Genomic DNA, 57,671 nt, shown 5'->3' on the forward strand with positions numbered 1-57,671 from the left:
TAACAATCAAATCAGCTTGATGAAGTATTTCATGGATTTTATGCCAATCGTAAACTTTAATGATTTTTCCAAAATGCTGAGCTAAATTATCAGCGCGTTGTTTTGTACGGTTAATTAAATAAATCTGTTCAAATCCGCGTTTTTTTAAGGCATATAAGATAGCGCGCGCGGCACCACCTGCTCCAAAAACAAGAGCTGTTTCCCCTCCCCAATCAGATGCAAAATCATCAAGATTAGCGCTAAAACCATAGGCATCGCTATTCGTGGCACAAAGCTTATCTCCTTCATACCAAAGTGTATTAACAGCACCAATCATTGTTGCTATCTCATCTTTATAAGATGCTAAACGAAAAGCTTCCTGTTTATAAGGTAAAGTAACATTTCCTCCACAAAAGCCTATTTTTTGTAAAGACGCAATAAAATGACTGAACTGTCCAGATGTTACTTCTTGTGCAATATATTCTCCTTGTAAACCATATTGTTTAAGCCAAAAATTGTGAATTTTTGGCGATTTTGAATGATGAATTGGAGAACCAACAACAAAAGCACGCGGATAATTTGTTTTTTTTATTGTTAAGTCAACCATCAATAATTCCTAAGTGGCGCAGTTTTATGAGTAGAGGCAGTAAAGGTAAACCAACAATGGTAAAAAAATCTCCATCAATTTTTTCAAAGAGATGAATCCCTTCCCCTTCAATTTGATATACTCCCACGCTGTTTAGAACATCTTTTCCTACGCGTGCTAAATAACGTTCAATAAATTCTGACGAGAGCAAGCGGACGGACATATGTGCACTAAAAGCTTCAACCCAAATTTTTTGACCATTTTTAAATAAAGCTACCGCACTATGAAGAGAATGGGTTTTTCCTGATAACTCACATAAACGTTGATGTGCTTCTTTAATATTTGTTGCTTTATGAAAAACTTGACCTTCCAAATCAAGTACTTGATCACAACCAATAACGAAAGAATCAGGAAAACGGTCTGAAACATTTTTTGCTTTTGCACTCGCGAGAAAACAACAGAGTTCTTTAGGTGTTTTTTCTTTTGCTGTTTTTTCTACTTCTCTTTCATCAAAAGAAGCTCCTTCAATGGAAAAATTTAAACCTGCCTTTTTCAATAATTTTGCACGATAAAAACTAAGAGATGCTAATATTAAAGTATCTGCGTTCATGAGAATTTTCTCTCATTTCCTTCACGAAATCGTGATAACAGTTCAAATATTGCAGCAGCAGTTTCTTCAATAGAACGTCTTGTGACATCAATAATAGGCCAACCAAAACGTTCACAAATGCGTTTTGCATAGATTAATTCTTCAGCTATATTGATACGATTTGTATAATTATCAAGAGCAAAACCTTCTCCCAAATCTCTATTTTGGCGAATATGTGAGATTCTTTCTGCTGAAGCGATTAAGCCAATAATTAAAGAATTTTTTGCCTCTAAAAGAGATTCTGGCAAATCAATATTAGGAATAAGAGGAATATTAGCCGTTTTTATTCCGCGATTTGCTAAATAGATACTTGTTGGCGTTTTAGAGGTTCTTGAAATTCCTACAAGAATCACATCTGCTTCAGATAAGCTACTGGAAGACTGTCCATCATCATGTTCTATTGTAAAATCCAGTGCCTCAATACGACGAAAGTAATCTGCATTAAGATCATGTTGTGCACTAACACGTAAATGAGTTGGCATTCCGAGGTAAGACTGAAAAGCATTTAAAACAGGATGCAATATATCAATACAGGGAACTTTTATTTTTTTGCATCTTTTTTGAAGAAGAAGTTTAAGTTCTTCATCAATCATTGTGTAAAGAACAATACCTGGCTCTTGTTGTATTTCATCAAGAGCTTTTTGTAACTGTATTCTATTACGAATCATAGGATAGATATGCTCTGTTGCCTGACTCATTGCATACTGGGATGCTACAGCTCTTCCAACAGAGATTAATGTTTCTCCCGTTGCATCAGAAAGCATGTGTAAATGAAAGAATTTTTTTTCTTTTGTCACAAAAATTTTAACTCCTTGTTAAGACATGTGCATATATCTTCACCATTTTTTATAAAACTAAAATTTAGAAAATTTTTTTCTTTTTTATGCACAAATTAAATGCTTGTGATAATTTATCCCTCTTATAAAAAAAGAGGGGATAATATCTTTAAGATAGTGTTATTTTTATCCTTTTTTCATTTCCTTTTGTGGATAAAATTGAGCATAAATAATAATCCACACTAAACACAGTTATAAATAAGAAGAATCCTTTCTTTAATATAAATTTATTAATATAAATTTCTGTAAAAAATACTTTTGAATAGCATTTCATTAATGCTATAACTTTAACTTACATTTTTGTTATTAAAATAATTAAATACTATTTGGATTTTATATTTTTTCAAGTTTTTCATACAATTACTTAATATTACAGGAACAAATTTCATATAAATGGTACTTGCAGATTAAAAAAATTGAGTGTAGAATATTTTTTCTTAATAATATTTCACTCATAAATTTCCATAAATTCTTTAAAACAATCTTCTCCTTAATTACAAAGAGCATATTTCATGCAAAAAATGAAACTACAAGAACTTAAAAGCAAAAATCCCGTTGAGCTTGTTTCTTTTGCTGAAACATTAGAAGTTGAAAATGCCTCCCTTATGCGCAAACAAGAATTAATGTTTGCTATCTTGAAAAAACTTGCTCTACAAGACGTTGAAATTATAGGAGAAGGTGTTGTTGAAGTTTTACAAGATGGATTTGGATTTTTGAGATCTGCTGATGCTAATTATCTTCCTGGTCCTGATGATATTTATCTTTCACCTGCACAAATACAGTCGTTTTCTTTAAAGACAGGCGATACAATTGAAGGTCCTATACGCAGTCCAAAAGAGGGAGAACGTTATTTTGCTCTCCTTAAAATTAATACAATTAATTTCGAAAAACCTGAAAAGATTCGTTATAAAATCCACTTTGATAATCTTACTCCTCTTTATTCAAATGAACGTTTCCAAATGGAAATACAAGATCCTACAGAGAAAGATATGTCATCACGCGTGATTGATTTGATATCTCCATTGGGAAAAGGACAAAGAGGATTAATCGTTGCGCCACCTCGGACAGGAAAAACAGTTTTACTTCAAAATATTGCTCATTCTATTACCACTAATCATCCTGAATGTTATCTCATTGTTCTTTTAATTGATGAACGACCAGAAGAAGTTACTGATATGCAGCGTTCAGTAAAAGGAGAAGTGGTTTCTTCTACTTTTGATGAGCCTGCAATACGTCACGTACAAGTGGCAGAAATGGTCATTGAAAAAGCCAAACGTCTTGTTGAATATGGACGAGATGTTGTTATTCTTCTCGATTCTATTACACGTCTTGGGCGTGCATATAATACGGTTGTTCCTTCTTCAGGTAAAGTCTTGACAGGTGGTGTGGATGCTAATGCTCTCCAACGCCCAAAACGTTTTTTTGGTGCAGCACGTAATATTGAGGAAGGCGGATCTTTAACCATTATAGCAACGGCTTTGATTGATACAGGAAGCCGTATGGATGAGGTTATTTTTGAAGAATTTAAAGGAACAGGTAACTCAGAAATTGTTCTTGATCGTAAGGTTGCTGATAAGCGTATTTTCCCTGCTATGGACATTTTAAAGTCAGGAACACGTAAGGAAGAGCTTTTGGTAGCACGACAAGATTTGCATAAAATTTTTGTTCTTCGTCGTATTTTAGCACCTATGAATGTAACAGATGCAATTGAATTTTTGATTGATAAATTGAAGCAAACAAAAAATAATAGTGAGTTTTTTGATTCAATGAATACGTAGAGACATTAAAGTTTTTATTAGGATAAAACCTGTGGATACAATCTTTGCTGTTTCGAGTGGATTGTTACCTTCAGGGGTTGCAGTCATTCGGCTTTCTGGTCCTCATGTTGTGGATATAGTTAAAACGCTTTGTGGTTGTTTACCTAAAGCACGCTTTATGCATTATGGAAACCTTACTGCTCGTGATGGTAGTTTTTTAGATTCTGCTTTAACTGTTTTCTTTCCTGCTCCTCATAGTTTTACGGGAGAAGATTGTGCAGAATTCCATTTGCATGGAGGAAAAGCTGTTGTTAATCGTTTTTTCGATGAATTGTCGACATTTTCTGGATGCCGTATTGCAGAGGCAGGAGAATTTTCACGCCGTGCTTTTATGGAGGGAAAATTAGATCTTGTTCAGGCAGAAGGTCTTGCTGATTTAATAGAAGCGGAAACGGAAAGCCAGCGTCGTTTAGCTGTTATGGGTACAAGTGGACATTTAACGACGCTTTATCGTGATTGGCGCCATAAACTTATGAAGGTTCGTGCTTTTATTGAAGCAGAACTTGATTTTGTGGATGAAGCAGATGTTCCAAACGCAATATCTGATAAAGTTTGGAAAGATGTTAAAGATCTTTGTACTTCTCTTCGAGAACATATTATTGAAGGAGAGCGTGCGAGTATTTTACGTGATGGATTAAAAATTGTTATTGCTGGTGCTCCTAATTCTGGAAAATCAAGCATTATGAATCGTCTTTCAGGAAGATCTGTTGCTATTGTAACAGAAGAAGCAGGAACAACCCGTGATGCTTTAGAAATGAGACTTATTCTTGGTGGTTTACCTGTTTTTTTAACCGATACTGCTGGTTTTAGAAAAACAGAAAATAAAATAGAACAGATGGGAATAGAAGTTGCTAAGCAGCATGTTAGGGAAGCTGATTTGGTTATTTTGGTTTATGATATAGGAAATCCTGAGAAAGTTGATTTACCAGAAACATCGGCTGAAATATGGTGTGTTGGCAATAAACTTGATCTTTATGAAAAAAATGATCAACGTTGGTCTATACAATTTTCTGCATTAACTGGTTTAAATTTTGATTGTTTTATCAAAGAACTTGAATCATTTTGCCATCATCGTGCTTCTGAAGTTGGAAATCTTGTTCCAGCACGTAAAAGGCAACTTCAACTACTAAAGGAAGCTGTTAAAGAGATTGAACATTCTCTCAATTATCATTCTCTTGATCTCAGTTTACGTGCAGAACATCTCCGACGTGCAAGTGATTTTCTTGGAAAAATTACGGGAGATATTGATGTTGAAGATTTGCTTGATATTATTTTTTCAGAATTTTGTGTTGGTAAATAATGATTCACGTGAAACATTGATTATTTCATAGACAGATTATAAAGATTATGTAATTTATATATTGTTTCACGTGAAACCTTAGAATATTTTCTACGGAATGAATTAAATGCAATCATATGATGTTGTTATTGTTGGTGGTGGTCATGCTGGCTGTGAAGCGGCTTCAGCTTCAGCACGTGTAGGAGCCAAAACAGTGCTTGTTACACATAAAATATCCGCATTGGGAACAATGTCATGTAATCCTGCTATTGGTGGTCTTGGAAAAGGGCATCTGGTTCGTGAAATAGATGCGTTGGATGGTCTCATGGGAAGGGCAGCAGATGCTGCTGGAATTCAGTTTAGACTCCTTAATAGACGTAAAGGACCGGCAGTAAGAGGACCACGGACACAGGCAGATAGACAACTCTATAAGGAAGCAATTCAAAAACTCTTAAAAGAACAAGAAAGTCTTACTCTTATTGAAGATGAAGTACTTGATTTGATTGTTAAAGATAATTGTGTATCTGGTGTTATTTTAAAAAAACAAGGAACAATTTTTTCTGGTGCTGTTGTTTTAACAACAGGTACGTTTTTAAATGGCTTTATTCATATTGGTAATAAAACATGGGCCGCTGGTCGTATGGGAGATCAGTCAAGTGTAAAACTTGCTGAACATTTGAAAAAATATCATATAAAACTTGGACGATTAAAAACAGGAACCCCTGCTCGTTTGAGTAAAAAAACAATTGCTTGGGAAGCTCTCCAAAAACAACAAGCAGATGAAAATCCCATACCCTTTTCTCTTTTAACAGAGAAAATTGAACAACCACAAATTGAATGTGCAATAACACGTACAAATGAGAAAACACATCAAATTATTCGCGATAATATTTATCGTTCTGCTTTATATTCTGGAAATATTGAAGGATTAGGACCACGTTATTGTCCTTCTGTTGAAGATAAAATTGTTAAATTTGGGGAACGTGATGGACATCAGATTTTTTTAGAACCAGAAGGATTAAATGATGATACCGTTTATCCGAATGGTCTTTCTACTTCTCTTCCTGAAGATGTGCAAATTTCTCTATTGAAAACCATTGAAGGATTAGAAAATGCTAAAGTTTTGCAACCTGGTTATGCTATTGAATATGATTTTGTTAATCCACAACAATTAACAAGAAGCTTAGAATTACGTTCTTTATCGGGTTTGTTTTTAGCGGGACAAATAAATGGCACAACAGGATATGAAGAAGCAGCTGCACAAGGTCTTTTGGCTGGATTGAATGCTGCGCGTAAAGTAGGTAAATTAGATGAAATACTTATAAGTCGTTCTACGGCTTATATTGGTGTTATGGTTGATGATTTGGTTTCACGTGGTGTTTGTGAACCTTATAGAATGTTTACATCACGTGCTGAATTTCGTTTATCTTTACGATCTGATAATGCTGATACGCGTTTAACACCTTTGGCACAAGAATGGGGTATTGTGAGTAAAGTACGTTGGGATTGTTATCGGGAAAAACAACAGCGACTTGATCAAGCACGATCAATGTGTCAAAATCTCTTTTTAACACCTAATGAAGCTTCTGCTCGTGGATTACATGTTAATCATGATGGGATTCGTCGTTCAGCTTATGATTTTCTTGCTTATCCTCATATGACTTTAGAGCGTCTTGCAGATTTTTGGCCACAATTACAAACAATTGATTCTAAAACAGCAGAATCTTTAGAAATTGAAGCGCAATATGCGGTTTATTTAGATAAACAAGCACAAGATATTGCCTCTCTTCAGAGAGATGAACGTTTAGAAATTCCTTCTTCTCTTGATATTCAGGCAATTTCAGGTCTTTCAAATGAACTTAAATCAAAAATTCAAGAAATATCGCCGCGTTCAATTGCTGATGCACAAAAAATTGATGGTATGACACCCGCTGCTTTATCACTTATTATTACATATATTCAACGTCAACGACGTGAAAAGGCTAAAACAGCTTAATGGATTTTTCTACAGAACAAAAATATCAACAACTATTAAATATTATTCCTTCTGTTTCACGTGAAACGATGGAAAATTTGATTCAGTTTGAGTCTTTAATCATTCAATGGAATGCGCATATTAATTTAATATCTGCTGCGACAATACCAGATCTATGGACACGACATATTTTAGATTCAGCACAAATTTTTCCTTTGTATGCTCATTCTTTACATTGGTGTGATTTAGGATCAGGAGGAGGTTTTCCTGCAATTGTGATTGCTATTTTTCTGAAAGAAAAAAAAGCAGGGCATATTCATCTTGTTGAGAGTAATGGAAAAAAAGTTGCTTTTTTGCGAACAGTTATTGCTCAACTTAATCTTCCAGCAACAGTTTATCACGCTAGGATTGAAGATATATATCAAAAAATTCCTATATCTGATATTATAACGGCACGAGGATTAGCGCCACTCAATGTTCTTTTACAACTTATTTTTCCTTTATCAACAGAAAAAACCGTAGCTCTTTTGCAAAAAGGTCGGGATTACGCTACAGAAATAAAAAATGCCTCTGCCAATTGGCACTTTGATCTGTTAAAACATAAAAGTAAAGTTGATGAAAATTCTGTTATTTTGGAAATTTCTCATATTCGATCATATAGAGGGTAGAGCAAAATGAGCGAAACACGAATTATCGCTATTGCAAACCAAAAGGGTGGAGTCGGAAAAACAACCACAGCTATTAATCTTGCTACAGCTTTAGCGGCTATTGGTGAAAATGTCCTTATTATGGATGTTGATCCACAAGGTAATGCTAGTACAGGTTTAGGGATTGATCGTAATAACCGTCCTTTATCTTCTTATGATGTTTTGGTTTCAGGTGTTTCAATTACACAAGCCGCTTTAAAAACAGCCGTACCCAATCTTTATATAGTTCCCTCTACACTTGATCTCTTAGGTGTGGAAATGGAAATTTCTTCATCAAAAGATCGCATACAACGCTTACGTAAAGCTCTCTATGATGATCCGGAAATGGAAAAAAAATTCAATTATATTTTAATTGATTGTCCACCATCGCTTAATCTTCTTACTCTTAATGCTATGGGAGCTGCAGATTCTGTTTTAGTGCCTATGCAATGTGAATTTTTAGCGCTTGAAGGTTTAAGTCAATTACTTGAAACAGTAAAACAAGTGCGATCCGTACTTAATCCCTCTTTAGAAATTCAAGGTATCGTTCTAACAATGTATGATGGACGTAATAATCTTTCAAATCAAGTTGTTGAAGATGTACGCTCTTTTATGGGAGATAAAGTTTATCGTACTGTTATTCCACGAAATGTAAGAGTATCAGAAGCGCCTTCTTTTGGTAAACCTGTATTGCTTTACGATCTCAAATGTGCTGGTAGCCAAGCTTATTTACGTCTAGCATCTGAAATGATTCAACGTGAAAAACAAGCACGCGCTGCTGCTTAGAAATATAAAAAATAATCTAAAAATTCAAAGAGCAAAATTATGAATGATGATCTATCAAAAAAAAGACTAGGCCGTGGATTAGCAGCATTGATTGGAGATATCAATTTAAACAACAATTTTGCACGTTCACCAAGTTTTGATAAATTAACCGAATCCGGTAGCATTTCTGAACAGTTTATCCCTCTTGAATCTATTTCATGTAATCCTCATAATCCACGGCGTCATTTTACTGAAACAGAACTTGATAATTTGGCACAATCAATTCGTCAGCACGGTGTGGTTCAACCTGTTATTGTCAGACCTTTAAGAGATTATCCTCATCGGTTTGAATTGATCGCTGGTGAACGGCGTTGGCGTGCTGCACAACGTGCAAATTTAAGTCAATTACCTGTTATTGTTCGTGATGTAGATGATAAAACTGCTTTGGAATTGGCTATTATTGAAAATGTTCAGCGTGCAGATCTTAATCCTATCGAAGAAGCAAAGGGATATGAGATGCTTATAAATGAACACGGTTATACGCAAGTAGATTTAGCACAAGTTATAGGAAAAAGTCGTAGTCATGTTGCAAATACACTTCGTTTGTTAAAACTTCCAGAAAAGGTACAACAATTCTTAACTGATGGGCAACTTTCCGCAGGTCATGCACGTTGTCTTATAACCGTTGATAATCCACAAGATTTAGCTGAGAAAATTATTCGTGAAGGGCTTTCTGTACGTCAAACAGAAATACTTGCATATGAGCAAGCTAATCCTAAAACTAAAAAACGTACCAATATGGAGAAAGATGCTGAAACAAAATCTTTAGAAAAATTACTTGCAGATGTGATTGGAATGAAAGTTATTATTAGACATGGTAAAAAAGGTGGCGATTTAAAAATACATTACTCTTCATTAGAACAATTAGATGAAATTTGTCGACGTTTACAAAGTTAATCAATTGTTCTAAAAAGATTTTTTTAACAGTTATCTTTTAAAATTTTTATTATTCTATACATATGCTCTTTAGCAAATTCTATATTACTTGAAGGTAAAAAGTTTTTTTCATAAGTAGGATTTTCTTTATCAGTAAGTATATATAATGTCGCTTGAAGTGCGAAGTGAGCCACAACAAATTCTTTCGGTGTTATATTATTTTCTGTTAAAATATTTACAAGTTTTGGTTTACTAGAAATATAGGCAGTGTATTTTTCAATATTATCATTATAAGTGTTGAGATCACTTTTTGTATTTGTTTGTTCTGGTTCTGAAGATAAATTTTTACATTCTGCTTTGATTTTTTCCAGCTTTAAAAGAAGATCTTCTGTTAAGGGATAATTTGCAATGAAAGGCGGTATAAAAGAAAGATCATCTATTTCTTGTTTTTTTTCTTGAGCGTATGATACAAAAGGAAAAATGCAGAAAAAGCACAATAGAATTTTAAACATGACTAAAAATTATCCTTTCTTTTTTGGATTTCAATAAATATTTTCTCGTCTATTATTCCTTATTGTTAGAAAAACATTTGTAAATATAATCGAAATAGAAACAATTATTAGGAATGATAAAAACACGGTGATTTTTTAATGCACGGACTTTTTTATTAGATTAATGGGATGATATTTTCTAACGTCTCATAACTGATTAGTTTCTCAAAATGAGTTCTTCACAGCTCTCTAAAAGAATTGTCGCTTTGTAAAAATGTTTTTTAACAAATTCAAGATTGTTTAGAAATATAGTATTTTTCTCAGTAGAATATTCCTTTTCAGGTACAAATATAAGAAGCGTTGATATTTCTTTAAGTGCTAAGGTTCCAGCAGCAAAATCTTTCGGTGTGATATTATTTTCTTTTAAAATATTCACAAGTTTTGGTTTACTAGAAATATAGGTAGTGTAGTTTTCAATACTAGAGTGGATACTAGAATCATAAGTGATAAGATGATTTTTTGTTTCTGGGAGTAAATTTTTGCATTCTTTTTCAATTTTTTCCAGCTTTAAAAGAAAATCTTCTGTTAAGGGATAATTTGCAATGAGAGATGGTATAAGAGAAGAATTATCTGTTTCATTTTCCTCTGCCTTTGTTTGTTGAATATGTATCACGAAAAGAAAAAGGAGGAACAAACGTAATACGAACTTAAGCATGGTTAAAAATTATCCTTTCTTCTTCGAACTTCAGCAAAAACTTCTTCATCTGTTTCTTCTTCCATTCCAAGGTTTCTTCGCAACACACTATCATCCCAGCGGAGAAAGGGATTGGTGGATTTTTCTTGCCCTAAAGTAACAGGTAAAGTCATAGCGTTTTTTGCACGTAGCAAAAAAACTTCCTCTATTCTTTGGTGGAGTTTTTTATTATGTGGGTCAATTGTTAGTGCGAAAAGAGCATTATTTTTTGTATATTCATGTCCACAATAGAGAAGTGTTTTATCAGGAAGTTTACGAAGTTTTTTTAAAGAATTCAGCATTTGTGCTGGTGTTCCTTCGAAAAGACGTCCACAGCCCAATGAAAAAAGTGTATCTCCAGCAAAGAGTAAACTCTTTTCAGGAAAATAGTAAGATAATGCGCCTAAAGTATGACCAGGTGTTGAAAGAGCTAAAAGCAGGTGTGTGCCAAAGAAAAAACTTTCATCAGGCTGAAGTGTTTGATCAAGATGATTGATTTTTTCTTTTTCTGCTTCTGGCCCGATAACCGTAGCGTTGTAAACTTGTTTTAATTCTGATAGGGCTTCTACATGGTCGTGATGATGATGGGTTACAAAAATAGTGTTAAGTGTCCAATTGTGGCGCTTTAAAGCATTGTGAATCGCTTTACTTTCAGGAGCATCTATTGCAGCTGTCATACCACTTTTTTCATCATGAACGAGTACACCGAAATTATCTTTTCGACAGATAAACTGTTCAATCAACATATTTTTTCTCCTGAACAGTGTTTAGCGATGAATCTATAAAATAATCGGTAGTGGTGAATTTTTTAAGAATCAGATTTGTCCTCTTCTGTAAAAAGTCCTTCTGAATGTTTTATAATGATAGGCATTTGGGTAAGCATGAAAAGGACTGTTATAGGCATGACACCAAATACTTTGAAATTAGTCCAGAAATTATCGCTAAAATTGCGCCAAATGATTTCATTCAAAATAGCAAGAAAAACGAAAAAAAACGCCCAACGATAGGTCAGTTTTTGCCAACCTAAATCATCAAGTTTTAAGGTAGAATCAAAAGCATAACGTAAAAGTGGTTTTTTAAAAAACATCCCACCAAAAAGTATAAAAGCAAATAAGATATTAATGATTGTTGGTTTCATTTTTATGAAAGTTTCATTATGAAGCCAGAGAGTTAAAAAGCCAAAAACTAAAACAAATATTCCCGAAATAAGAGGCATAATAGGAATTTGTCTTACAAGTATCCATGATAAGCTTAGAGAAATAATAATCGCTCCCATGAAAATAGCTGTTGCAGGGAAAATAGGTTTGTTAAAATTTTGAAAAAATCCAATGTTTTTTATTAACCACTCTCCTTTGTAATTGGCAAAAAAGAAGGCAACTAATGGACCCATTTCCAAGAAAAACTTAAATTTGGGTGAGAGAGAAACTTTCTTATTATTATTCATATTTTTTTCAGAATTATTGTGTGAATTAGGATTAGACAAAGGCTGTTTCATGCGTGTTTTCCTGCGATAGTTTCGGCAAAGTCAGAAGCAGAAAAGGGTTGAAGATCTTCAATATCTTCTCCTATGCCGATAAAATAAACGGGTAATTTATATTTTGCTGCGATAGCGACAAGAATTCCTCCTCGTGCAGTCCCATCTAGCTTTGTCATGACTAAACCATTAACACCAGCAATATCGCGGAAAATATCCACTTGGTTGAGTGCATTTTGTCCGGTTGTTGCATCAAGCGTTTGAAGGATTGTATGGGGTGCTTGGGGGGTGTGTTTTTTTAAAACACGAATAATTTTTGCCAACTCATCCATTAATTCAGATTTATTTTGTAAACGTCCTGCTGTATCAATAATTAATATATCACTGTTTGCTTTTTTTGCTTTCTCAAAAGCATCAAAAGCTAAACTTGCGGCATCTGCACCCAATTTTGTCGAAATGACAGGAGAACCGGTGCGCTCACCCCAAATATGCAGTTGCTCAATAGCAGCGGCTCGGAAAGTATCACCAGCTGCAAGCATAACTTTTAATCCCCCTGCTGTTAATTTGGCTGCAAGTTTTCCAATAGTTGTCGTTTTTCCAGTGCCATTTACACCTACCAGCAAAATAACATGAGGCTTATGGCTAAGATCAAGTTCTAATGGTATTGCAACAGGTTCTAGAACTTTTTTTATCTCATCAGCTACAATAGTATGAATGTCATTTGGAGAGAGGTCTTTTCCATAACGGCTGGAAGATAAAGTATTTGTGATGCGTGTTGCCGTCTCTACACCTATGTCAGCTTGGATAAGAATATCTTCGAGCTCTTGCAATGTATCTTCATCAAGTTTTCTTTTAACAAAGAGATCGCCAATTGATCCGCTTAAGCGTTGTGAAGAAAGGGATAGACCTTTTTTTAGGCGCCCAAACCACGCTACCTTTTTTTGTTCAACAGAAGGTTCAGATAAAATTTCTTCATTCTTTTTTTCACGGATGTTGTCTGTGACAATAATTTTACCAGAAAGGGGAATTTTATCAGAATGGGCTTCTAAAGATGAGGATTTTTCATCATATTTTGTAAGTATTGACTCTGGATTTTTTGTTTGTTCTTCTTTTTCTGTGTCTATAGAAACTTGGTTATTTTTTGTCTTTTCATTTTTGTCTTTATTTTCTTCTATTATATCGCTTTTATCAGGAATAGAAATCTGTTGTTCAATTTCTTGCTCTTGAGATTTGTTAAAAGAGAATATTTTTTTTATAAAAGATTTCGTCATAAGAATTTTCCTGCTCAAGCAGCGTTTAACTTTGGAGGGACAGCAATCAATTTATCGCCATCATGATCAACTATAAGGGCTTGAACAATTGTTCCTGCTTTTGCACCTTTAACTTGTACAAGAGTATAATCTTCTGTTCGTCCGATTTCATCTTTTTCAACGAGAATTGTTTGTAGACTGTTTTGTAAATGAGCAAGATGCTTTTGGTAAGCCATTTCACCTGCTTTACGCAATTTTTCAGCACGCATCTTAACTATTTTACGGTTGATTTGTGGCATACGTGCGGCAGGTGTTCCTTCTCTTGGACTAAAGGGGAAGACATGGAGATGGGTTAAATTACAATCTTTGATTAAAACAAGACTGTTTTGAAACATTTCTTCTGTTTCTGTAGGAAAACCAGCAATTAAGTCAGCACCATAAACCATTGTAGGACGTTTGGCACGCAATTCTTGGCAAAATTGAATGGCATGTTCGCGCAGATGACGCCGTTTCATCCGTTTTAAAATCATATTATCACCTGCTTGCAAAGATAAATGCAAATGGGGCATGATTCTTTTTTCATAAGCTAAAAGATTGATGAGTTCTTCGTCTGCTTCAATAGAGTCAATAGATGAGAGGCGTAAACGTGTTAAGTCAGGGACATGATGCAAAATTGCTGAAGTTAATTTTCCTAGAGTAGCTTTTCCAGGAAGATCGTGGCCATAACTTGTAAGGTCAACACCTGTAAGGACCACCTCTTGGATACCCCCACCTATAAGCTTTTTAATTTGTTCTATGACAGCACCCATGGGAACTGAACGAGATGGTCCTCGTCCATAAGGAATAATGCAAAATGTACAGCGATGATCACATCCGTTTTGTACTTGTACAAAAGCGCGGGTGCGCTCTTGCATTGCATTGACCATATGTGGAGCAATTTTTTGTACTTCCATAATGTCATTGATACGCACCTTTTCAGAATGATTAATACCAAAATCAGGAAGTTGACGATAAGAATGGGCGTGAAGTTTATCTTCGTTTCCTAAAACGAGATCCACTTCTGTCATTGAGGCAAAATTTTGTGCTTCTGTTTGGGCTGCACACCCTGTTACAATGATACGTGCACGGGGATTTTCACGTCGTGCTTTGCGGATAGCTTGTTTTGCTTGTCGTACAGCTTCGGCAGTGACAGCGCAGGTATTAAAAATAATCGCACCATCTTTGAGCTGCTCTAACCCTGAAGAAGTACTTTCTTTGCGAATGATTTCCGATTCGTAGCTATTGAGTCGACAACCAAAAGTTACAATTTCTATTGCCATCAGGAGTGATCCTTTTTGTAGTCCCCTGTTAAAGGGCTTAAAAAACCACTAAATTGATATTTTATTGGTCCTGTCATAATAATGTGATCGTCTTCTCGGTAAAAAATATTAAGTGTTCCCCTTGGTAAGTTTACATCGATATGGCGCTCTGTAAGACCACGTCGATAAGCAGCTACTGCACTTGCACAAGCAGCGCTCCCACATGCTTGTGTTAATCCAGCTCCTCTCTCCCATGTGCGTAAATTTAGACTTTTCTTTGACGTTATGCAAGCAATGGAAATATTGCACCGTTCAGGAAACAGGGGATCATGTTCAAGTTTGGGCCCATATTTTTCTAATGGAATATGTTCAATATCATTTTCAACAAAAAAGATAGCATGGAGATTGCCAATGGATATGAGACAAGCATCTTTTAGGGGACCAGCCGTAATTTCTACGTGATTGGTATCAACTATTTCACGTGAAACAGGCATCTCTTTTGCATTGAAGTTTGGGCATCCCATATCAACAGAAATGAGATTATCGGTTTGGTATTTCCCTTTAATAATTCCAGCGGGAGTTTCTAAATGAAATTTTTCACCAAAATTGTGATCTTTAAGCCATGCAATGACACAGCGGGTACCATTGCCACAAGCTTTAGCTATTGACCCGTCGGCATTCCATATTTCTATGCGGAAGTCGGCTTTTTTTTGGGTTGGTGTGTGGATAGCCATGATTTGATCAAAATGCATTTCAGGATCTGCTGATAAAGCAAGGATTGCTTGTGGTGTAAGAGCATGAGTGCTTTCACGCATATCAACAACAATAATTTGATTTCCAAGACCGTCCATTTTGCTAAATGGCGTTTTCATGAAACTTCTCTATTTCTAATGATTACTTATAAAAAAATATATGACTGAAAATATTATAAATTTCTAGTGTTTAATCAATATAAAAATGGGTACATAAATTATTTCGTTTAAAATAAGTAATTTTAACCTGTTTTTTTTAATTTGTTAATTTATCTTTGTAACCATAACAAATATTCACTTATTTTTTTTGTGAACTTATTTATTGTCATAGGAGAGAGTATAGATATGGCGTTTTCAAAAATTTCGTTTTTCGTTGCACTATCAACTGTAATGTTTTTAGGGGGATGTTCAACAACACGGTTTGACGGTAATGACGATGGTAACGCATTAGAAGTTTTTTATCCATCTCAACAAATGACAATATTGGAAGCGTCTGATCTCTCGTCTACTTCTTCGCCTATATCTGAAGATGCAAACGCTTCGATGTATGAAAAAGGAGATTCACAGAGCGATGGACGAATAGCTAGTCTCGAATTGCCAAGCAATGCCACTGATTTATTTCCTGCAAGTATTGCTGGGGTATGGAATCTTTCTATGGAAGGAAAAGTTTGCCGGATTGCAACGCCACAAACAAAGTTTGGACAAGGATACCGTGCTGGTCCTTTACACTGTCCAGGAATTGCTTCCCAAGTGAGGTCGTGGGCTGTTAAAGGAAAAAGATTATATTTTTATAATAAATCTGGACGTGTTATCCTTGCTCTTTATTCTTCAAAAGTTGATCATTTTGAGGGACGTACACTTGATGATCATCCCGTTATTTTAAGTCGTTAATCATTTTTGATCGTTTATGACAAAATAAACTAGACGGACAGATTCGTGAAAAGTATTTGTATTTTTCATTGAGATCGGTTTGAAAAAGGTTTTTTGGATGATTCTCGTTTCAACACGTTATAAGGAGCTTGTCGATAAAGGAGAGGTTTGTTTCGATACCGCTCAATTAGCTATAACAGAAAATTTTGATCATTTATTAAAAAAAATTGCGGAACAAAATATCTCTCGTCCTTGGCCTTCTATATTTTGTTCTTTCTTTAATAGAATATTTAAAAGGAAAAAACGAAATATTTCTTGTGTTGTAAAACAAGGAGATGAAACAGGTTTTTTTCAGGGATTGTATATTTATGGTGAAGTAGGACGGGGCAAAACCATGCTGATGGATTTGTTCTTTTCTTGTTTGCCGAAAGGTCATAAAAAGCGTGCCCATTTTAATGATTTTATGGCTGATGTGCATGAGCGTATTAATTTTTATCGTCAATCATCTGGGTGTGCAAAATTTAAACAGGATAATCCTATTTTAGCTGTTGCTGAAGATCTAGCACGAGAAGCAAAGGTACTTTGTTTTGATGAGTTTAGTGTAACAGATATTGCTGATGCTATGGTGTTGGGGCGGCTTATTTCTGCATTGTTTGACAAAGGAATTTTCTTTATTGCCACCTCAAACGTGGCGCCGGATAACCTTTATTGTAACGGTTTAAATCGTGAACTCTTTTTACCTTTTATTCAGGTTTTAAAAGCATATGTTCGCGTTGTTAATCTTGATGCAAAAACAGATTATCGCCTTGAAAAATCAAATCTACAACAGGTGTATGTGTCGCCGTTGGGGGTTAAAGCAAATGAATATATGGATCAAGCATGGTCACTTGTATTACAAGGACATAAGGAGAGATCTGATGAGCTTTCTATAAAAGGGCGCTTTATTCCTATTCCGCGCTTTGGTGCAGGATGTGCACGTTTTGATTATGGGGATTTATGTGCAAAGCCTTTGGCCGCAGCTGAATATTTGTTATTAGGGGAGCGTTATCATACGATTTTTATTGATAATGTACCGGTCATGGATGATACATGTCGCAATGAAACAAAACGGTTTATTTTGCTTATTGATATTCTTTATGAGCGCCACATACGGTTGTTTATGTCGGCGGCGGCAGGGATAGGAGATTTGTATAAAGGGCATGCGCAGATTACGGAAACATTTGAATTTCAAAGAACACAATCACGTCTTTTCGAAATGCAAAGCTACGATTATTTAAAACTTTGGGAAGAACATTTTCTTTTGAAGAAGAAGCATTGATTATACTTTTACCTTTACGTAAACTGTAAAAACAATAACTTTTTGAAATTAAAGAAATATAATAATTCTGTTGTATTTTTTTTAAATTCACTTTATCGATACATCGTGATAATTTTCTAATAGTTGTTTCAGCGGAGGGTTGTTGTTTCTGTAAGGAGATAAATTTGTAAATTTCATTTCTTTACTCCTTTTTATGATATTGTTTGAATATGGTTGAAGTCAAAAATATTCAGTATACGGACGCTGATGGGTGTGCGCTGAATTATCTAAAAGTTAGGAAAAAATAAAATGGCACGAAAAAAAATAGCTCTCATTGGTTCAGGTATGATTGGTGGTACTTTAGCACATATTATTGGGCTTAAAGAGCTTGCTGATGTTATCTTATTTGATATTGCAGAAGGTGTACCTCAAGGTAAAGCTCTAGATATCGCCGAATCCTCACCTGTTGACGGTTTTGATATTAGTCTAAAAGGTGCTAATGCTTATGAAGCAATTGAAGGTGCTGATGTTGTTATTGTAACAGCAGGCGTTGCGCGAAAACCTGGTATGAGCCGTGATGAACTTTTGGGCATTAATTTAAAGGTTATGGAACAAGTTGGAGCTGGAATTAAAAAATACGCTTCTTCGGCGTTTGTTATTTGTATTACCAATCCCCTTGATGCGATGGTGTGGGCATTGCAGAAATTTTCAGGTCTTCCTACACATAAAGTGGTTGGTATGGCTGGTGTTCTTGATTCAGCGCGTTTTCGTCATTTCTTATCTGAGGAATTTAAGGTCTCTATTAAAGATGTGACAGCGTTTGTTTTAGGGGGTCACGGTGATACAATGGTTCCTCTCGTGCGTTATTCAACGGTTGGTGGTATTTCTTTGCCGGATCTTGTAAAGATGGGCTGGACAACATGGGAAAGAATTGATCAAATTATCCAGCGTACCCGTGATGGCGGTGCAGAAATTATTGGTTTGTTAAAAACAGGTTCTGCTTATTATGCACCAGCAGCTTCTGCTGTTTCTATGGCTGAGGCTTATCTAAAGGACACTAAGCGTGTTGTGCCTGTTGCAGCTTATCTTTCAGGGGAATATGGGGTTAATGATACCTACGTTGGTGTTCCTGTTGTACTTGGTGCAGGTGGTGTTGAAAGGGTCATTGAAATTGATCTTGATAAAGAAGAAAGAGGTGCTTTTGATCATTCAGTAAATGCGGTTAAAAAGCTTTGTGAAGCTTGTATTGCTCTTGTGCCTAGTCTCAAGTAAATTGAACAAGATTTAATTCATTAAATAAGTATTTAGAATATTAAAACTTTAGGATTAATAATGATCCATAAAAGAAAAGGACAAATGCATGAATATCCATGAGTATCAGGCCAAACGTCTGCTTCATGAATATGGAGCACCAATTGCAAATGGTGTCGCTGTTTATTCTGTAGAGCAAGCTGAAACATGGGCGGAAAAATTGCCCGGACCTCTCTATGTGGTTAAAAGTCAGATACACGCTGGTGGTCGTGGTAAGGGTAAGTTTAAAGAACTTGGTCCTGATGCAAAGGGTGGTGTTCGGCTTGCACAATCTGTTGAAGAAGTTGTTGCAAATGTTCAAGAAATGCTTGGAAAGACTTTGGTAACTAAACAAACTGGTCCAGAAGGTAAGCAGGTCAACCGCCTTTATATTGAAGACGGTGCCGATATTGAACGGGAGCTTTATCTTTCACTTTTGGTTGATCGTAGCGTTGGTCGAATTGCTTTTGTTGTTTCAACAGAAGGTGGAATGGATATTGAAACGGTTGCTGAAGAAACACCAGAAAAAATATTCACACTTCCCATTGATGCTGTAGAGGGTGTTACTTCTGCTGATTGTGCAAGACTTTGTGATGCGTTAAAACTACAAAGTAGTGCGCGAGAAGATGGTGAAAAGCTTTTTCCAATTCTCTATAAGGCATTTTGTGAAAAAGATATGAGCCTTTTAGAAATCAATCCGCTTATTGTGATGAAAGATGGTCACTTGCGTGTTCTTGATGCGAAAGTGTCTTTTGACAATAATGCTTTGTTTCGTCATCCAGATATTTTAGAATTGCGCGATCTTTCAGAAGAAGATCCAAAGGAAATAGAAGCATCAAAGCATGATCTTGCTTATGTTGCTCTTGAGGGTACGATTGGTTGCATGGTTAATGGTGCTGGGCTTGCTATGGCAACAATGGATATCATTAAGCTTTATGGAGCTGAGCCGGCAAATTTTTTGGATGTTGGTGGTGGGGCATCAAAAGAAAAGGTGACAGCAGCTTTTAAGATTATTACGGCCGATCCAAATGTTAAGGGCATTTTGGTTAACATTTTTGGTGGTATTATGCGTTGTGATGTTATTGCTGAAGGTGTGGTTGCTGCTGTTCGTGAGGTTGGTTTAAAAGTTCCCTTGGTTGTTCGTCTTGAAGGCACTAATGTTGATAAGGGTAAAGAAATTATCAATGAGAGTGGTTTGAATGTTATTCCTGCTGATGATTTAGATGATGCTGCCCAAAAAATTGTTGCAGCTGTGAAGGGAGCTTAAGCTATGTCAATTCTTGTGAATAAAAAGACAAAAGTTCTCGTTCAAGGGCTTACAGGAAAAACAGGAACATTTCATACAGAACAGGCGCTTGCTTATCATGGTACACAAATGGTTGGTGGCGTTAATCCTAAAAAGGGTGGAGAAACATGGGAAGGTTCAAAGGGCGAAACTCTTCCTATCTTTGCTAATGTTGCAGAAGCAAAAGAAAAAACAGGCGCGGATGCTTCCGTTATTTATGTTCCTCCTGCAGGGGCTGCGGCAGCTATTATAGAGGCTATTGAAGCTGAAGTTCGTTTAATTATCTGTATTACGGAAGGTATTCCCGTTATGGATATGGTTAAAGTGAAGGCGCGATTAGAAAACTCAAAGTCTCGTCTTATTGGTCCTAATTGCCCCGGTATTCTCACACCCAATGAATGTAAAATTGGTATTATGCCTGGTTCTATTTTTAGAAAAGGTTCTGTTGGAGTTGTCTCGAGGTCGGGAACTTTAACTTATGAAGCCGTTTTTCAAACGAGTCAGGAAGGTCTCGGACAAACAACTGCGATAGGGATTGGTGGTGATCCTGTTAAGGGTACTGAATTTATTGATGTGTTGGAAATGTTTTTAGCAGATGATGAAACCCAGTCTATTGTTATGATTGGTGAGATTGGTGGTTCTGCTGAAGAAGAAGCAGCACAGTTTTTGCAAGATGAAGCAAGAAAAGGTCGTAAAAAGCCAGTTGTTGGCTTTATTGCTGGCCGTACGGCTCCTCCAGGACGTACAATGGGACATGCTGGCGCTGTTATTTCTGGTGGTAAAGGTGGGGCAGAAGATAAAATTGCGGCAATGGAATCCGCCGGAATTCGGGTTTCTCCTTCACCATCACAGATAGGTAAGACTTTGATGTCAGTTTTAAAAGGCTAAAAGAAAATTTCACCTGAATAAGAATATGTTCTTATATTCAGGTGAAAAAAATTTGAATATAAAAAGGTAAAGCTTTTTTGAATGTTCGAACCCTCACTTGCTTTGTAAGCATTTAAAGGTCGAAAAGAGATATGAGGAGACGGAATAAATGTTCCGGAGAGGTATATGGCAAGGCAGGACGAGATAAATAGTCTTTTTGCACAGACGTCATTTCTTTATGGTGGGAATGCGGATTATATAGATCAACTTTATGCCCAGTATGAAAAAGATCCTACCAGTGTTGATTCACAGTGGCGTGCTTTTTTTGCAGGCCTTCATGATAACAAAGAAGATGTTCTCAAAAATGCTGAAGGAGCAACATGGCAACATGATCATTGGCCATTAAAGGCGGATGGCGAGTTGGTTTCTGCTCTTGATGGTGATTGGTCTTCTCTCGAAAAATATCTTGGTGATAAATTAAAAGAAAAAGCAGTAACGGGTGCTGCTCAAAAGGGAAGAATTTCCGGTGAACAAGATATTATTCGTGCAACACGTGATTCTGTTCATGCAATTATGATGATTCGTGCGTTTCGAGCACGGGGGCATCTCCATGCGCAGCTTGATCCTCTTAAATTGGCAGAAAAATTAGAGGATTATAAGGAACTTTCTCCAGAAGCTTATGGTTTTACTCCAGCTGATTATGAGCGTCCCATTTTTATTGATAATATTTTAGGGTTGGAATATGCAACTATTCCACAAATGCTTGAGATTCTCAATCGTACCTATTGTTCAACAATCGGTGTGGAATATATGCATGTTTCTGATCCGGTTCAGAAAGCATGGCTTCAAGAACGCATTGAGGGGCGAGATAAGAAAATGGCTTTCACACAACAAGATAAGAAAGCTATCCTGAATAAGCTTATTCAGGCAGAAGGATTCGAACAGTTTTTAGACACTAAGTATAAAGGTACGAAGCGTTTTGGACTCGATGGTGGTGAAGCGCTGATTCCTGCTCTTGAACAAATTATTAAATGTGGTAGTACTTTAGGGGTGCAAGAAGTTATTTTAGGAATGGCACATCGTGGTCGTTTAAATGTTCTTTCACAAGTTCTTGCCAAACCGCATAGAGCTATTTTTCATGAATTCAAAGGGGGATCTTATAAGCCTGATGATGTGGAGGGATCCGGTGATGTTAAATATCATTTGGGAACTACCGCTGATCTGGACTTTGATGGTAAAAAAGTTCACTTATCGCTGTTGGCTAATCCATCTCATCTTGAGATTGTTGATCCGGTTGTTATGGGGAAAGCACGTGCTAAACAAGATCAACTTGTAAGACCTACGCATACTGATTCACTCCCTTTAAGTGAGCGTTCAAAAGTGTTGCCATTGCTTATTCATGGTGATGCTGCTTTTGCAGGACAAGGTGTTATCCAAGAAACTTTTGGTCTTTCAGGTCTTAAAGGTTATCGTGTTGCAGGTTCACTTCATGTTATTATCAATAATCAGATTGGGTTTACAACATCTCCACATTTTTCACGTTCTTCGCCTTATCCATCAGATGTTGCAAAAATGATTGATGCACCAATTTTCCATGTGAATGGTGATGATCCTGAGGCTGTTGTTTTTGTTGCCAAAATAGCAACAGAGTTTCGTCAAATTTTCCATAAACCGGTGGTTATTGATATGTTTTGTTATCGCCGTTATGGACATAATGAAGGTGATGAACCTTCCTTTACACAGCCGCTTATGTATAAAGCAATTCGTAATCATAAAACAACTCTTCAACTCTATAGTGATCAATTGGTAGCAGAAGGAATGATTACTTCGGAAGAGATTGAGCAACAAAAAAAATTATGGCGCGATAAACTTGAAGGTGAACTTGAAGCAAGTGCTTCTTATAAACCTAATAAGGCTGATTGGCTTGATGGGAGCTGGACGGGACTCAAAGCTTTTAGTAGTTCTGATGAGCAGCATTCTAGAACAACCGGTGTTGAATTAAAAACTTTAAAGGAAATTGGTCAGAAACTTGTCGAAATTCCAGCAGATTTTCACGTTCACAAAACCATTCAACGTTTTTTAAATAATCGTGCTAAAATTTTTGAAACCGGTGAGGGGGTTGATTGGGCAACCGCTGAAGCTTTAGCTTTTGGTTCACTTTGTTTGGAAGGAGCGCCGGTTCGTCTTTCAGGTGAAGATGTTGAACGTGGAACTTTTTCACAACGTCATTCAGTTCTTTATGATCAAGAGAATGAAGCGCGTTATATTCCTTTGAATCATTTACAAAAAGGGCAAGCGCTTTATGACGTTGTTAATTCTATGCTTTCTGAAGAAGCTGTTCTTGGTTTTGAATATGGATATTCTCTTGCTGAACCACGAGGGTTAACACTTTGGGAAGCACAATTTGGTGATTTCTCTAATGGTGCACAGGTCATTTTTGATCAATTTATTTCATCCGCAGAGCGTAAGTGGCTTCGTATGTCTGGTCTTGTGTGTTTATTGCCTCATGGTTTTGAAGGGCAAGGGCCGGAGCATTCTTCTGCACGTTTAGAACGGTTTCTTCAACTTTGTGCGGAAGATAATATGCAGGTTGCTAATTGTACAACCCCTGCAAATTATTTTCATATTTTGCGTCGACAAATTAAGCGTGATTTCCGTAAGCCATTGATTTTGATGACACCGAAATCACTTTTACGTCATAAGCGAGCTGTTTCTCTTCTCAATGAAATGGGGCCAGAAACAAGTTTCTGTCGTGTGTTGCTTGATGATGCAGAATGTCTCAAAGATTCTGTCATTAAGTTGCAAAAAGATAATAAAATTCGCCGTGTCGTTCTTTGTACTGGTAAGGTTTATTACGACCTTTATGAAGAACGTGAAAAAAAGGGTATCGATGATGTTTACCTCCTTCGTGTTGAACAGCTTTATCCTTTCCCTGCAAAAGTTTTGGTGAATGTGTTGTCGCGCTTTTTGCAGGCAGAAGTTTTTTGGTGCCAAGAGGAACCAAAAAACATGGGGGCTTGGTCATTTATTGAGCCTTATTTGGAATGGGTTTTGACGCATATTAATGCGCAATATTCACGTGCTCGTTATGCAGGTCGTCCTGCGAGTGCGTCACCGGCCTCTGGGTTAATGGTGAAACACCTTGAACAACTGGCTGCGTTTCTTAAAGACGCGTTAGGTTCTTAATTTATTACTACTCTGAATGTATGGAAAAATATTATGACTACTGAAATTCGTGTTCCTACTTTGGGCGAATCGGTTACCGAAGCAACGGTTGGTAAATGGTTTAAAAAACTTGGCGAAGCTGTCGCTATGGATGAGCCTTTGGTTGAATTAGAAACTGATAAGGTAACCGTTGAAGTTCCTTCTCCTGTTGCTGGAAAATTATCTGAAATCATTGCAAAAGAAGGCGATACGGTTGAAGTAAATGCTCTTTTAGGAGTGGTGAAAGCTGGAGAAGCTGGTATCTCCCAATCACTTTCACCTTCTGCTACACTTGTTCCAGCGCCTTCATCTGAATCGGAGAAACCTGCTTTGAGCAGTGCAATGCCTCCTTCTCCTTCAGCAGCAAAATTGATGGCTGAAAATAATGTTGCAAAAAGCGATATTTCAGGTTCTGGAAAACGTGGACAAATTCTTAAAGAAGATGTTCTTGGTGGATTAAAACAAAGTACAAATGCCCCTATACCCTCTTCTTCTGCGACGAGTTCTTCGACAACTCCTGTCCAAGAAACACGTGAAGAGCGGGTTCGTATGACGAAATTGCGTCAAACAATTGCTCGCCGTCTTAAAGATGCACAAAATGTAGCAGCAATGTTAACCACATTTAATGAGGTTGATATGTCAGCGGTGATGGATTTGCGCAAGCGTTATAAGGATCTTTTTGAAAAGAAACATGGTGTTAAGCTTGGTTTTATGGGTTTTTTTACCAAGGCTGTTTGTCATGCATTAAAAGAACTTCCTGCTGTTAATGCCGAGATTGATGGGACAGATATTGTTTACAAAAACTATGTCAATGTTGGAATTGCTGTTGGAACGGATAAAGGGCTTGTTGTTCCAGTGGTGCGAGATGCAGATCAAATGTCATTGGCAGAGATTGAAAAAGAGATTGGTCGTTTGGGGCGTCTTGCGCGTGATGGAAAATTAGCCGTTTCTGATATGCAAGGTGGAACTTTTACCATTACCAATGGTGGTGTGTATGGATCGTTGATGTCAACACCGATTTTGAATGCACCACAATCTGGTATTTTGGGAATGCACGCGATTAAAGAGCGAGCAATGGTTGTTGAGGGCCAAGTTGTGATCCGCCCCATGATGTATTTAGCGCTTTCTTATGATCACCGTATTGTGGATGGGCAAGAGGCTGTAACTTTCCTTGTGCGTGTTAAGGAAAGCTTAGAAGATCCGGAACGCCTTGTTCTTGATTTGTAAAATACAGTTTTCAGGATGAAAGGAGAAACGGATGTCTTATGATGTGGCTGTGATCGGAGCGGGTCCAGGTGGTTATGTAGCAGCAATAAAGGCGGCGCAACTGGGACTTAAAGTAGCAATTATTGAAAAGCGTACAACATTAGGAGGAACATGTCTCAACGTTGGTTGTATTCCTTCTAAAGCGTTGTTGCATGCTTCAGAAGTGTTTTCTGAAACCCAGCATGGTTTTGAAACGCTTGGTATTTCTATTGGTAAATCTAAGCTTAATCTTGAACAAATGATGGTTCATAAGAAAGCTGTGGTGACAGCCAATACCAGTGGTGTTTCTTTTTTGATGAAAAAAAATAAAGTTGATACTTTTTTTGGGACAGCCAAAATTTTGAGTGCGGGTCATGTGGAAGTTGTTGCCAGAGATGGTAATAAACAAACAATTGAAACAAAAAATATTATTATTGCTACCGGTTCAGAGAGTTCAGGAATTCCAGGGGTGAATGTTGAAATTGATGAAAAGACTATTGTTTCTTCTACGGGAGCCCTTTCACTTGAAAAAGTACCAGCGCATATGATTGTAGTGGGTGCTGGTGTCATTGGTTCAGAACTTGGATCAGTTTGGAGCCGTTTGGGTGCTAAAGTGACCATTATTGAGTATCTTAATAAAGTTTTGGGCTCAATGGATGGTGAAGTTTCACGGCAATTTCAGAAATTAATGGAAAAACAGGGGATTGAATATAAAACGGGTGCAAAGGTGACAGCTGTTACACAATCTAGCTCAACTGCTCAGGTGAGCTTTGAATCTGTCAAAGGTGGTGAGGCTGAAACTTTAGAGGCTGATGTTGTGCTTATTGCTACTGGACGTTCTCCTTATACAGAGGGGCTTGGCTTACAAGAGGCTGGTGTTCAGTTAGATGAACGCGGATTTATTGCAATTGATGCCCATTGGCAGACGAATGTTCCAGGAATTTATGCAATTGGTGATGTCGTAAAAGGGCCAATGTTAGCACATAAAGCAGAGGAAGAAGGCATTGCTGTGGCAGAGATTTTGGCAGGTCAAAAAGGGCATGTTAATTTTGATGTTATTCCTAGTGTTGTTTATACACAGCCGGAAATTGCGAGTGTAGGAAGAACAGAAGAAGAGCTAAAAACTGCTGGTATTGAATATAATGTTGGCAAATTTCCTTTTATGGCCAATGGTCGTGCACGTGCAATGCAAAAGAGTGATGGGTTCGTTAAAATCCTTTCTGATAAAAAAACAGATAGGGTATTAGGAGGACATATTCTTGGATTTGGTGCTGGTGAAATGATCCATGAAATTGCAGTTTTAATGGAATTTGGTGGTTCATCAGAAGATCTGGGACGTTGTTGCCATGCACATCCTACCTTATCAGAAGCTGTGCGTGAGGCAGCTTTGGCAACATTTGCTAAACCACTTCATATTTAAAAAGCTTTTAAAAAGTACATTTTAAAAGGCACGGGGGGGGGCAGAAAATATTAGTGAAGCATGCAACAAAAAAAGGAATATAACCAATAGTATTGGAATGTTCCATTTGTTGTATGCTTTTCGATAATTACTTTTTTAGATATCTGTTGTGCAGTTTTGATTGATTATCCTGTTGTGCACTATCGTTTAGAGCAGTGGTGTTTAGTCTATGTAAAGTTTTATATATGGGGTAGTTTTTATACTGTTATAAAATATTTAAGATAGGATTCCGAGCTTATCTGCGTGTTTTGTGTTAAGCAAACATCTCTCAAAATGCTCAAATCTACTTCGCGATGGTGGCTCGTGAATGGTATAACTGTAAAGTTCCTCTTGAAATATATGAAATTCATTCAAACTGTTACAAGACCTATTGTGCACCATCATCTTTATGTTTAGTAAAAGTACACACTGACATTATAATACACTTTTTCAGTTTTCAATATTGCTAAAGCTCTTTATTATTTGAGCGTTTTCATAAGAGAAATTTGTCATTTTTTACTCATACGCTTGCTTTGTTTGTGATGTGCAGACAAAAGATTTTAATTGCTTCAATGTGAGAGAGTTTGTGATTAAGAGAATCTTATAGTATTCAGCGTTATGAATCAAATTGAAAATGATGATTTATTATTATAAATCAAAACGTTATATATGAAGAGGGAAGTCAAAAGGAATTCACCCAAAGAAATTGAATTGTTTAATGATTGATGTGGGTTAAGGATCTTTGTCATTTAAGATGAAGAGGGGAGGGATTGAATATTCTAAAAAATACCGCTCTTATTTAAAAGAGCAGTATTTTTATATCTTTTGTTTATGACACTATCTTTTTTATGATAAGACAAGTCATACAGTGTGATTAAATTAGTTTTTGCTTCTCTGTTTATCTTGATCATTGCTTGCTATGTCTTAAAAAGATGATATGTCTCTTCTTTAAGGTTGTTAAGAAATCGCAATGTTGCCAAAATATAACGAATAGCTAAAATTTTTTTGAAAACCATAATTACACGAGAATATTAAGTTTGTTTTCATTGAGCAGTTTTGTGATAACTTAAAAAATTAAGCATATGCTTTCTATAAGTATTAAAATTGTAATTTTTTATCCTCTTGTTGTTCTCTTATAAAAGTGGGAAGCCCCATATGATCAAGATATTTAAGGAAAGGGTGGGGTGGTAATTCCTCTACATTGACCATAGTTTTAACATCCCATTCGCCTGTGGCAATAAGAAGGGCTGTTGCGGCTGCTGGTACGCCAGCTGTATAGGAAATGCCTTGTGCTCCAGTTTCATGAAAAGCTTGTTTGTGATCGGCTATGTTATAGATAAAAATTTCTCTCGGGTTTCCATCTTTTTCGCCTTTAATAAGATCCCCAATACAGGTTTTTCCTGTGTAGTTTTGGGCAAGAGAGGAAGGGTCAGGTAAGACGGCCTTTACGACTTTCAAGGGCACAACTTCTTGACCTTCTGCCGTTTTAATTGGTTGTTCGGATAAGAGTCCGAGATTTTTTAGAACCGTAAAAACAGTGATATAACGATCACTAAATCCCATCCAGAAACGGACATTCTCTACATCAAGATTTTTGGAAAGTGAATGAATTTCATCATGTCCTGTCATATAGGCTTTTTGTTTTCCCACAACGGGAAGATCCCATTCATGGCTGATTTCAAACATTTTATTGGAAGTCCATTTTTTATTTTGCCATGACCATACTTGTCCTGTAAATTCACGGAAGTTAATTTCTGGATCAAAATTTGTAGCAAACCAACGTCCATGATTTCCGGCATTAATATCGATAATATCAATATCTGTGATTTTATCAAAATAATCATCGCGCGCTAATGCCGCATAAGCATTCACTACACCTGGGTCAAAACCTGCTCCTAAAATAGCGGTTATACCAGCTTTTTCACATTCTTGACGCCGAGGCCATTCATAATTGCTATACCAAGGAGGTGTTTCACAAATTTTCAATGGGTCTTCATGAATTGCGGTATCGATATAAGCGCATTTGGTTTCAATACAAGCTGAAAGAACAGACATATTAAGAAAGGCAGAACCAACATTAATGACAATTTCACATTTGGTCTTTTGGATGAGCTTTATAGTTTCTTCTACATTCATGGCATTGAGCGAATGGCTTTTGAGAACACCTTGCTCTTTCATTGTGTTTTTTTCTTTAATAGAAGCAATGATGGCTTCACATTTTTTGAGTGTTCGTGAAGCAATATGAATTTCACCAAAAATATCATTGTTTTGAGCACATTTGTGTGCAACAACTTGTGCAACACCTCCAGCACCAATAATGAGAACATTTTTTTTCATTGTAGGTTCATCTCCTTTTTAATACTGTTGTATGACGTTTTTATGGTTGATCTTTATGAAAGGCTTTCCTGATAGTCGTTATAGCTGAATTGGCGTTGAAGTATTAATGTACCATCGCACTCTTTGAGAACAATAGCAGGCATTGTAACGCCATTAAACCAGTTTTTCTTGACCATTGTATAACCTGCTGCATCCTGAAAAGACAGTCTATCGCCTATTTTAAGAGGTTTTTGAAATTGAAATGTTCCAAAAATATCGCCGGCAAGACAAGATTTTCCACAAATCATAATTTCGTGTGGTCCTTGATTGGGTTCTAATTTAGCACTTTCACGATAAATGAGAAGATCAAGCATATGTGCTTCAATTGAGCTATCAACGATGGCTAGATTCTTTTCATTATACAATGTGTCAAGAACACTGACTTCTAATGTGGTGCTTTTAGTAATAGCAGCTTCTCCTGGTTCTAGAAAAAGAGTGACACTATGAGTTTTAGAAAATTGTTTTAAGCGTTTTGCGAAAGCTTCTAGAGGATAATTCTCAGCCGTAAAATGGATTCCGCCGCCAAGGCTTATCCAGTCAACAGCAGAAAAAAGTTCTGCAAATTTTTCTTCCATATACCCAAGCATTTGGTTAAAAAGATTAAAGTCAGCATTTTCACAATTGTTATGGATCATCAATCCGTTGATAAGAGGCAGAACTTCTTTGATAGCGCTTTGGTTTGTTTCTCCTAAGCGGCTAAAAGGGCGAGAGGGGTTAGCAAGATCAAAATTTGATGCGCTGATTCCTGGATTTAACCTTAAACCTCTTTGAATGGTTTTTGTTGCATCAGAAAAGCGTTGAAGCTGTTGGATGGAATTAAAGATGATTTTATCTGCATAACCACAGGCTTCATCAATTTCATCATCTGCCCAAGCCACTGAATAAGCATGGGTTTCTTTGCCAAATTTTTCTCTTCCTAAACGCAGTTCATAAAGGGATGATGATGTGGTTCCATCCATGAACTCAGACATTAAATCAAAAACACTCCATGTGGCAAAACATTTCAAAGCAAGTAAAATTTTAGCTCCGGACATTTCCCGTAAACGAGAAATCGTTTGCATGTTTTTGATGAGTTTCGATTTGTCTATAAGATAATAGGGGGTTTTTATCATCATTTATTCATTCTTTTTTGAAGGATCTTATTGCCAAGATCAACGTTTAGTACAAAGAGTAACAGAATGTCTCAAGAAAAAAGAGTCTTAAGAAAAGAATCTTTTTCTGTCTAGCAAGAGAAAGGCTTTCTGTAATTACTATTGTTTATTATGTTGAGTTTTTTGTTATGAGTATGAAAAAAAAAATATCTTATGCTTTAGCTTTTGTATTTGTTAGCAGTTTTTTCATTATAACAACCACTCTTGTTAATTGGGGGCAAAATAGAAGTGATGCTAAAGCAAAACTGGTTATGCAGACTTCTGTTCAAGATAGTTCGGTGCCTTTGATTTTTACGGGGCGTAGAGAACTTAATGGTTTCAAAGGTTATCGTCATTATCGGCGTGGTTATCGTAAATACAGTGATAACTGGTGGTATCCTGAAGCGGCATTTGTTACATCTTCGCACTTAAGCACAAAAGGCGCATCATTAAAAGTTGTATCAGATACCAAAAGAGAGTTTTTAGCTTCTTCTTCAGAAAAATTGGAAAAAAAAGAGCCATGGATGTTTTTCCAGCATATTGAATCTTGCCGCGCGCGTTATCGCTCTTATAATAAAAAAGATAATAGTTTCCAGCCTTTTCATGGACCTCGTAAACAGTGTTTATCACGCTTTTTTAAAGGATAGAAATTAAATAAAATTTTAATTGCTTCTTGTCGTGGGCGTTATTGTTCTTACAATAAAGAGAAGACTTGTGTGGTGCGCAGTATTTTCATGCCAGCATTGTTTTTTTTAAAATTTTAAATGCTTTTAAGTTTTATTAAATCTTATTATCATTAAGTGTGGAATGGGGGGTGAGAATATAAGTTTTTGTTTTGTCGATGACAAAATATTAAGGCAAAATGGAGTTTAAAGAATGACAACACGGGAAGCAATGTTGGTATTGCTCGTTTTGCTTCCCTTTGGTGGAAGTGCTGTCATTGGCTTTTTTCGTTCGACAGCAAAAAATAATGAAGCCTGGTTTGCTGGGATTGTCGCGCTTTTCTGTCTTATTTTTACAATAATGCTTTATCCGGAAGTTCGCGGAAACCACATAGTGCGTTTAGATATTTCTTGGCTTCCAGAATGGGGAAGCGATTTGATTCTTCGTATAGATGGTTTGTCGTGGCTTTTTTGCTTGCTCATTACAGGGATTGGGCTGCTTGTTGTCATTTATTCACGTTATTACATGGATCCAGCGGATTCTGTACCTCGTTTTTTTTCCTTTTTTTTGGCCTTTATGGGATCAATGATAGGAATAGTTTTATCAGGTAATCTCGTCTTTTTGGTTGTTTTCTGGGAACTCACCAGTATTTTTTCTTTTTTGTTAATCGGCTATTGGTACCATAATGCAAGTGCGCGTGAGGGTGCGCGTATGGCTCTAACGATCACAGGTTTTGGCGGCTTTGCCCTTTTTATTGGAGTTTTATTGATTGGGTATACTGTTGGCAGTTTTGATTTGGATAAGGTGCTGCAGTCTGGAGATATGATCCGGTCAAGTTCTCTTTATAGTCCTATCCTTATTTGTATTTTATTGGGAGGGTTAACAAAAAGCGCGCAATTTCCCTTTCATTTTTGGCTACCTAACGCGATGGCTGCTCCAACTCCCGTATCGGCTTATTTGCATTCGGCAACAATGGTAAAAGCGGGATTGTTTTTGCTTGTTCGTTTATGGCCTGTGCTTTCTGGAACAGAATCTTGGTTTTGGCTGGTTGGCTTTTCAGGTCTCTCAACTCTTCTTCTAGGTGCCTATTTTTCCATGTTTCAGCAAGACTTGAAAGGACTGCTTGCTTACTCGACTATTAGTCATCTTGGATTAATTACAACACTTTTAAGTCTTGGTAGTCCACTTGCATGTGTTGCGGCGATCTTTCATATGGCCAATCATGCTACTTTTAAAGCTTCTTTATTTATGGCTGCTGGCATTATTGATCACGAGACGGGAACACGTGATATGCGTAAACTGTCAGGGCTTTATCGTTCTATGCCTATTACAGCGACTCTTGCTTTAGTTGCGAGTGCAGCGATGGCTGGGGTTCCTTTGTTGAATGGTTTTTTATCGAAAGAGATGTTTTTTGCTGAAGCTGTTGAAACGCATATGGAATCATGGCTCGATTGGATTGCGCCTTATGTGGCAACGCTAGCTAGTCTGTTTAGTGTGACCTATTCTATACGCTTTATTCACGGTGTTTTTTTAGGACCAAAGCCTGACAATTTACCCAAGACTCCCCATGAACCACCGCATTTTATGCGTTTACCAATGGAGCTTTTGGTGTTTATTTGTTTAGCGGTTGGTATTTTCCCTAATTTAACAATAGGACCTATTTTAGATAATGCGGTCGTGTCTGTTTTAGGACCAATGACAATTCCTTATAGTTTGGCTGTTTGGCATGGGTTTAACACTCCATTAGTGATGAGCTTTGTTGCATTATTAGGGGGCGGATTGCTCTATGCTGTTGGGCATCGTTATTTTTTATCCTGTGATGATGGAGCTCCTTTTTTCCGTCACTTAAAAGGACCGCGTATTTTTGAACGCATTCTCGTAATTATTTCTTGGAAATGGGCCCGTGCGGTGGAATCTGCTTTGTCAACACGCCGTTTGCAGATCCAATTGCATTGGATTTTTTGGGTCTGTTTTGCCTTTGTTGGTCTTTTACTTTGGTGCGATGGTTTCATTCCAGTGGGGACATTACCGCTTTTTCCACTTGATATTCCTTTTCTCGCTCTTTGGCTGGTTGGCGGATTATGTGCGCTTTTAGTTGCTTGGAGAGCAAAGTTTCATCGTCTTGCTTCACTTATGCTTTTAGGGGGAGCTGGTTTGATGACTTGTGCAACCTTTTTATGGCTTTCTGCTCCTGATTTAGCAATAACACAATTGGTTGTTGAGGTTGTTACAGTCGTTTTATTATTGCTTGGTTTACGGTGGTTGCCTAAACGTTTGCATGACCCTGGGCCAGCTGCTGTTCATTTTTGGGTTCGCTTGCGTCGTTTCCGTGATTTCATCATATCCCTTGTAGGAGGTGCTGGTGTAGCATGGCTTTCTTTTGCAGTGATGACACGTCCTCAAGGCACAACGATTTCTGATTTTTTTCTAACACATGCTTACTCAGATGCTGGTGGTCGCAATGTTGTGAATGTGTTATTGGTTGATTTCCGTGGTTTTGATACCATGGGAGAAATTGTGGTTTTGGGTGTTGTTTCCCTTACTGTTTTTGCCCTCTTACGACGTTTTCGTCCTGCGCCTGAGAGTATTGATGCGCCTTTTCAACAACGTATCCAGAAAGCCTTTGATATAGCACAGCCTAATCGAAATGTGGGAGATACAGTATTGAATTATTTAGCTGTTCCTGCTGTTATTATGGGTTGGCTCTTTCCGATTATTATCGCTTTTGCTATTTATTTATTCATGCGAGGGCATGATCTGCCAGGAGGTGGATTTGTCGGTGGTATTACTTTGGCAATAGGGTTTATTTTACAATATCTTGCACGCGATATTCGGTGGGTGGAAACGCATTTGAGAGTTTTACCTTTGCGTTGGATAGGCTTTGGCTTATTGTTGTCAGTCGTAACGGGGATGGGCTCTTGGTTTTTTGGATATCCTTTTTTAACATCCTTTTTTCGATATATTCATCTTCCGTTAATTGGAAAAGTTCCCATGGCATCTGCTTTTTTGTTTGATTTTGGTGTGCTTTCTCTTGTGTTAGGAGCAACTGTTCTCATTTTAATTGCACTTGCACACCAGTCAATTCGGAGTTACCGAATCGGTAAGAGACCTATTTTAAAAGAGAAGGAAAATTAATGGAAATTGTTCTTTCTTTGGGTATCGGTGTTTTTATCGGATCAGGTATTTGGCTTGTTTTGCGTCCACGTACTTTTCAAGTCATTCTTGGTTTGTCCTTGATCTCCTATGGGGTTAATCTTTTTATATTTTCAATGAGTAGACTGCGTAGTAATGCTGCTCCAATTGTTGATCCTACCACTGTTATTAATCCAGATAATTATATCGATCCTCTCCCACAAGCCTTGGTTTTAACTGCGATTGTGATTGGTTTTGCAACAACAGCTTTATTTTTAGTTATCTTGTTGGTGTCACGTGGTTTAACGGGTTCTGATCACGTTGATGGACGTGAGGTGCAGTAATGGAAGTAGGGGTGCATCATCTCCTTATTTTGCCTATTCTTTTGCCGTTAATCACTGGAGCACTTCTTCTTTTTTATGATGAACGTCGTGCAAAACTGAAATCATTCATCAGTCTTTCTTCTGCGGGAATGTTGGTCGTTACTGCCATTTTATTGATTATACGTACTCTTGAAATAGCACCGGCTTGCGATGTTTATCGACTTGGTAACTGGCCTTCTTCTTTTGGAATTGTTTTAGTCCTTGATCGCTTAAGCGCTATGATGCTTTTACTTTCCAGCTTGTTGCTGACTAGCGTGTTGGTTTTTGCGCGGGCTCATTGGTACAAAGCGGGTTCTCATTTTCAGTCACTGATGCAATTTTTTATGGTGGGGATAAATGGTGCTTTTTTGACCGGCGATTTATTTAATTTATTTGTGTTTTTTGAAGTTATGTTAACGGCTTCCTATGGGCTTGCTTTGCATGGTTCTGGTCAGACACGCGTGCGCGCAGGGTTGCATTATGTCGTGGTTAATCTTGTTGCTTCATTATTTTTTTTAGTTGGTATAGCGCTCATTTATGGAGTCGTTGGTACTCTTAATATGGCCGATTTGGCTGTTAAAATAAAATATATATCTTCTACAGATATTGTTTTGTTCGAAATAGGTATTGCATTTTTAGGTATTGCTTTTTTGCTTAAAGCGGGTATGTGGCCGCTTAATTTTTGGTTGGTGCCAACTTACAGTGCAGCAGCAGCGCCCGTTGGAGCTTCTTTTGCACTTTTGAGCAAGGTTGGTATTTATATTATTTTACGTTTAACGTTGCTATGGTTTGGTCCTGAAAGTGAATACTTTAACCATTTTGGTCATACGGTTTTGTTTTATGGTGGGCTTGCCACTATGATTGTTGGTTTTATTGGGGTATTGGCGAGCCAGGTTTTGGTGCGTTTGGCAGCTTATAGTGTCCTTGTCTCTTCTGGTACATTGTTGGCTGCGATAGGGATAGGCAATGCAGCACTGACAGCAGGCGCACTTTTTTATATTGTTTCTTCAACTTTAGCACTGGGAGCTTTTTTTCTTTTGGTAGAGTTGGTTGAACGCTGTCAAGATGTGGCTGCTAATGTTCTTGCTGTCACAATGGAGGTGTATGGTGACGATGAAGAGGAGGAAGAAGATGAAGTTGGCATCTATTTTCCGGTAACCTTGGCAATTCTTGGAGCTTGTTTTGGTATCTGTGCCATTTTGATTATTGGATTGCCGCCTTTTTCTGGTTTTGTTGCTAAATTTATGATGTTCATGGCAATTTTAAACCACAGTAGAGAGGATTTTTCTGCTTCTCTTCCGGTTTACCAAGATTGGCTTTTTGTAGTTTTTGTCACCCTCTCTGGTTTTGCGGCTTTGATTGCATTAACACGAACGGGTATCCGGACTTTTTGGGTTTCTCTTGAAGGGCGTATTCCCCGTGTACAAGTGATAGAATTTGCGCCTATTGCCGTTCTCCTTGCTTTGTGTTTTCTTATAACAATTGTAGCTAGTCCTGTTAGTCATTATATGTCTGAAACTGCTAAGACTTTGTATGAACCTCAAAACTATATTGGGAGCGTTTTAACGGATTTTTCTCTCGAAAATAGGGAGATAAGTAAATGAATCGTTTTTGTCCTTCCCCTTTTTTCAGTGGTGTCATTGTCCTTATGTGGCTTATTTTAAATGGTTTTAGTTTAGGGCAATTGCTTTTAGGGATTTTAACCGCTTTGTTTTGTGGTTGGATGATACGGCTTCTGGAGCCGGAGAAGGTTGTTATTAAAAGCTGGAGTGCGGTTTTTCGTCTCGTTTTTCGAGTATTTATAGATTCTATATTCTCGAATGTTTCGGTGGCTTGGTTTGTTTTAACAAAAAGGTCTCGAGAGCAGAAATCTGGTTTTATTGTAGTACCTCTTCTGCTTCATAATCGCACTGCTTTGGCTATTTTAGCATGCATCCTTTCAGCAACCCCTGGAACTGCTTGGGTTGCCTATAATAGTAAAAAGGGTGAACTTTTGCTTCATGTCTTAAATTTAAAAAATGGATATGATTACAAACAGTTGATCAAACAACGGTATGAGCAATTGCTTTTGGAGATTTTTTTATGAGTATGGTGATTCTTTATTGGGGGCTTTTCTTTTCACAGTTTTTTTTAAGTTTAGCGGTGATTTTCGCGCTGTTTCGGTTGATTCGTGGTCCACGGGCGCAGGACCGGATTGTGGGTTTGGATGCCCTTTATATAAGCACTATTCTTTTGTTTCTTACATTCGATATTCGTTCAGGAACAACCACTTATTTTGTCGCAGCTCTTATTATTGGGTTGTTGGGTTCTGTCTCGAGTATTGCTTTGGCGAAATTTCTCATGCGAGGGGAGATTATTGAATGAAAGATGATGTATCGCTTGTGGTTGCTATTGCTATCACAGTTTTCTTAATATTAGGGTCTGGATTGACATTGATCGCAACGATAGGTTTGGTGCGTTTTTCTAATTTTTATAAGCGTTTGCATATGCTTTCAGTCTGTACGAGTTGGGGCGTTGGTAGTATTCTTATTTCTTCATTTCTTTATTCAATATTTGTGGACCATTATTTTGTTTTTCATGAAGTGTTGCTGATGTTTTTTTTGTTTTTAACAGCACCGGTAGCTTCTATGTTGCTTTCACATACAGCAGCTTATCGGCATCATTCAGAAAAACAATCAGAAAAACCGCTGGCTCTTTTATTACACCAGACGGAGGAAAAACTACCCACGTCAGAAGGAACATCAAGAGATGAGAGCCAGCGCGGTTCTTGAAATGTAAGAATCTTCCTTATTCTGTGCTTTTTTCTTCTACACAGTGGATGGGCTTTTCTTCTTTTGGATCATTAATAAGATCGTAAAATATGGCTTCATTTTTAGTTATCCACCAAATGTATTGTCCACCCACATATTTTCCTCCAGAAGCGGAAATTACATTAGAACCAACGATGCGCTTACCGTTCCATTTTAAATCAACAAGCGCAATATTGCCAGCATTATAATAAGTTGCTTCAACATACTCTTTGCTTGTTCCCATATCGCATTGATAGGAGACGGTCTCTGTTGTTGGTTCTGGATCATCTGGTACTTCAATGACTAAAGAACTTGCTAATGCATTAATTGAACCGAGGAGGAGCACACTTAAAGTAATGAAAAATTGTTTAGTAAAAGAAATTTTTTTCATAATATTTCCCGTGTTATTTAAAATAATAATGTTGACTCATCTTTACAGAGGATAGGTTTTTTTTCTTCTGGATCCTTAGCCAAGTCATAAAGCGTGACTTCTTTGTTCTTCTCCCACCAGATATACTGAGCTCCTGCAAATTTTGCTCCTGTCGCAGCGATGACATTAGCAGCAATGACACGATCACCATTCCATTTGAAATCAACCAACGAAATATTGTCAGCATTAAGATAGACTGCCTCAACGCGCTCTTTACCTGCTCCAGTTTCACACTGATAGGTAATGGTCTCTGTTTTGGGCTCTGGATTGTCTGGTACTTCAATGATTAAAGAACCAGCTAAGCTATTGTTTGAGCTGAAGAGTGATAAACTTAAAGCGGTGAAAAATCCTAAAATGTGCAAAGTTTTTTTCATGATGCTTCCCTATATTCCTAATATTGTGCACAAAGAATAATTTGACTGATACGATGGTGTCTACGGCAGGATTCGAACCTGCGACCCCAGGATTCATACCACTTCGATTTTCACCGCCAGCCTTATCGGCTGTTTGTGGTCTGGACTGTCTCTTCACCTTGAAGCTTTTGCTCTTTAGGTGCTGCCCGTTCAGTCTCTACACCTTTCTCTCATTTGAAGAGAGACTTGGCTCGGGATTGGCATATAGTCGCCCATGAAGCTTTCCCCGAATTTGAGCAGATTCACTTTGAGGATTTCTTCTCAAAGTGCCCAATTTCTTTAGGAATCCTGTGCTCTATCCTACTGAGCTACGCAGACATCATCATGTTAATCTTTAATAGAAGTATAAAAACGAATCAATTATATTCAATATGAATTAACGAATTTCTGTTAATTTTTGTTCCAAAAAGGATAAAACTGCATCTGGTGAAACATTTTTTGCAATAAATGATTGGCCAAGTCCGCGTGTTAAGATGAAAGTCAAATTGTTTTGCGAAACTTTTTTATCTTGGGCAATGAGAGTCATTAAAGTTTCAGCATCTGGTAGACACCCTGGGATATCCTTTAATTGTGTAGGTAATCCTATTGCTTTAAGGTGCGCTTCAATGCGTTGTGTAAGCGTGGGGCTTATTAAATTTAATTGAGCAGAGAATTGATGAGCTAGAATCATCCCAATTGCTACACTTTCGCCATGGATTAAACGGTTGGAGTCATAAGCGGTTGCTGTTTCAAGCATGTGTCCAAATGTATGGCCGAGATTTAAGAGTGCGCGCTCTCCTTTCTCATGTTCGTCACGTGCTACAATGGCAGCTTTAAATTGGCATGAGCGAACAATGGCTTCTGTTCGTATTGGGCCATTAGAGAAAATTTTTTGCCCATTTTTTTCAAGCCACTCAAAAAAGTCAGGTTGGTTAATGAGACCGTATTTTACTATTTCTGCGTAGCCAGCGCGAAATTCGCGCGGTGGCAGGGTATCAAGAAGACACGTGTCAGCAATAACGCATTGTGGTTGATAAAAGGCACCAATAAGATTTTTGCCATATTGGCTATTGATTCCCGTTTTTCCACCAACAGAAGAATCAATTTGTGCAAGAAGCGTTGTGGGCATTTGAATGAAGTTCATGCCACGGCGGATTATACTTGCCGCAAATCCTGCTAGATCACCAATGACACCACCGCCAAAAGCAATAACACAGTCGCCTCTTTCTAAACGCGCAGCAAGAATTTGATCGATGACAACTTGCAGGGTTGAAAATGATTTTGATTGTTCTCCTGCTTCTACAATAATAGGGACAGTATGAATTTTATTTTTTGTTAATTCTGCTTGCAATATCTCCAAATGAAGGGAAGCAACATTTGTATCTGTAACAAGTGCCAAGCGCGTTTGATGAGGATCTTTTTTGTTAAGAGCATGTTTAATTTGTGAAGCAGCTTGTGTAATAAGACCCGGACCAATGATGATATCGTAACAGTGTTTGTCCAGTTTAACAGTGACGGTTTTGGTTTGCATGCTGGTTATCCCTATTGTTAATTTCTGTGTATAGGTAGTGCTGTACGGATCGTATAACATTTTGTGCTACGGTATGACGGCTTTCTTTATGACTGTTAATTGTTAAGTTTGCCTTTGCATAGATAGGATAACGCTGTTCCATGAGTTTTTGCATGGTTTCTTTAGGATTGGCTGTTTGAAGCAGGGGACGTGTTGGGTGCTTTGAGACACGTTGCATGAGGATATCAAGATCGACTTTTAGCCATATGGATATACCATTTTTGTGAATGGCTTTTCGGATATTTTCATTTATGTAGGCACCACCACCTGTTGCTAAAACAAGGGGCCTTTTTTTCATGAGGTTTAGAATAACACGCTGTTCAAGAGAACGAAATTCGGATTCACCATAAATTTCAAAGAGTTCCGTGATTGTCATTTGTGCAGCTTTTTCAATTTCTTGGTCAGAATCATAAAAAGGTAAACGGAGCATGGTGGCGACGCGTTTTCCGATCACTGATTTGCCTGCCCCCATAAGACCAACAAGGACAAGTGCTCTTTTATCAAGGGACGATAAGAGCTGATTCTTTATTTGTGTTATGGGGACGCGTTTTGGTCGATTGCTTTTCATAACTTTATTTCGGCATTTATCCATCTTAAAGTCAATTCCTGTTAATCTTTGTAAGGCATAATACGAGATAGAATATTTTTGGATAGGTTATTGTCTTATGCCAACATTGACCAGATTTTTGATGATTCTTTTCATTTTGCTTTCTGTCCTTTTTATTATAATGGGTGCTCTTGTAGTTTGGGTTGAACCAGTAACTGTGGATATGTACATCGATGTTCCCTTGGATTCATGGAATCTTTCTACGGAAGCGAATCAATGAAATGAAAAGTGGTGCTGTGATAGATCATTTTCTTGAGATGATGAGTGCGGAGAGAGGAGCTTCACCTCATACGCTTGCGGCTTATCAGCATGATTTACAGTGGGCACAAGACGAATTATCTTCACACTCTGTCTCGCTTTTTTCAGCACAAAAAGAAGACTTAATTACTCTTTTGTCACTTATGCATACTTTTGGTTTTGCGGCATCATCGCAAGCGCGCCGTTTATCGACTTTGCGTCAGTTTTATCAATTTCTTTATGCTGAAGGGTTGAGAGCAGATGATCCCTCTCATGATATTGACGCACCTCGTCAGGGGCGTCCTTTGCCAAAAATCATGAGTGAAGATGCAGTGATAAAATTGCTTGATTTTGCGGAGTTAGAAGTCAATCAAGCAGACTATGGGTCCAAAGGGTATTTCCGTGCACTGCGTCTTCAGCTATTGATTGAAATGCTGTATGCAACGGGGTTACGCATCAGTGAATTGGTGAGTCTGCCGGTTCAGTCTGTTCGAAGGAAGGAGTACAGCGTTTTGGTTCGTGGTAAGGGCAAAAAAGAACGAATGGTGCTGTTATCAAAAAAAGCATGCCAAGTTCTTTCACAGTGGTTAAACTTGCGTGATCAGGGAAAGGATGCTACGAGTTCTTATCTTTTTCCTGCGCATTCCGAGACAGGATATATTGCTCGTCAAGTCGTTGCGCGGGAGTTGAAAAATCTCGCTAGAAGAGCAGGAATAGAAAGTGATAGCTTTTCTCCCCATGTGTTGCGTCATGCTTTTGCTAGTCATCTTTTGCAAAATGGTGCTGATTTGCGTGCTGTTCAACATTTGTTAGGTCATTCTGATATTGCTACCACTCAAATTTATACCCATGTGTTGGAAGAGGGACTTTATCGTTTAGTCAATGAGCATCACCCACTTGCCGATGAGCAAAAGGCTCGTTAAAGAAAAGGTGATGTTTTTGAAAAAGACTTTATAAAGCAAATTATAAGTGTATAAGTGACACTGAATGAGTTGACACAAATGTATAATTATCTTGATTTTGAAAAACCAGTTGCTGATCTTGACGGGAAAATTCTTGAATTAAAAAAAATTTCTCAGGAAAAAGGCAGTTTTGATATGAGCGATGAGATTGCTCGTCTTGAAACGCGTTCCCAAACAGCGTTGCGCGATATTTATAAAAAATTATCGCCGTGGCAAAAAACACAAGTCGCTCGTCATCCGGATCGTCCCCATTTTATGGACTATTCTAAACGCTTATTGAGTGACGTTACGCCTTTGGCCGGAGATCGTAAGTTTGCTGAAGATGAAGCTATTCAAGCGGGGTTTGCACGCTTTAAAGGTGAGGCTGTTGCTTATATCGGTCAAGAGAAAGGTTATGACACGCAAACACGTTTGCGCTATAATTTTGGTTCTGCTCGTCCAGAAGGCTATCGTAAAGCTGTACGTATTATGGAAATGGCTGATCGTTTTGGTTTGCCACTTCTCACTTTTGTTGATACGGCAGGCGCTTATCCTGGGGTAAGTGCTGAAGAACGGGGGCAGGCAGAAGCAATTGCCCAATCAACAGCTACAACTTTGCGTTTGAAAGTTCCTGTCGTTTCTGTTGTTATTGGAGAAGGCGGTTCTGGAGGGGCGATAGCAATCGCGGCTGCCAACAAAGTTTATATGTTGGAGCACGCAATTTACTCTGTTATTTCACCAGAAGGAGCAGCTTCTATCTTATGGCGTGATCCAGCTCGTGCGAAAGATGCTGCAATGAATATGCGTATTACCGCTCAAGATTTGTATCGCTTAAAGATTATTGATGGCATTATTTCGGAACCTTTAGGGGGAGCGCATCGTGGCAAAGAGATTGTCATTGATGCAACGGGTGATGTTATTTCAGAGGCTTTAAAAGCTATGGCGGGAAAAGATGGGGAAACTCTTAAACAAGAGCGAAGGGAAAAATATCTTCAAATTGGTCGATCTCTAACATAGGTTATTTTTTGTGAGGGGTGTTGGATTGGAGTTTTATTCGATGACATTTAGCAGATTCCTCGCTGTGTGCATGTTGTTTGTAATGGGAATATTGACAGCATGTGAAGGAAGATTACCAGCTTCTATTCGTGCTAAGGTTGAGCAGCCGTTGCCGCAAGAAATCCAGAATAGAATGGCTTTGTACGATATTGATCCTTATGCACCAATTGTAATGCGATTTTTCAAGGAAGAAAATCTTGCTGAAGTTTGGAAACAATCTCGTTCAGGACCTTTTATCTTGGTTGCTCGCTATGGTATTTGCAAATGGTCTGGTAAGCTTGGACCTAAATATAAAGAAGGGGATCTTCAGACACCAGAGGGTTTTTATACTATTAGCGCAAACCAAATGAATCCTTATTCAAAATATTATCTTTCTTTTAATATAGGATTTCCTAACCTTTATGATCAAGAAAATGGTCGCACAGGAAGCAATCTTATGGTGCATGGTTCTTGCTTTTCCGCAGGTTGTTATTCTATGAGTGATAAGAACATGGCTCAGATTTATGCGTTTGCACGGGATGCTTTTAAAGGAGGACAAAGAGAGTTTCAGTTACAGGCTTTTCCTTTCCGCATGACCGAGGATAATATGTCACGTCATAGCAAGGATCCTCATTATCAATTCTGGGTTATGCTTAAGAAAGGTTATGATTTTTTTGAAAAAAATCGTCAACCTCCAACTGTTGAGGTTTATGGAAAACGTTACGTTTTTAATCGCGATATTGATAAAACTTCAGTTTCTCGAATGCCGTGAGTATTATTGTATTCTATTGCACTGTAACACTATCACTTAATAATGGCGATACAGGATATGCAAAAACTTTGCACATAAGGTGTTTAAGTGAGTAGTCAATATTTTAAAGCGCAGAGTTTTTTCATAGAGCCTTATGTAAGTAAATCAGATGAAGTGGGAAGCCAAGAGGAATTTTCTCAAAGAAGTTGGATTGTTTGCACATCGGCACTGGTGTCAATCTTCGTTTTTAGTGAAGAGTAAGTTAACATAAAATGCACCTCTCTTTTTATTTCTTTCAAAGAGTTTTATTCTTTTATGCTGTAAAATATTGTCTTGTCGTGCTGTTATATAAGATACATTCACATATTTTAAAATGCGATATTGCCTCTGTCTGATTTTGGTTTTTTTCTTAACAGGGATTTTGATTTCAATTAGCTTGAATAAATATAGAGTTGAGCAGAATATTTTAGAACCAAGAATTTGGCCAATCTGTCTGTGAAATGAATCACATGAAGTGGTTTGCAGATAAAGCGCATTTAGAGAGAAAACAATCTGTTTACAGATTGATGGATATTGAAAATTTTTATCATAACAATTTGATTTATAATGATAGTTTATAATTTTTCAGTTTGAATTAGGGACTAAATATCATAAGATCCTTTTATCTTAAAATTTGTTTATGGTGAATCAATCGAAACCATTTTTTGCACGCCATAAAATTGGATTGGCATGTGAATAAAACTCTTAAAGAAAGGAGTACAGATAGTTCTCATGAGTACTCTAAAGTGCCAAGTTTTTTCAAAACATTTTTAACTGGCAAAAGTATGAGGCGATCAGTTTACATATTTATAGAGTAAAGATGGAGAATGGGCCTTATACATTTCATGGAGAATTTTGTATTATATTATTTATGGGTAGCGTCTTGAAATAGAAATAATGCGTATTGAGAGACGGTGTTTTTAAACGAGTGCGTGAATTCATGATACAATGGTGTTCTATTTTGTGTGAGGGCGACGATTTTACAGATAAGGGTAATATGTTAGCGCTGGAGTGTTTTAATAGATAGTTATTTTGCGGCATGTGATTTTATAAGAGAGCTAAAAAGTTTCAATTGTGGTAGTCTATGGGGATTTTGCCGCTCAGTGAAAAGGTACGAATAATTTTATGAGAGGCATTATTGTGCAGAAAGCATTGTTAAAAATGTGTATTTTCTTATTTTTTATTCCATTATGTTAATAAACTTGAATAGGAATATTTATGAAAGGTTTTTATAAATTTATAACATATTGATTATAAAGATAATTTAGTGTTATTTAACTTGAATTAGAACCCTGAATACCGTAAGTTCTCTCATTTCAAAGCTGTTCCATGTTGAATAAATTAAAACCATTTGTTTGCACGTTACAAGCGGGATAACTGCGTGGGTGAAACTGTGCACGAAAGACTAAAATGCTTTTTACAAACCATCTCAGGTGCCAGGAGCTATTTCAACATTGGGAATTAGCAAAGTGTGTAATGGTGCCCGTTTGCTCCTTTAAAAGCATAAAGATGGTGGTGCCAAATGAATTTAATGTTATATCATTGAAGGGGAGAAAAAATTAAAATTTTATTCCTGGAATGACCAGAGGATTTTCTAAGAGAGCTGTTTTGTCTGCAGTATCTATTGCTGGTTTATTAAAAAAAGCATTGAGAAGCTTTTGTATTGCTTCTTTTTCAACACCATCGGCAATGATGACGAAACGTGTTTGTTTTATTCCTTTTGGCCATGCTGGCAATCTTATGGGAGGGTGAAAAAATGTTTGTACGCCGTGGAGTACAAGTGGGCGATAAGGGTCATCACGCAATGCGATAATGGCTTTAATACGTAATAATTTTGTACCATAACGCTCTTGTAGGAGATCTAAAAAAGCTTCAATTGTGGCGTAATCAACAGGACCCTCACAGTTTAGTGAAAAGGTACGAATGGTTTTATGGGGCGTATGATCATGCGGGGTAGTCGTAAGATTTTGTTTAAGTTTTGTATTTTCTACTCTTTCATCCCATAATGAGTTATTTATTAATAGATTTGAACAGAAATCTTCAGAATGGGCGTCAATGATTTGCACTGTAGGATTCATTGTTTTAAGTGTGCTAAGGAGTGTATCTGAAAGCGTTTGTGGGTCTCTAAGATCTGTTTTGGTGAGAATAATTTTATCAGCAAATATTAATTGTTTATATATTTCAGGATAGCGCTCACATATGGAAAGTGGGCTTAATGTATCAAATGTTGCAAGAACAGCATTTATGGACAATGTTTGAATAAATAACGGGTGGCTTAAAAGTATTTGTAAAATAGGGGCGGGATCAGCCATCCCTGTGGTTTCAATGATAATATGATGGAGTTGTTTGATCTGTCCTGTCTGAACGCGATTTATTAAATCAATTAATGTGTCGATGAGATCACTGCGTAAATTGCAGCATAAGCAGCCATTGGCAAGCTCAATAATTCCTTCTGTTGCCTTTTCAACCAGAAGGTGGTCAATACTGATTTCGCCGAATTCATTGATGATAACAGCACATTCTGTTAAAAGAGGGTCTTGTAGCATACGGTTAAGCAAAGTTGTTTTGCCAGAGCCTAAAAAACCTGTAATAAGCGTGAGGGGGATGCGCTTTATTTTCATGTTAATCATCAATCATAGTTTTGTTTTTAAAAAATATATCTCAGTATGTCTAACCAATTTATAATGGTGTCCGTGAGGGATATAATGGTTACCCCCCATGAAATCCATTGTATCACTATCTTTACGCTTATAAAGGTAGATGTAGGTGGGTATATCATACACTTTTTAGCGTCAATGTTATGATAATTCGTGGTTCTTGAAAGGACTTATAGGAAGGATTTTTATTTTTTGTTTTAATTATTTTATCTACATGTTCATCCACTTTGTGGCGCGCAAGAGACTAGTTTTTATTGATTCAACAAATACAGATTTGAAATGAGAGAATCTTACAATACTTGTGGTTTTGACATAAGCTACAAAATAATTAATTATCATTATAAATCAAAGTATTATAATTAATTGTAGATTATGATTTATGGCTTTTTATAGAATGGTTTGCGTGCCTTTTATACGGAATATAGGGTTTTCTTAGTGGTTTTACTGTCATTTTAGGTGTTTGTGGCGTACGAATGAGGTGTACTGATAAAGGATGAGAAAAAGAAGGTGGAGCAGTGATAAAAGGTGAGGTGAGAATAATATTTCCTTGATCATCATATGAATTTGCATGCATTTTTATGGCTTCAGGTGTGCATGTTTGTTGTCTCATATTGTTGGCTTGTGTTATGTTGCTCCCATAAGGTTTTAATGTTGCTAGTGTTAATTGGGGGTTTCCTTGGTGCAAAAATCCTATTTCAAGAAGTTGTGCAGCTTTTTCTTCTCTTTCACTTATGTTGTTAGCACCCAGAATGACAGCAATAATTGTACGTTTATTGCGGGTGGCTGAGGCAACAAGATTAAAACCAGAGGCACAAATAAAGCCTGTTTTCATACCGTCTATCCCATAAAAACGGCCAATGAGGTTGTTTGAGTTATGTTGGATTTTTCGATTATTACCAAAATCAATGGCTGGAATAGAAAAATAATGAGAATATTGTGGAAATTCTCGACGTATTTGAACGGCTAAAAGAGCAATATCGCGTGCCGTAGAGTAGTTTTGAGGGTCTGGTAAACCACTTGCGTTCGCAAAATGGGTGCCAAACATGCCTAAACGTTTAGCTTCGCTATTCATTTTACGTACAAAAGCTTTTTGTGAACCAGCAACGGCTTCACTCATAGCAATGGCTAAGTCATTAGTAGATTTAACCATGGTAATACTTAAGGCTGTATCAAGTGTGAGTACAGAACCAGCTTTATAGCCTGAACGATATGAGGGAGCTTTTGCTGCGTATTCGCTGATAGTGATATGTTTTTTTGGTGAAATTTCCCCTCGGCTCATGGCACGAAAAATAACATAAGCAGTCATTAATTTTGTCAAGGAAGCAGGATACCAACGCTCAAAAGCTTGATTGTGTTTTAAGATATGCCCCGTTGTAACATCAACAGAAATAAAAGGCTGCGCTAGAGCAACAGCGCTGGATAAACTCAAAATCACAGAAAAAAATAAATTATAGAAGAGACGTTGCATTAATTTAAATCTAGTTCCCTCTTATTCGTTATTTAGAATTGTTTTAATGTAGCACACAAAGCTTTTAAGTCTAGGTTAGGGAGAAAAGATGGTTAATTGCTGTATCCGTTGTGTATGTGGGATAAAAACCAACACTCATTTTTATTTTCCCCTTGAATTTTGTTTGATGACTTAAGTATCTCAAGAAATACTTTTTAAATAATGAAGATTATACAAGATTTCAGGTTCTTGGGAGGATTGATGTTTCTTAGGAAGAAACGAAGCGGCATAATCATACATTTTTCTTGCTTTCCTGTTAGGATAGCCTTTGGCACTTGAGACGGTTCGTAAAAAGCATTTCAATCTTTTCTCGTATCGTTTTATTCACACAGATATCCCCGCTTGTAATGTGCAAGAAAATGATTCTAATTGATTCAACCTAAAATAGATTTGAAATGAGAGAGTCTTACGGTATTCAGGGTTCTCATTCAAGTTGAATAACGATAAAATATCCTTATAAATCAATGAGATGTATGTTATTTAAATGATTTTAAAGAGAGGAAGAATTCTTTTTCAAAAAAATTTACACATTGATCATTTCTTATCATGTACAAGTGTTTTACAATTTTAAATTAGAAAGTTTGAAGTATCTTTCTTATATTTTTGTTCCCTATACTCCGCTCAATATACAAAGTTATGCATTATTCTTATCAATCAGTGCATTGTTTCATGATGATTTAGTTTTTGAAGTTTCTGAACAGCGTATGGTGGCATAGGAGGAGGGGTAGGATCTTGAGCTGCTAAGAGAAGCAGTTCATCACACGCTTTTTCAGTTTTTTGGACAAGTTGATCTAGAAAATCACGTTTGCTTAAACCCGCTTCTATCGGGGGAAGAATACGGACACGAATTGTTCCGGGATAGCGGCGAAAATTACCGCGTGGCCAATATAAACCCGCATTGTGTGCAATAGGGACAACTTGAAGTCCTAATTCATTATAGAGCGCGACAATTCCTGACTTATAATCTGGTTCTTGACCGGGTTGTCGGCGTGTTCCTTCGGGAAAAATCAAGATTTGGCGCCCTTGTTTTACTTTCTCTTTTGCTTTTTGTATAATCATTTTTAAGGCTTTGATGGGTGTTGTGCGGTTAATGGGGATAATTTGCGTTTTTGCCATATACCAGCCAAACAATGGAATCCACATCAATTCACGTTTTAAAATGAGAGTGGGATCATCAAAATAAGGAACAAGACTGAAAGTTTCCCAAGCCGATTGATGCTTTGGAGCAATGATATAGGGTCCTTTGGGAAGATTTTCTAAACCTTCAATCTCATAACTTGTGCCTGCGATGTATTTTTGCAAAAAGAGTGTAACGCGTGCCCATGTTTTAGGGACAATCCATGCCTTTTTGCGGGGCATTAAAAAATAAACGGGAGCGTAAAGAATCATTTGTATGAAAGTTGTTGTATAAAAAGCGAACGTAAAAAGAATAGAACGAAGGATAAGCACTACATTTTCCATTTTATATCTATAAGAAGACTTCATATATAATATAATTCACATGAGAAAACATCTTCTTTATGTTTTCTCAAGCATCTATTTTTTCGGTAACTCATTTTCCGATATTTAAAAACAGAAGGAAAGAGGTTAATGGAATTACAAAAAGATAAACTTTTTATTCCACGGATTTTATCTATTGCGGGAACAGATCCTTCTGGTGGCGCTGGAATGCAGGCGGATTTGAAGGTTTTTTCAGCTATGAAAACTTATGGTATGAGTGTGGTTACAGCTGTTGTTGCACAAAATACTCAGGGTGTGCGTTCTTTTCAGGCATTAGATGCTTCTTTTGTTGCAGATCAAATTGATTCTGTTTTTGAGGATATCCATGTTGATGCCGTTAAAATTGGTATGGTTGCAAATGCTCAGATTGCACAGACTATTGCAGAACGTCTTGTTTATCATAAAGCACGCCTCATTGTTTTTGATCCGGTTATGGTTGCAAAAAGTGGTGATGTTCTTTTAAAGCCTGATGCAATTGAAATTATGCGTGATGTTCTTGTGCCGATGTCAACTTTGATCACGCCAAATTTGCCTGAAGCTGCACTGTTATTGGGATGTGAAGTGCAATGGTCTTTAGAGGCTATGTATCAATATGGTCCGCAACTTTTGGCGCTAGGGTGTCATGCCGTTCTGTTAAAAGGGGGACATTTGAATACGCTTACCAAAAATAGTACAGAAAATTACGATTGTTCTAGTCCAGATCTTTATTGTGATTGTGAAAACCTTGTTATACTTGAAGCCTCTCGTCTTTCAACCACTCATGATCATGGGACAGGGTGTACCATTTCTGCTGCCATTGCAGCTCTGTTACCTACTCAACCTTTGGATTGCGCTGTTAAACAAGCAAAAGATTATTTGCATGGCGCTTTAACTGCCTCAGATGCTTTAAAAGTAGGGAAAGGGCGAGGGCCGCTTCATCATTTTTATGCATTATGGAAAGATTAATACAACGATTGATTGTGAAAAATCTTCACTCTATGAATTTGTTTCGTCATTATATGATGTTTTGGACTTATGACTGATAAATGTTAGCGTATTGTAGCTTAACAGTTATTTTGTATTAAGAAGGATAAGAAAAAATGTTATAATTTGCTTCTTTTATATATTTTTTACGATTAATCTATCCTGTTTCAGAGGCAATTTTGAGTATAAAAAAGAGAGAGCAAGGAATTGTAAAATCAGGATTTGATAGCAAAAAGAGTAGAGGGAAAGACCTTTTACAAGGCGATATTAAAGCTGGCGGATCCACTATATTCGCTGTTTCTTATATTGGTGGCAAAACAGGATAAGCCAAAATTATTGAAGATATCTAACATTTACAGAGTTTTTTGTCGGCATGGGTAGGGTTTTCTAAATGGAAATTGATACTTTCTGATGGAATTATCAATGATCTTTCAGATGATGTAGTGAATTTTTTCGGATATTACAACGTCATTATTCTCTTTGTATGGAACTGCTTTATGGAATTATTGGCGTTTCAGATGAGAAGTCGTGAGGAGCCTCAACATTTAATACAGCAAGATCTAGAAACTTTTACGGATTTAGAGCGGGTTTTAAGGTTTTTATATTTATAGTGATTAAGTTTTAGCGAGAAGATAGTCGATCGTACAATCGGAGTTTCAATAGACCTGTAGCGTGTGGTTTAATCTTTTCAAAATTAAATTTTTATTCTGTTGTTTAGCAGATGTTACCATTAAACATTTAAAATGGTCTGATTTTATTGTGCACTATGATGGTTTCAACACCTTATGTTACCTTATCTTGATTTGAAGTTACGTTCCTCATGTAAAATAGAATGCACTTATATTGTTAATTCACATGTTTATTTTAAAGAGATTTCTCTCAAGGTGTGTCACATCCATTTTATAATAACGTTCGTGAATGGTCTAAAGCCTCTATGAAGTGTATAAAGCTATTATGCTTCTCATTTTTACGTTTTTAAGGTGAAAGGGGTACCCCCTATACTATTTTAGCTCCCAATGTTGCGATAATCTTTGGTATTTCAAATGATGTGCCAGAAATCCCAAAAACTTAATTTACTCTAAAATAATAGGTGAAAACAGTTTATTTCGTTTGAAAATAATTACAATTAGCGTGAGAGATTTTTCATCATTAACTGTGATATAAAAAAAGAAACAATACGCATAAAGGACCTTTAAATGATCTTTGAAAGGTCTTTGAGGACCTTTTTAGAACCCCTTAAAAACTCTTTGAAAAAAATAAATTGGTACAAAACCTAGTGGAAAAATATACAAAACCTGCTGGCAAGCTACATACATACAGCTACAACAACCGATGACAAGCTATAACTCCACACAAGAACGAATAAATACAAAATTCAATGGAGCGGGCGATGGGATTCGAACCCACGACCCCAACCTTGGCAAGGTTGTGCTCTACCCCTGAGCTACACCCGCTTACCGATTCGATATATGTCTTGTCTGTATGGCGTAGGCTTCTACGAATTGCAACAAAAAAATATCATTTTAGTTTGATTTATTTTGTCCATGTTTCGATAAAATGAAATAAAGATTGATTTTAGAAAATTCTTCAGTCATAAATTATTCCTTTTTTAATTTTTACATGGAGAGGGGTGGAATATAATGTTGAAGAGAATAAATATATTAGGGATTATTATTGCAACTGTTTTTATGATGAACAGTGTTGTAAAAGCGGATGACCAAGTTAAACACATTAAAGTTGCACTCACACAAATTATGATCCATCCTGCTGCGGATGCTGTTCGTAAAGGTGTGGAAGATGTTCTTGCAGAAAATGGTTATAAGCAAGGTGAAAATTTTCAACTTACTTTTTTATCAGCACAGGGCAATATTTCAACAGCAACGCAAATTGCACGTAAATTTGTTGGTGATAAACCCGATGTTATTGTAGCTATTACTACGCCTTCAGCGCAAACAATGCTTGCAGCAACAAAACAAATTCCTATCGTCTTTGCGGCGATTTCTGATCCTATCGGAGCTAAAATAGTTTCTTCGCTTACCAAACCTAGCGGTAATGTAACAGGGAGTTCGGATCGTATAGATGTTGCTGAAAGTGTTAAACTTTTGCAAGAAGTAAAACCAGATTTGAAAAAAATTGGTTATCTTTATAATGCTTCCGAAGCAAATTCTGTTTCAACACTTAAAGTGTTAAAAGATGTAGCAAAAAAAGCTGGAATTGAAATCGTTCCTTCATCGGCACCAAAGCCTTCAGATGTTCAGGCAGCAACACGCGCTTTAATTGGTAAGGTCGATATTATTTTTATTCCTGCTGATAATACGATTTTATCTGTTTTAGAGGGCGCAATAAAGGTCACACAGGAAGCCAATATGCCTGTATTTACTGTTGATGCTAATACTATCGGGCGTGGGCCTTTTATGACGCAAGGTGTGAATTTCTATGATGTAGGGGTTGATGCTGGGAAATTGGTTGTGCGTATTCTAAAGGGTGAAAAGCCTGGTGATATTGATGTTGTGCAGGCGGCTAATAATGACATTCGAATTGATTTGAAAGCAGCCCAAAAAGCAGGGATTATTATTCCGCAGGCAGTTATTGACCGTGCGACAAAGGTGATTCAATAACTTTTATTAATAGGGTGTTGATACAATAAAAATACGTTAAGTTTTCATGGGGATTGTCTTTACATGAATATATTTGCGTTTTCTGGTGCTGTGGAATTAGGCCTTATTTATGCGTTTGTTGCTATAGGGGTTTATCTTTCATTTCGGGTTTTAGATTTTCCTGATTTAACAGTTGATGGATCGTTTCTTCTTGGTTCCTGTGTCTGTGGTGTTTTGATTCTCTTGGGTTTCAATGCATGGACAGCTATGGCATGCGCTTTTTGTGCAGGTATGGTGGCTGGTTTATTAACAGCTCTATTGAATTTGCGTTTTGGTATTTTGAATCTTTTAGCTTCTATTTTAACAATGTCAGCACTTTATACGGTTAATCTTCGTATTATGGGAATTATGGGAGGGGCTAATGTTAATTTAGCTCTTGCTGATACCGCGTTAACGCCCTTTTATAATATGTTTGGTTTATCTGATATTTTTGTGCGTCCTCTTTTCGTTGGTATTGTATTGCTGGTTATGGCGTTTTTGATTTGGCGCTTTTTGGAAAGTGAAATTGGTCTTGCTATGCGTGCAATGGGCGCTAATCCACGCATGGCGACGGCGCAAGGTGTTCATACATCAGCATTGATATACTTTGGAATGGGGCTGTCCAATGCGTGTGTGGCACTTGGTGGTTCTCTTTATATTCAAACTGCGATTGCAACAGATATTACCGGTGGAATTGGAACAATTGTTTTTGGGTTGGCAGCTGTGATTATCGGTGAAACTCTTTTTCGTACGCGCAATATTTTTTGGATTATAATCAGCTGTATTATGGGGTCTGTGCTTTATCGTGTGGCGGTGCAATTTGCATTTGAAGCAAATGGCATTGGTATTGATACGTCGACAGATCTTCAGTTGATTACTTCGCTGTTGGTTGTTTTAACCCTTATTGTGCCACGCTATTGGAGGAGGCATAAACGTGATTGAGTTGTTTCATGTTGGGGTTACATTTAAACCGCAAACGCCTTTGGAAAAACAGGCTTTAATTGATATTAACCTCAAAATTGAGCAGGGTAGTTTTGTTACGGTTATTGGTTCAAATGGTGCTGGTAAATCAACCTTGCTCAGTGTTTTAGCGGGTGCAACGCTTCCCTCAACAGGGAAAGTGGTTATTAATGGACAAAATGTTTCTAGGCAATCAGTCAGTGAACGCGCTGGAAAGATTGCTTGTGTTTTTCAAGATTCGTTAGAGGGAAGTTGTGGTTCTTTAACAATTGAAGAAAATTTGGCTCTTGCTGCTCTTCGAGGAAGTCGTCGTGGTTTGCGTGCGGCTTTAAATCATGAGAAACGGCAATTTTTTCGAGAGAAAATTGCTCAATTAGGCATTGGTCTTGAAGCATATATTCATAATCCTATGGATAGTTTATCAGGTGGGCAACGCCAAGCAGTTTGTCTTGTGATGGCAACATTGGCGCATGCGGACGTTTTATTGCTTGATGAACATACCTCAGCACTTGATCCTGGAATGGCTGATTTTGTGATGCGGTTGACTGAAAAAATCGTTGAAGAGAAAAAATTAACGACTATCATGGTGACCCATTCTATGCGTCAGGCTCTTGATTATGGAGATCGCACTTTGATGTTGCATGGTGGAAAAGTGATTTTGGATGTCTGTCATGAAGAGCGTAAGGGCTTGGATGTCAATGATTTAATTGGTATGTTTCAGAAAGTTCGCGGGGAAGTTCTTGATGAAGATGAACTGTTAATGGATTAATAATGTGGCTCAGAAAAAAGCACATGAAGTTGATCAGTTTCTAACGCGTTTTTCACGTGCTTTTCCTATTGTTCTCATTTATGGGACAGATCGTGGTCTTATTTGTGAGCGTGCACAATGTTTTGCTAAGCTTACACGGGTAGCTATAGAAGATCCATTTTCAACAATTCGTTTGGATGCTGCTGAAATTGATAAAGATCCTGCACGTTTGGAAAATGAAGCGCGTACGTTATCGCTTTTTGGGGGAGATCGTTTGATATGGATTTCTAATGCTGCTAACCAAAAAGGTTTTCTTGCTGCCTTAAAGCTTTTAATTGAAAAGCCGCCAGAAGCCTGTTTTATTCTCATTGAAGCAGGGGATTTAAAAAAAGGAACAGGGTTGCGCAATGCTGTTGAAACGGCATCAAAAGCAATGGCTTTACCTTGTTTTGCCGATGATATGCGTTCTCTTGACGGTTTGATTGATGAGGTTTTAGGGCAGTTTAAGAAGACTCTTTCTTTGGATGCACGTAGATGGTTGCATGAAAATTTAGGGGCGGATCGTCTTGTATCACGCGGTGAATTAGAAAAGCTTTGTCTTTACGCTGCAAATGTTCATATTACTCTTGAAGATGTGAAAGCTGTTGTAAGCGATGTCAGTGCTCTTTCTCAAGATGAAGTCGTTGATGCTCTTTTATTGGGCGATATATCAGGCTTTGAAGCGCATTTTAACCGACATGCAGCAGTGCATGGGGCACTTTTTTTAATTTTGAGTACAGCTCAAAGACATTTTCAGCAATTACAGCTATTGCGTTATCAGGTAGAGGTTGAAGGAAAATTGCCTTTTACGGTGGTTTCTCAAGCTCGGCCCCCTATTTTTTTTCAACGGAAAAAAACCGTTGAACAAGCTTTAAAATATTGGAAGTTAGAACAGATTTCTTACGCAATGGAAAGAATTCAGAGTGCTGTTTTAGACAGCCGTAAAAATCCGCTTTTGGGTGAAGCTATCATTCGTCAAGTTTTGTTAGGACTTACAATTATTGCACGACGCCAGATGGCAGCTTAGTATTTTAAAAATATTATGATTTTTTATTTTGAATACAATACAGAGGCATTTTCAGCAATTAAAACTGTTGTATTATCAAGTAGAGGTTGAAGAAGCTGTATTTTTGAGAATGCGTTATTTTACGGTGTGTTCAATACTCGCAAAACTTGTTTTGATGTTATAGAATTTACCAATTGTACCAATCAATATAATGTATTGTGGTAATTTAGAAGGGTATCTGCTTACGCTTTTGATACGTTTTTTTGAGAGTAAATTAGTGAGATTAAAGTAACCTGATGAGATTTGTGTAAGGTTGTTATTGTCTTGATAAAGAATTTATGAGAATGCATTTTATTTTGTTTCAGTGGTGCGCTCTGGTCAGCAATGAAGTGAGTGTTTAGAGCTTAATGTTACATTTTTCGTCACTCATTTTTTTGTGTTTTTGTAAGTAAAATGATCTGTTGTCAGTTTGGCGCAGGTGGTGATTGGTAAACTGCGTTATTCTTTATTCCCTAGTTGTAGTTTTTTAATGTTTTGCGCATAACTCTTGAATAAACAGACAGGAAAATTATGATTTTTACGACTGTCTTTGTTGCCATTTGTAAAGAATCCTTAAAGGTGAAAGATGCTCCATATTCAATTTGAAAAAATAGCGCTCATTGGGATCGGTCTGATTGGATCTTCTTTGGCAAGGGTGATTAAAAAGAAAAATCTTTCAATTCAAATTTCTATTGCAACCCGTCGTCAAGAAACATTGGAAAGAGCGCGCGAATTAGAACTTGGAGATTTTTATACAACGGATAATGCAGAGGCTGTTGAAGGTGCAGATCTCGTTATTATTTCTGTTCCTGTTGGGGCAAGTGCAGAGGTGGCAAAAAACATTCATGATCATTTAAGGCAGGGGGCAATAGTGAGTGATGTTGGTTCTACAAAAGAGTTGGTTATTACAGAAATGGCGCCTTTATTGCCCAAAACGGTTCATTTTATTCCGGGGCATCCTATTGCTGGAACGGAATATTCGGGTCCGGATGCTGGTTTTGCTGATTTATTTATCAATCGCTGGTGTATTTTAACGCCTTTTGCGGATAGTGATGCGGCGGCTGTAGCACGATTGACAGCATTTTGGGAAGCTTGTGGTGCGCGTGTCGAAAAGATGGAGCCTAAGCATCATGATCTTGTTTTGGCAATTGTTTCGCATTTGCCGCATTTGATTGCCTATAATACTGTTGGGACAGCGAGTGATTTAGAAAAAGTAACAAATTCGGAAGTAATTGCTTATTCCGCTTCTGGTTTTCGTGATTTTACACGTTTGGCATCTTCTGATCCCGTTATGTGGCGAGATATTTGTTTGCATAATAAAGATGCTATTTTAGAGATGTTGAGTCGTTTTAATGAGGGGCTTGCTTTTTTAGAACAGGCAATTCGTTTAGGGGATGGTGAAACACTGTTTAATTTTTTTATGCGTACACGTGCTGTGCGCCGTAATATCATCGCAGCAGGGCAGGAAATTGATGCCCCTGACTTTGGGCGTCATAACATTTCTAAAGAGGGAATGTAAAATAAGAAATTTTTGAATTTTCGTTGTTTTGCTTATTCTTATCATATCTCTTGATTAGGATATTTGTTCTTTTAAATTGTGTGTTGTGTATGAAGATACGGCGTTATTCTCAATAGTTTGTACGATAAGTAAGTGCGCTTACCTTTGTTTTCTCATTTGTGCTCTAAAATGATTTTTGCATCCTCATGAGGGGCAGTTGTGGTTTTGGTTAGCTAATCGCATAAATTAAAACAAAACTCATAGAGATATGCTTTAAGTTTGATTTATTTCATATGGAAAAAGAAAGGAAGAATTTATTTTGGGAAAATAATGGGGAAACTGAATAATTTTTTATATTTGAAAGTAAAGACATATAAAAAGTACCACTTTTCCTATTATCATACTGAGAATTATATTTCCATCAATTTGATTTTCATGAATATGACACAAGAGATTTGTGGGAGATTTATGCGGACGTCTGTAAGTAAATAAAAAGCTCGGTATATTACGGTTGTTATTGCGCAAATGTTTTTAAAAAGCAGGGGTAATTCTCCAATCTGTAGCTGGTATATTTTTCGTTTTATGATGTTGTTTCCTGTCTATTAACATTCAAACCTTATGCAGTAACATGTTTGAGATAAATATTAAGATGATTCAGTGTG

General features: G+C 37.2%; 50 protein-coding genes and 1 tRNA gene (1 of these 51 only partly in view). 31 read left to right on the forward strand and 20 right to left on the reverse strand.

Going from position 1 to position 57,671, the window contains the following annotated elements; translation table 11 throughout:
• The 3 genes in view from ACFILW_RS01550 to ACFILW_RS01560 are tightly spaced (each overlapping or abutting the next) and all read right to left on the reverse strand, a layout consistent with a single transcriptional unit that may run on beyond the window.
• On the reverse strand, positions 1 to 586 hold the 5' portion of the coding sequence (locus ACFILW_RS01550) for a shikimate dehydrogenase (RefSeq protein ID WP_375684964.1). 287 nt of this gene lie to the left of the window's left edge; 586 of the gene's 873 nt are visible here — the first part of the coding sequence; the start codon lies at positions 584 to 586; the stop codon falls past the left edge of the window.
• Complete coding sequence (locus tag ACFILW_RS01555; RefSeq protein WP_375622055.1) at positions 579 to 1,175, reverse strand: Maf family nucleotide pyrophosphatase; 597 nt, start codon at positions 1,173 to 1,175, stop codon at positions 579 to 581. Before ACFILW_RS01555 ends, ACFILW_RS01550 begins: the two co-directional genes overlap by 8 nt.
• Positions 1,172 to 2,011, reverse strand: a complete 840-nt coding sequence (locus ACFILW_RS01560) for a pyruvate, water dikinase regulatory protein (protein ID WP_375622056.1) — start codon at positions 2,009 to 2,011, stop codon at positions 1,172 to 1,174. The genes ACFILW_RS01555 and ACFILW_RS01560 overlap by 4 nt, the downstream gene beginning before the upstream one ends.
• 551 nt (positions 2,012 to 2,562) lie before the next feature.
• On the opposite strand from ACFILW_RS01560, the gene rho reads away from it, so the two are divergent.
• The 6 genes from rho to ACFILW_RS01590 all read left to right on the forward strand — a co-directional run bounded on the left by rho (position 2,563) and on the right by ACFILW_RS01590 (position 9,529).
• Positions 2,563 to 3,828 carry a transcription termination factor Rho gene (gene rho, locus ACFILW_RS01565; protein WP_012232634.1) on the forward strand — a complete coding sequence of 422 codons (1,266 nt, stop codon included), beginning with the start codon at positions 2,563 to 2,565 and terminating at the stop codon, positions 3,826 to 3,828.
• A 31-nt stretch (positions 3,829 to 3,859) separates the two neighbouring features.
• On the forward strand, positions 3,860 to 5,167 hold the full coding sequence (gene mnmE, locus ACFILW_RS01570; RefSeq protein ID WP_375622057.1) for a tRNA uridine-5-carboxymethylaminomethyl(34) synthesis GTPase MnmE: 1,308 nt from the start codon (positions 3,860 to 3,862) through the stop codon (positions 5,165 to 5,167).
• Between the two features lie 106 nt (positions 5,168 to 5,273).
• Complete coding sequence (gene mnmG / locus ACFILW_RS01575; RefSeq protein ID WP_375684965.1) at positions 5,274 to 7,142, forward strand: tRNA uridine-5-carboxymethylaminomethyl(34) synthesis enzyme MnmG; 1,869 nt, start codon at positions 5,274 to 5,276, stop codon at positions 7,140 to 7,142.
• Positions 7,142 to 7,789, forward strand: coding sequence for a 16S rRNA (guanine(527)-N(7))-methyltransferase RsmG (rsmG, locus tag ACFILW_RS01580; protein WP_375622059.1), 648 nt, complete (start codon positions 7,142 to 7,144; stop codon positions 7,787 to 7,789). The genes mnmG and rsmG overlap by 1 nt, the downstream gene beginning before the upstream one ends.
• 6 nt (positions 7,790 to 7,795) lie before the next feature.
• Positions 7,796 to 8,593, forward strand: coding sequence for a ParA family protein (locus ACFILW_RS01585; protein ID WP_375622060.1), 798 nt, complete (start codon positions 7,796 to 7,798; stop codon positions 8,591 to 8,593).
• 39 nt (positions 8,594 to 8,632) lie between these two features.
• A complete protein-coding gene (locus ACFILW_RS01590) occupies positions 8,633 to 9,529 on the forward strand; it encodes a ParB/RepB/Spo0J family partition protein (protein WP_375622061.1) in 897 nt (298 codons plus the stop codon).
• A 23-nt stretch (positions 9,530 to 9,552) separates the two neighbouring features.
• Here the strand turns inward: ACFILW_RS01590 and ACFILW_RS01595 are convergent, their stop codons facing one another.
• The 7 genes from ACFILW_RS01595 to dapF all read right to left on the reverse strand — a co-directional run bounded on the left by ACFILW_RS01595 (position 9,553) and on the right by dapF (position 15,626).
• Positions 9,553 to 10,020 carry a hypothetical protein gene (locus tag ACFILW_RS01595; RefSeq protein WP_375622062.1) on the reverse strand — a complete coding sequence of 156 codons (468 nt, stop codon included), beginning with the start codon at positions 10,018 to 10,020 and terminating at the stop codon, positions 9,553 to 9,555.
• A 196-nt stretch (positions 10,021 to 10,216) separates the two neighbouring features.
• Entirely contained in the window at positions 10,217 to 10,714 is a 498-nt protein-coding gene (locus ACFILW_RS01600; RefSeq protein WP_375622063.1) for a hypothetical protein, read from the reverse strand.
• A 2-nt stretch (positions 10,715 to 10,716) separates the two neighbouring features.
• Positions 10,717 to 11,478 (reverse strand): hydroxyacylglutathione hydrolase, encoded by a 762-nt coding sequence (gloB, locus tag ACFILW_RS01605; protein WP_375622064.1) that lies wholly within the window; start codon positions 11,476 to 11,478, stop codon positions 10,717 to 10,719.
• A gap of 62 nt (positions 11,479 to 11,540) precedes the next feature.
• Complete coding sequence (locus ACFILW_RS01610) at positions 11,541 to 12,227, reverse strand: septation protein A (protein ID WP_375622065.1); 687 nt, start codon at positions 12,225 to 12,227, stop codon at positions 11,541 to 11,543.
• On the reverse strand, positions 12,224 to 13,477 hold the full coding sequence (ftsY, locus tag ACFILW_RS01615; RefSeq protein WP_375645628.1) for a signal recognition particle-docking protein FtsY: 1,254 nt from the start codon (positions 13,475 to 13,477) through the stop codon (positions 12,224 to 12,226). The genes ACFILW_RS01610 and ftsY overlap by 4 nt, the downstream gene beginning before the upstream one ends.
• Positions 13,478 to 13,491: 14 nt before the next feature.
• Positions 13,492 to 14,775: a tRNA (N(6)-L-threonylcarbamoyladenosine(37)-C(2))-methylthiotransferase MtaB gene (mtaB, locus tag ACFILW_RS01620; protein WP_375622067.1), complete on the reverse strand. Its 1,284-nt coding sequence runs from the start codon at positions 14,773 to 14,775 to the stop codon at positions 13,492 to 13,494.
• The gene (dapF, locus tag ACFILW_RS01625) at positions 14,775 to 15,626 is read right to left on the reverse strand and encodes a diaminopimelate epimerase (protein ID WP_375645627.1); all 852 of its coding nucleotides are present in this window, start codon (positions 15,624 to 15,626) and stop codon (positions 14,775 to 14,777) included. Before dapF ends, mtaB begins: the two co-directional genes overlap by 1 nt.
• A gap of 225 nt (positions 15,627 to 15,851) precedes the next feature.
• On the opposite strand from dapF, the gene ACFILW_RS01630 reads away from it, so the two are divergent.
• From ACFILW_RS01630 to lpdA, 8 genes are all read left to right on the forward strand, one after another.
• On the forward strand, positions 15,852 to 16,397 hold the full coding sequence (locus tag ACFILW_RS01630; protein ID WP_375622069.1) for an AprI/Inh family metalloprotease inhibitor: 546 nt from the start codon (positions 15,852 to 15,854) through the stop codon (positions 16,395 to 16,397).
• A gap of 97 nt (positions 16,398 to 16,494) precedes the next feature.
• Positions 16,495 to 17,694, forward strand: coding sequence for a cell division protein ZapE (gene zapE / locus ACFILW_RS01635; protein WP_375622070.1), 1,200 nt, complete (start codon positions 16,495 to 16,497; stop codon positions 17,692 to 17,694).
• Between the two features lie 288 nt (positions 17,695 to 17,982).
• Positions 17,983 to 18,945, forward strand: a complete 963-nt coding sequence (mdh, locus tag ACFILW_RS01640; RefSeq protein ID WP_375645626.1) for a malate dehydrogenase — start codon at positions 17,983 to 17,985, stop codon at positions 18,943 to 18,945.
• Between the two features lie 88 nt (positions 18,946 to 19,033).
• Positions 19,034 to 20,230: an ADP-forming succinate--CoA ligase subunit beta gene (sucC, locus tag ACFILW_RS01645; RefSeq protein WP_375622072.1), complete on the forward strand. Its 1,197-nt coding sequence runs from the start codon at positions 19,034 to 19,036 to the stop codon at positions 20,228 to 20,230.
• Positions 20,231 to 20,233: 3 nt separating this feature from the next.
• The gene (gene sucD, locus ACFILW_RS01650) at positions 20,234 to 21,136 is read left to right on the forward strand and encodes a succinate--CoA ligase subunit alpha (RefSeq protein ID WP_375622073.1); all 903 of its coding nucleotides are present in this window, start codon (positions 20,234 to 20,236) and stop codon (positions 21,134 to 21,136) included.
• A gap of 165 nt (positions 21,137 to 21,301) precedes the next feature.
• Entirely contained in the window at positions 21,302 to 24,301 is a 3,000-nt protein-coding gene (locus tag ACFILW_RS01655) for a 2-oxoglutarate dehydrogenase E1 component (RefSeq protein WP_375684966.1), read from the forward strand.
• 33 nt (positions 24,302 to 24,334) lie between these two features.
• Entirely contained in the window at positions 24,335 to 25,546 is a 1,212-nt protein-coding gene (odhB, locus tag ACFILW_RS01660) for a 2-oxoglutarate dehydrogenase complex dihydrolipoyllysine-residue succinyltransferase (RefSeq protein WP_375684967.1), read from the forward strand.
• Between the two features lie 31 nt (positions 25,547 to 25,577).
• Positions 25,578 to 26,984, forward strand: a complete 1,407-nt coding sequence (gene lpdA / locus ACFILW_RS01665; protein ID WP_375684968.1) for a dihydrolipoyl dehydrogenase — start codon at positions 25,578 to 25,580, stop codon at positions 26,982 to 26,984.
• Between the two features lie 1,116 nt (positions 26,985 to 28,100).
• On the opposite strand, the gene ACFILW_RS01670 is transcribed toward lpdA, so the two are convergent.
• Entirely contained in the window at positions 28,101 to 29,339 is a 1,239-nt protein-coding gene (locus ACFILW_RS01670) for a saccharopine dehydrogenase NADP-binding domain-containing protein (RefSeq protein ID WP_375684969.1), read from the reverse strand.
• Between the two features lie 53 nt (positions 29,340 to 29,392).
• Positions 29,393 to 30,490, reverse strand: coding sequence for a carboxynorspermidine decarboxylase (locus ACFILW_RS01675; RefSeq protein WP_375622135.1), 1,098 nt, complete (start codon positions 30,488 to 30,490; stop codon positions 29,393 to 29,395).
• Between the two features lie 167 nt (positions 30,491 to 30,657).
• Here ACFILW_RS01675 and ACFILW_RS01680 point away from each other — a divergent pair, with 167 nt between their 5' ends.
• From ACFILW_RS01680 to mnhG, 7 genes are all read left to right on the forward strand, one after another.
• Entirely contained in the window at positions 30,658 to 31,155 is a 498-nt protein-coding gene (locus ACFILW_RS01680; RefSeq protein WP_375622078.1) for a BA14K family protein, read from the forward strand.
• Between the two features lie 229 nt (positions 31,156 to 31,384).
• The gene (locus tag ACFILW_RS01685) at positions 31,385 to 34,306 is read left to right on the forward strand and encodes a monovalent cation/H+ antiporter subunit A (RefSeq protein ID WP_375645620.1); all 2,922 of its coding nucleotides are present in this window, start codon (positions 31,385 to 31,387) and stop codon (positions 34,304 to 34,306) included.
• Entirely contained in the window at positions 34,306 to 34,647 is a 342-nt protein-coding gene (locus ACFILW_RS01690) for a Na+/H+ antiporter subunit C (protein ID WP_375645618.1), read from the forward strand. The genes ACFILW_RS01685 and ACFILW_RS01690 overlap by 1 nt, the downstream gene beginning before the upstream one ends.
• Entirely contained in the window at positions 34,647 to 36,269 is a 1,623-nt protein-coding gene (locus tag ACFILW_RS01695) for a monovalent cation/H+ antiporter subunit D (RefSeq protein WP_375645617.1), read from the forward strand. The genes ACFILW_RS01690 and ACFILW_RS01695 overlap by 1 nt, the downstream gene beginning before the upstream one ends.
• On the forward strand, positions 36,266 to 36,751 hold the full coding sequence (locus ACFILW_RS01700; RefSeq protein WP_375612748.1) for a Na+/H+ antiporter subunit E: 486 nt from the start codon (positions 36,266 to 36,268) through the stop codon (positions 36,749 to 36,751). The genes ACFILW_RS01695 and ACFILW_RS01700 overlap by 4 nt, the downstream gene beginning before the upstream one ends.
• Complete coding sequence (locus ACFILW_RS01705; protein WP_375622081.1) at positions 36,748 to 37,029, forward strand: K+/H+ antiporter subunit F; 282 nt, start codon at positions 36,748 to 36,750, stop codon at positions 37,027 to 37,029. The genes ACFILW_RS01700 and ACFILW_RS01705 overlap by 4 nt, the downstream gene beginning before the upstream one ends.
• The gene (gene mnhG, locus ACFILW_RS01710; protein WP_375622082.1) at positions 37,026 to 37,436 is read left to right on the forward strand and encodes a monovalent cation/H(+) antiporter subunit G; all 411 of its coding nucleotides are present in this window, start codon (positions 37,026 to 37,028) and stop codon (positions 37,434 to 37,436) included. Before ACFILW_RS01705 ends, mnhG begins: the two co-directional genes overlap by 4 nt.
• A gap of 16 nt (positions 37,437 to 37,452) precedes the next feature.
• On the opposite strand, the gene ACFILW_RS01715 is transcribed toward mnhG, so the two are convergent.
• The 4 genes from ACFILW_RS01715 to ACFILW_RS01730 form a co-directional block, all read right to left on the reverse strand.
• A complete protein-coding gene (locus ACFILW_RS01715) occupies positions 37,453 to 37,845 on the reverse strand; it encodes an MliC family protein (protein WP_375622083.1) in 393 nt (130 codons plus the stop codon).
• 17 nt (positions 37,846 to 37,862) lie between these two features.
• Positions 37,863 to 38,258, reverse strand: a complete 396-nt coding sequence (locus tag ACFILW_RS01720) for an MliC family protein (protein WP_375622084.1) — start codon at positions 38,256 to 38,258, stop codon at positions 37,863 to 37,865.
• A 415-nt stretch (positions 38,259 to 38,673) separates the two neighbouring features.
• A complete protein-coding gene (gene aroB / locus ACFILW_RS01725; RefSeq protein WP_375645613.1) occupies positions 38,674 to 39,807 on the reverse strand; it encodes a 3-dehydroquinate synthase in 1,134 nt (377 codons plus the stop codon).
• Positions 39,782 to 40,414 (reverse strand): shikimate kinase, encoded by a 633-nt coding sequence (locus ACFILW_RS01730; protein WP_375622136.1) that lies wholly within the window; start codon positions 40,412 to 40,414, stop codon positions 39,782 to 39,784. Before ACFILW_RS01730 ends, aroB begins: the two co-directional genes overlap by 26 nt.
• A 260-nt stretch (positions 40,415 to 40,674) precedes the next feature.
• On the opposite strand from ACFILW_RS01730, the gene ACFILW_RS01735 reads away from it, so the two are divergent.
• The 3 genes from ACFILW_RS01735 to ACFILW_RS01745 all read left to right on the forward strand — a co-directional run bounded on the left by ACFILW_RS01735 (position 40,675) and on the right by ACFILW_RS01745 (position 43,438).
• On the forward strand, positions 40,675 to 41,613 hold the full coding sequence (locus ACFILW_RS01735; RefSeq protein WP_375622086.1) for a site-specific tyrosine recombinase XerD: 939 nt from the start codon (positions 40,675 to 40,677) through the stop codon (positions 41,611 to 41,613).
• Between the two features lie 78 nt (positions 41,614 to 41,691).
• Complete coding sequence (locus ACFILW_RS01740) at positions 41,692 to 42,648, forward strand: acetyl-CoA carboxylase carboxyltransferase subunit alpha (RefSeq protein ID WP_375684970.1); 957 nt, start codon at positions 41,692 to 41,694, stop codon at positions 42,646 to 42,648.
• 40 nt (positions 42,649 to 42,688) lie between these two features.
• Positions 42,689 to 43,438 carry a murein L,D-transpeptidase family protein gene (locus ACFILW_RS01745; RefSeq protein WP_273790140.1) on the forward strand — a complete coding sequence of 250 codons (750 nt, stop codon included), beginning with the start codon at positions 42,689 to 42,691 and terminating at the stop codon, positions 43,436 to 43,438.
• A 1,577-nt stretch (positions 43,439 to 45,015) separates the two neighbouring features.
• Here ACFILW_RS01745 and ACFILW_RS01750 read toward each other — a convergent pair.
• The 3 genes from ACFILW_RS01750 to ACFILW_RS01760 form a co-directional block, all read right to left on the reverse strand.
• Entirely contained in the window at positions 45,016 to 46,077 is a 1,062-nt protein-coding gene (locus tag ACFILW_RS01750; RefSeq protein WP_375684972.1) for a CobW family GTP-binding protein, read from the reverse strand.
• Between the two features lie 406 nt (positions 46,078 to 46,483).
• A complete protein-coding gene (locus tag ACFILW_RS01755; RefSeq protein ID WP_375645612.1) occupies positions 46,484 to 47,581 on the reverse strand; it encodes a D-alanyl-D-alanine carboxypeptidase family protein in 1,098 nt (365 codons plus the stop codon).
• A 693-nt stretch (positions 47,582 to 48,274) separates the two neighbouring features.
• The gene (locus ACFILW_RS01760) at positions 48,275 to 49,081 is read right to left on the reverse strand and encodes a lysophospholipid acyltransferase family protein (RefSeq protein ID WP_375645611.1); all 807 of its coding nucleotides are present in this window, start codon (positions 49,079 to 49,081) and stop codon (positions 48,275 to 48,277) included.
• A gap of 129 nt (positions 49,082 to 49,210) precedes the next feature.
• Between ACFILW_RS01760 and thiD the strand changes: the two genes are divergently transcribed.
• Both thiD and ACFILW_RS01770 read left to right on the forward strand, forming a co-directional pair.
• Complete coding sequence (gene thiD / locus ACFILW_RS01765; RefSeq protein ID WP_375622090.1) at positions 49,211 to 50,065, forward strand: bifunctional hydroxymethylpyrimidine kinase/phosphomethylpyrimidine kinase; 855 nt, start codon at positions 49,211 to 49,213, stop codon at positions 50,063 to 50,065.
• A 197-nt stretch (positions 50,066 to 50,262) separates the two neighbouring features.
• On the forward strand, positions 50,263 to 50,409 hold the full coding sequence (locus tag ACFILW_RS01770; protein WP_375684973.1) for a hypothetical protein: 147 nt from the start codon (positions 50,263 to 50,265) through the stop codon (positions 50,407 to 50,409).
• Positions 50,410 to 51,462: 1,053 nt separating this feature from the next.
• Here the strand turns inward: ACFILW_RS01770 and ACFILW_RS01775 are convergent.
• Positions 51,463 to 51,537 (reverse strand) — tRNA-Gly (locus tag ACFILW_RS01775).
• Between the two features lie 186 nt (positions 51,538 to 51,723).
• Here ACFILW_RS01775 and ACFILW_RS01780 point away from each other — a divergent pair.
• From ACFILW_RS01780 to ACFILW_RS01800, 5 genes are all read left to right on the forward strand, one after another.
• Positions 51,724 to 52,701, forward strand: a complete 978-nt coding sequence (locus ACFILW_RS01780) for an ABC transporter substrate-binding protein (RefSeq protein ID WP_375622091.1) — start codon at positions 51,724 to 51,726, stop codon at positions 52,699 to 52,701.
• Positions 52,702 to 52,764: 63 nt separating this feature from the next.
• Positions 52,765 to 53,661 (forward strand): ABC transporter permease, encoded by an 897-nt coding sequence (locus ACFILW_RS01785; protein WP_375684975.1) that lies wholly within the window; start codon positions 52,765 to 52,767, stop codon positions 53,659 to 53,661.
• Positions 53,654 to 54,448, forward strand: coding sequence for an ABC transporter ATP-binding protein (locus ACFILW_RS01790; RefSeq protein ID WP_375622093.1), 795 nt, complete (start codon positions 53,654 to 53,656; stop codon positions 54,446 to 54,448). Before ACFILW_RS01785 ends, ACFILW_RS01790 begins: the two co-directional genes overlap by 8 nt.
• Before the next feature lie 4 nt (positions 54,449 to 54,452).
• A complete protein-coding gene (gene holA, locus ACFILW_RS01795; protein ID WP_375645607.1) occupies positions 54,453 to 55,493 on the forward strand; it encodes a DNA polymerase III subunit delta in 1,041 nt (346 codons plus the stop codon).
• A 604-nt stretch (positions 55,494 to 56,097) separates the two neighbouring features.
• On the forward strand, positions 56,098 to 57,030 hold the full coding sequence (locus ACFILW_RS01800) for a prephenate/arogenate dehydrogenase family protein (RefSeq protein WP_375645606.1): 933 nt from the start codon (positions 56,098 to 56,100) through the stop codon (positions 57,028 to 57,030).
• Positions 57,031 to 57,671: the final 641 nt, after the last annotated feature.

Origin of the sequence: Bartonella sp. TT110JLCBS, assembly GCF_042193405.1 — a bacterium.
Lineage (GTDB): Bacteria > Pseudomonadota > Alphaproteobacteria > Rhizobiales > Rhizobiaceae > Bartonella.

Coding starts and splice junctions, on each gene's coding strand:
- sucC (WP_375622072.1), top strand. CDS start 19,034: ATGAATATCCATGAGTATCAGGCCAAACGTCTGCTTCATGAATATGGA.
- lpdA (WP_375684968.1), top strand. CDS start 25,578: ATGTCTTATGATGTGGCTGTGATCGGAGCGGGTCCAGGTGGTTATGTA.
- ACFILW_RS01745 (WP_273790140.1), top strand. CDS start 42,689: ATGACATTTAGCAGATTCCTCGCTGTGTGCATGTTGTTTGTAATGGGA.
- ACFILW_RS01690 (WP_375645618.1), top strand. CDS start 34,306: ATGGAAATTGTTCTTTCTTTGGGTATCGGTGTTTTTATCGGATCAGGT.
- aroB (WP_375645613.1), bottom strand. CDS start 39,807: ATGCAAACCAAAACCGTCACTGTTAAACTGGACAAACACTGTTACGAT.
- odhB (WP_375684967.1), top strand. CDS start 24,335: ATGACTACTGAAATTCGTGTTCCTACTTTGGGCGAATCGGTTACCGAA.
- ACFILW_RS01630 (WP_375622069.1), top strand. CDS start 15,852: ATGGCGTTTTCAAAAATTTCGTTTTTCGTTGCACTATCAACTGTAATG.
- rsmG (WP_375622059.1), top strand. CDS start 7,142: ATGGATTTTTCTACAGAACAAAAATATCAACAACTATTAAATATTATT.
- ACFILW_RS01590 (WP_375622061.1), top strand. CDS start 8,633: ATGAATGATGATCTATCAAAAAAAAGACTAGGCCGTGGATTAGCAGCA.
- ACFILW_RS01595 (WP_375622062.1), bottom strand. CDS start 10,020: ATGTTTAAAATTCTATTGTGCTTTTTCTGCATTTTTCCTTTTGTATCA.
- ACFILW_RS01655 (WP_375684966.1), top strand. CDS start 21,302: ATGGCAAGGCAGGACGAGATAAATAGTCTTTTTGCACAGACGTCATTT.
- mnhG (WP_375622082.1), top strand. CDS start 37,026: ATGAAAGATGATGTATCGCTTGTGGTTGCTATTGCTATCACAGTTTTC.
- ACFILW_RS01670 (WP_375684969.1), bottom strand. CDS start 29,339: ATGAAAAAAAATGTTCTCATTATTGGTGCTGGAGGTGTTGCACAAGTT.
- ACFILW_RS01720 (WP_375622084.1), bottom strand. CDS start 38,258: ATGAAAAAAACTTTGCACATTTTAGGATTTTTCACCGCTTTAAGTTTA.
- zapE (WP_375622070.1), top strand. CDS start 16,495: ATGATTCTCGTTTCAACACGTTATAAGGAGCTTGTCGATAAAGGAGAG.
- ACFILW_RS01610 (WP_375622065.1), bottom strand. CDS start 12,227: ATGAAACAGCCTTTGTCTAATCCTAATTCACACAATAATTCTGAAAAA.
- ACFILW_RS01730 (WP_375622136.1), bottom strand. CDS start 40,414: ATGAAAAGCAATCGACCAAAACGCGTCCCCATAACACAAATAAAGAAT.
- ACFILW_RS01755 (WP_375645612.1), bottom strand. CDS start 47,581: ATGCAACGTCTCTTCTATAATTTATTTTTTTCTGTGATTTTGAGTTTA.
- ACFILW_RS01675 (WP_375622135.1), bottom strand. CDS start 30,490: ATGATAAAAACCCCCTATTATCTTATAGACAAATCGAAACTCATCAAA.
- mnmG (WP_375684965.1), top strand. CDS start 5,274: ATGCAATCATATGATGTTGTTATTGTTGGTGGTGGTCATGCTGGCTGT.
- ACFILW_RS01800 (WP_375645606.1), top strand. CDS start 56,098: ATGCTCCATATTCAATTTGAAAAAATAGCGCTCATTGGGATCGGTCTG.
- ACFILW_RS01715 (WP_375622083.1), bottom strand. CDS start 37,845: ATGAAAAAAATTTCTTTTACTAAACAATTTTTCATTACTTTAAGTGTG.
- ACFILW_RS01760 (WP_375645611.1), bottom strand. CDS start 49,081: ATGGAAAATGTAGTGCTTATCCTTCGTTCTATTCTTTTTACGTTCGCT.
- dapF (WP_375645627.1), bottom strand. CDS start 15,626: ATGAAAACGCCATTTAGCAAAATGGACGGTCTTGGAAATCAAATTATT.
- ACFILW_RS01750 (WP_375684972.1), bottom strand. CDS start 46,077: ATGAAAATAAAGCGCATCCCCCTCACGCTTATTACAGGTTTTTTAGGC.
- ACFILW_RS01780 (WP_375622091.1), top strand. CDS start 51,724: ATGTTGAAGAGAATAAATATATTAGGGATTATTATTGCAACTGTTTTT.
- ACFILW_RS01740 (WP_375684970.1), top strand. CDS start 41,692: ATGTATAATTATCTTGATTTTGAAAAACCAGTTGCTGATCTTGACGGG.
- rho (WP_012232634.1), top strand. CDS start 2,563: ATGCAAAAAATGAAACTACAAGAACTTAAAAGCAAAAATCCCGTTGAG.
- ACFILW_RS01680 (WP_375622078.1), top strand. CDS start 30,658: ATGAGTATGAAAAAAAAAATATCTTATGCTTTAGCTTTTGTATTTGTT.
- ACFILW_RS01705 (WP_375622081.1), top strand. CDS start 36,748: ATGAGTATGGTGATTCTTTATTGGGGGCTTTTCTTTTCACAGTTTTTT.
- ACFILW_RS01785 (WP_375684975.1), top strand. CDS start 52,765: ATGAATATATTTGCGTTTTCTGGTGCTGTGGAATTAGGCCTTATTTAT.
- ACFILW_RS01600 (WP_375622063.1), bottom strand. CDS start 10,714: ATGCTTAAGTTCGTATTACGTTTGTTCCTCCTTTTTCTTTTCGTGATA.
- ACFILW_RS01555 (WP_375622055.1), bottom strand. CDS start 1,175: ATGAACGCAGATACTTTAATATTAGCATCTCTTAGTTTTTATCGTGCA.
- thiD (WP_375622090.1), top strand. CDS start 49,211: ATGGAATTACAAAAAGATAAACTTTTTATTCCACGGATTTTATCTATT.
- mtaB (WP_375622067.1), bottom strand. CDS start 14,775: ATGGCAATAGAAATTGTAACTTTTGGTTGTCGACTCAATAGCTACGAA.
- ACFILW_RS01685 (WP_375645620.1), top strand. CDS start 31,385: ATGACAACACGGGAAGCAATGTTGGTATTGCTCGTTTTGCTTCCCTTT.
- ACFILW_RS01585 (WP_375622060.1), top strand. CDS start 7,796: ATGAGCGAAACACGAATTATCGCTATTGCAAACCAAAAGGGTGGAGTC.
- ACFILW_RS01735 (WP_375622086.1), top strand. CDS start 40,675: ATGAAAAGTGGTGCTGTGATAGATCATTTTCTTGAGATGATGAGTGCG.
- mdh (WP_375645626.1), top strand. CDS start 17,983: ATGGCACGAAAAAAAATAGCTCTCATTGGTTCAGGTATGATTGGTGGT.
- ftsY (WP_375645628.1), bottom strand. CDS start 13,477: ATGACGAAATCTTTTATAAAAAAAATATTCTCTTTTAACAAATCTCAA.
- gloB (WP_375622064.1), bottom strand. CDS start 11,478: ATGTTGATTGAACAGTTTATCTGTCGAAAAGATAATTTCGGTGTACTC.
- ACFILW_RS01695 (WP_375645617.1), top strand. CDS start 34,647: ATGGAAGTAGGGGTGCATCATCTCCTTATTTTGCCTATTCTTTTGCCG.
- sucD (WP_375622073.1), top strand. CDS start 20,234: ATGTCAATTCTTGTGAATAAAAAGACAAAAGTTCTCGTTCAAGGGCTT.
- ACFILW_RS01700 (WP_375612748.1), top strand. CDS start 36,266: ATGAATCGTTTTTGTCCTTCCCCTTTTTTCAGTGGTGTCATTGTCCTT.